This is a genomic window from Tumebacillus lipolyticus, assembly GCF_042682745.1.
GTDB lineage: Bacteria > Bacillota > Bacilli > Tumebacillales > Tumebacillaceae > Tumebacillus_A > Tumebacillus_A lipolyticus.
Window position 1 is genome coordinate 322,921 of record NZ_JBHUIO010000005.1, and the last position, 55,595, is coordinate 378,515.

61 protein-coding genes and 1 riboswitch (2 of these 62 only partly in view) are annotated in these 55,595 nt (G+C 56.4%); of the genes, 14 read left to right on the forward strand and 47 right to left on the reverse strand.

The window, feature by feature from the left end:
• The 4 genes from ACFSOY_RS06815 to trmB form a co-directional block, all read right to left on the reverse strand.
• Window positions 1-563: the start of a S8 family peptidase gene (locus ACFSOY_RS06815; protein WP_386045060.1), read on the reverse strand. The gene continues 598 nt to the left of window position 1, outside the view; 563 of the gene's 1,161 nt are visible here — the first part of the coding sequence; the start codon lies at window positions 561-563; its stop codon lies beyond the left edge, outside the window.
• A gap of 124 nt (window positions 564-687) precedes the next feature.
• On the reverse strand, window positions 688-1,848 hold the full coding sequence (locus tag ACFSOY_RS06820) for a S8 family peptidase (protein WP_386045062.1): 1,161 nt from the start codon (window positions 1,846-1,848) through the stop codon (window positions 688-690).
• Between the two features lie 236 nt (window positions 1,849-2,084).
• Window positions 2,085-3,224 carry a S8 family serine peptidase gene (locus ACFSOY_RS06825; RefSeq protein ID WP_386045064.1) on the reverse strand — a complete coding sequence of 380 codons (1,140 nt, stop codon included), beginning with the start codon at window positions 3,222-3,224 and terminating at the stop codon, window positions 2,085-2,087.
• Between the two features lie 266 nt (window positions 3,225-3,490).
• Complete coding sequence (gene trmB, locus ACFSOY_RS06830; protein ID WP_386045066.1) at window positions 3,491-4,168, reverse strand: tRNA (guanosine(46)-N7)-methyltransferase TrmB; 678 nt, start codon at window positions 4,166-4,168, stop codon at window positions 3,491-3,493.
• Window positions 4,169-4,325: 157 nt separating this feature from the next.
• Here trmB and ACFSOY_RS06835 point away from each other — a divergent pair, with 157 nt between their 5' ends.
• The 3 genes from ACFSOY_RS06835 to ACFSOY_RS06845 are packed head-to-tail and all read left to right on the forward strand — an operon-like array spanning window position 4,326 to window position 6,975.
• The gene (locus ACFSOY_RS06835; protein ID WP_386045068.1) at window positions 4,326-4,724 is read left to right on the forward strand and encodes a hypothetical protein; all 399 of its coding nucleotides are present in this window, start codon (window positions 4,326-4,328) and stop codon (window positions 4,722-4,724) included.
• Between the two features lie 27 nt (window positions 4,725-4,751).
• Window positions 4,752-5,351: a gluconate 2-dehydrogenase subunit 3 family protein gene (locus ACFSOY_RS06840; protein WP_386045070.1), complete on the forward strand. Its 600-nt coding sequence runs from the start codon at window positions 4,752-4,754 to the stop codon at window positions 5,349-5,351.
• Window positions 5,344-6,975: a GMC family oxidoreductase gene (locus ACFSOY_RS06845; RefSeq protein ID WP_386045072.1), complete on the forward strand. Its 1,632-nt coding sequence runs from the start codon at window positions 5,344-5,346 to the stop codon at window positions 6,973-6,975. Before ACFSOY_RS06840 ends, ACFSOY_RS06845 begins: the two co-directional genes overlap by 8 nt.
• A gap of 109 nt (window positions 6,976-7,084) precedes the next feature.
• Here ACFSOY_RS06845 and ACFSOY_RS06850 read toward each other — a convergent pair whose 3' ends face one another.
• From ACFSOY_RS06850 to ACFSOY_RS06865, 4 genes are all read right to left on the reverse strand, one after another.
• Window positions 7,085-8,050: an aldo/keto reductase family protein gene (locus ACFSOY_RS06850; RefSeq protein ID WP_386046764.1), complete on the reverse strand. Its 966-nt coding sequence runs from the start codon at window positions 8,048-8,050 to the stop codon at window positions 7,085-7,087.
• Window positions 8,051-8,146: 96 nt separating this feature from the next.
• Entirely contained in the window at window positions 8,147-8,713 is a 567-nt protein-coding gene (locus ACFSOY_RS06855) for a DUF2087 domain-containing protein (protein ID WP_386045074.1), read from the reverse strand.
• 96 nt (window positions 8,714-8,809) lie between these two features.
• On the reverse strand, window positions 8,810-10,432 hold the full coding sequence (locus tag ACFSOY_RS06860) for an MDR family MFS transporter (RefSeq protein ID WP_386045076.1): 1,623 nt from the start codon (window positions 10,430-10,432) through the stop codon (window positions 8,810-8,812).
• Complete coding sequence (locus ACFSOY_RS06865) at window positions 10,416-10,850, reverse strand: MarR family winged helix-turn-helix transcriptional regulator (protein ID WP_386045078.1); 435 nt, start codon at window positions 10,848-10,850, stop codon at window positions 10,416-10,418. The genes ACFSOY_RS06860 and ACFSOY_RS06865 overlap by 17 nt, the downstream gene beginning before the upstream one ends.
• Before the next feature lie 156 nt (window positions 10,851-11,006).
• Between ACFSOY_RS06865 and ACFSOY_RS06870 the strand changes: the two genes are divergently transcribed.
• Window positions 11,007-11,396 carry a globin domain-containing protein gene (locus ACFSOY_RS06870; RefSeq protein ID WP_386045080.1) on the forward strand — a complete coding sequence of 130 codons (390 nt, stop codon included), beginning with the start codon at window positions 11,007-11,009 and terminating at the stop codon, window positions 11,394-11,396.
• A gap of 30 nt (window positions 11,397-11,426) precedes the next feature.
• On the opposite strand, the gene ACFSOY_RS06875 is transcribed toward ACFSOY_RS06870, so the two are convergent.
• From ACFSOY_RS06875 to ACFSOY_RS06895, 5 genes are all read right to left on the reverse strand, one after another.
• Complete coding sequence (locus ACFSOY_RS06875) at window positions 11,427-11,591, reverse strand: type II toxin-antitoxin system antitoxin (RefSeq protein WP_386045081.1); 165 nt, start codon at window positions 11,589-11,591, stop codon at window positions 11,427-11,429.
• Between the two features lie 12 nt (window positions 11,592-11,603).
• Complete coding sequence (locus ACFSOY_RS06880) at window positions 11,604-12,476, reverse strand: SPFH domain-containing protein (protein ID WP_386045083.1); 873 nt, start codon at window positions 12,474-12,476, stop codon at window positions 11,604-11,606.
• A 107-nt stretch (window positions 12,477-12,583) separates the two neighbouring features.
• Window positions 12,584-12,781 carry a hypothetical protein gene (locus tag ACFSOY_RS06885; protein ID WP_386045085.1) on the reverse strand — a complete coding sequence of 66 codons (198 nt, stop codon included), beginning with the start codon at window positions 12,779-12,781 and terminating at the stop codon, window positions 12,584-12,586.
• Between the two features lie 18 nt (window positions 12,782-12,799).
• A complete protein-coding gene (locus ACFSOY_RS06890; protein WP_386045087.1) occupies window positions 12,800-14,770 on the reverse strand; it encodes a dynamin family protein in 1,971 nt (656 codons plus the stop codon).
• 3 nt (window positions 14,771-14,773) lie between these two features.
• The gene (locus ACFSOY_RS06895; RefSeq protein ID WP_386045089.1) at window positions 14,774-16,423 is read right to left on the reverse strand and encodes a dynamin family protein; all 1,650 of its coding nucleotides are present in this window, start codon (window positions 16,421-16,423) and stop codon (window positions 14,774-14,776) included.
• Between the two features lie 162 nt (window positions 16,424-16,585).
• Here ACFSOY_RS06895 and ACFSOY_RS06900 point away from each other — a divergent pair, with 162 nt between their 5' ends.
• Complete coding sequence (locus ACFSOY_RS06900; RefSeq protein ID WP_386045091.1) at window positions 16,586-17,041, forward strand: hypothetical protein; 456 nt, start codon at window positions 16,586-16,588, stop codon at window positions 17,039-17,041.
• A 116-nt stretch (window positions 17,042-17,157) separates the two neighbouring features.
• A complete protein-coding gene (locus ACFSOY_RS06905) occupies window positions 17,158-18,285 on the forward strand; it encodes a winged helix-turn-helix domain-containing protein (RefSeq protein WP_386045093.1) in 1,128 nt (375 codons plus the stop codon).
• A gap of 69 nt (window positions 18,286-18,354) precedes the next feature.
• On the opposite strand, the gene ACFSOY_RS06910 is transcribed toward ACFSOY_RS06905, so the two are convergent.
• The 11 genes from ACFSOY_RS06910 to ACFSOY_RS06960 all read right to left on the reverse strand — a co-directional run bounded on the left by ACFSOY_RS06910 (window position 18,355) and on the right by ACFSOY_RS06960 (window position 32,811).
• The gene (locus ACFSOY_RS06910; protein ID WP_386045094.1) at window positions 18,355-19,683 is read right to left on the reverse strand and encodes a helix-turn-helix domain-containing protein; all 1,329 of its coding nucleotides are present in this window, start codon (window positions 19,681-19,683) and stop codon (window positions 18,355-18,357) included.
• Window positions 19,684-19,900: 217 nt separating this feature from the next.
• Window positions 19,901-24,319, reverse strand: a complete 4,419-nt coding sequence (locus ACFSOY_RS06915) for a hypothetical protein (protein ID WP_386045096.1) — start codon at window positions 24,317-24,319, stop codon at window positions 19,901-19,903.
• Window positions 24,312-25,052 (reverse strand): DUF6063 family protein, encoded by a 741-nt coding sequence (locus ACFSOY_RS06920; RefSeq protein WP_386045098.1) that lies wholly within the window; start codon window positions 25,050-25,052, stop codon window positions 24,312-24,314. The genes ACFSOY_RS06915 and ACFSOY_RS06920 overlap by 8 nt, the downstream gene beginning before the upstream one ends.
• The gene (locus tag ACFSOY_RS06925; RefSeq protein ID WP_386045100.1) at window positions 25,045-26,580 is read right to left on the reverse strand and encodes a hypothetical protein; all 1,536 of its coding nucleotides are present in this window, start codon (window positions 26,578-26,580) and stop codon (window positions 25,045-25,047) included. The genes ACFSOY_RS06920 and ACFSOY_RS06925 overlap by 8 nt, the downstream gene beginning before the upstream one ends.
• A 94-nt stretch (window positions 26,581-26,674) precedes the next feature.
• Complete coding sequence (locus ACFSOY_RS06930; RefSeq protein WP_386045101.1) at window positions 26,675-27,106, reverse strand: spore coat protein; 432 nt, start codon at window positions 27,104-27,106, stop codon at window positions 26,675-26,677.
• A 201-nt stretch (window positions 27,107-27,307) separates the two neighbouring features.
• Window positions 27,308-27,778, reverse strand: a complete 471-nt coding sequence (locus tag ACFSOY_RS06935; RefSeq protein WP_386046766.1) for a spore coat protein — start codon at window positions 27,776-27,778, stop codon at window positions 27,308-27,310.
• Between the two features lie 233 nt (window positions 27,779-28,011).
• Window positions 28,012-28,413, reverse strand: a complete 402-nt coding sequence (locus tag ACFSOY_RS06940) for a hypothetical protein (RefSeq protein WP_386045103.1) — start codon at window positions 28,411-28,413, stop codon at window positions 28,012-28,014.
• A gap of 74 nt (window positions 28,414-28,487) precedes the next feature.
• Window positions 28,488-29,699 (reverse strand): DEAD/DEAH box helicase, encoded by a 1,212-nt coding sequence (locus ACFSOY_RS06945; protein ID WP_386045104.1) that lies wholly within the window; start codon window positions 29,697-29,699, stop codon window positions 28,488-28,490.
• 158 nt (window positions 29,700-29,857) lie between these two features.
• On the reverse strand, window positions 29,858-30,526 hold the full coding sequence (locus ACFSOY_RS06950; protein ID WP_386045106.1) for a C39 family peptidase: 669 nt from the start codon (window positions 30,524-30,526) through the stop codon (window positions 29,858-29,860).
• A 125-nt stretch (window positions 30,527-30,651) separates the two neighbouring features.
• Complete coding sequence (locus ACFSOY_RS06955; protein ID WP_386045108.1) at window positions 30,652-31,980, reverse strand: helix-turn-helix domain-containing protein; 1,329 nt, start codon at window positions 31,978-31,980, stop codon at window positions 30,652-30,654.
• A 303-nt stretch (window positions 31,981-32,283) separates the two neighbouring features.
• On the reverse strand, window positions 32,284-32,811 hold the full coding sequence (locus ACFSOY_RS06960; protein WP_386045110.1) for a hypothetical protein: 528 nt from the start codon (window positions 32,809-32,811) through the stop codon (window positions 32,284-32,286).
• Window positions 32,812-33,016: 205 nt separating this feature from the next.
• Here ACFSOY_RS06960 and ACFSOY_RS06965 point away from each other — a divergent pair, with 205 nt between their 5' ends.
• Window positions 33,017-33,175: a hypothetical protein gene (locus ACFSOY_RS06965; protein ID WP_386045111.1), complete on the forward strand. Its 159-nt coding sequence runs from the start codon at window positions 33,017-33,019 to the stop codon at window positions 33,173-33,175.
• A gap of 37 nt (window positions 33,176-33,212) precedes the next feature.
• Here the strand turns inward: ACFSOY_RS06965 and ACFSOY_RS06970 are convergent, their stop codons facing one another.
• Together ACFSOY_RS06970 and ACFSOY_RS06975 are read right to left on the reverse strand one after the other, a co-directional pair.
• On the reverse strand, window positions 33,213-33,482 hold the full coding sequence (locus ACFSOY_RS06970; protein WP_386045113.1) for a hypothetical protein: 270 nt from the start codon (window positions 33,480-33,482) through the stop codon (window positions 33,213-33,215).
• A gap of 95 nt (window positions 33,483-33,577) precedes the next feature.
• Window positions 33,578-34,867, reverse strand: coding sequence for a helix-turn-helix domain-containing protein (locus tag ACFSOY_RS06975; RefSeq protein ID WP_386045115.1), 1,290 nt, complete (start codon window positions 34,865-34,867; stop codon window positions 33,578-33,580).
• A 263-nt stretch (window positions 34,868-35,130) separates the two neighbouring features.
• Here ACFSOY_RS06975 and ACFSOY_RS06980 point away from each other — a divergent pair, with 263 nt between their 5' ends.
• Entirely contained in the window at window positions 35,131-35,391 is a 261-nt protein-coding gene (locus ACFSOY_RS06980) for a hypothetical protein (RefSeq protein ID WP_386045117.1), read from the forward strand.
• A 31-nt stretch (window positions 35,392-35,422) separates the two neighbouring features.
• On the opposite strand, the gene ACFSOY_RS06985 is transcribed toward ACFSOY_RS06980, so the two are convergent.
• The 7 genes from ACFSOY_RS06985 to ACFSOY_RS07015 form a co-directional block, all read right to left on the reverse strand.
• Window positions 35,423-35,767 (reverse strand): phosphoribosyl-ATP pyrophosphohydrolase, encoded by a 345-nt coding sequence (locus ACFSOY_RS06985; protein ID WP_386045119.1) that lies wholly within the window; start codon window positions 35,765-35,767, stop codon window positions 35,423-35,425.
• Between the two features lie 171 nt (window positions 35,768-35,938).
• Entirely contained in the window at window positions 35,939-37,837 is a 1,899-nt protein-coding gene (locus tag ACFSOY_RS06990; RefSeq protein ID WP_386045121.1) for a bifunctional homocysteine S-methyltransferase/methylenetetrahydrofolate reductase, read from the reverse strand.
• A 121-nt stretch (window positions 37,838-37,958) separates the two neighbouring features.
• Window positions 37,959-38,075, reverse strand: a riboswitch (SAM riboswitch).
• 49 nt (window positions 38,076-38,124) lie between these two features.
• Entirely contained in the window at window positions 38,125-38,574 is a 450-nt protein-coding gene (locus tag ACFSOY_RS06995; RefSeq protein ID WP_386045123.1) for a protein-tyrosine phosphatase family protein, read from the reverse strand.
• A gap of 3 nt (window positions 38,575-38,577) precedes the next feature.
• Window positions 38,578-40,083: an aldehyde dehydrogenase family protein gene (locus tag ACFSOY_RS07000; protein WP_386045125.1), complete on the reverse strand. Its 1,506-nt coding sequence runs from the start codon at window positions 40,081-40,083 to the stop codon at window positions 38,578-38,580.
• A 68-nt stretch (window positions 40,084-40,151) separates the two neighbouring features.
• Complete coding sequence (locus ACFSOY_RS07005) at window positions 40,152-40,703, reverse strand: GNAT family N-acetyltransferase (protein WP_386045127.1); 552 nt, start codon at window positions 40,701-40,703, stop codon at window positions 40,152-40,154.
• Window positions 40,704-40,830: 127 nt separating this feature from the next.
• Window positions 40,831-41,460 carry a nitroreductase family protein gene (locus ACFSOY_RS07010; protein WP_386045129.1) on the reverse strand — a complete coding sequence of 210 codons (630 nt, stop codon included), beginning with the start codon at window positions 41,458-41,460 and terminating at the stop codon, window positions 40,831-40,833.
• Complete coding sequence (locus ACFSOY_RS07015; protein ID WP_386045130.1) at window positions 41,457-41,690, reverse strand: hypothetical protein; 234 nt, start codon at window positions 41,688-41,690, stop codon at window positions 41,457-41,459. Before ACFSOY_RS07015 ends, ACFSOY_RS07010 begins: the two co-directional genes overlap by 4 nt.
• A 90-nt stretch (window positions 41,691-41,780) precedes the next feature.
• Between ACFSOY_RS07015 and ACFSOY_RS07020 the strand changes: the two genes are divergently transcribed.
• Both ACFSOY_RS07020 and ACFSOY_RS07025 read left to right on the forward strand, forming a co-directional pair.
• Window positions 41,781-43,583 (forward strand): GAF domain-containing sensor histidine kinase, encoded by a 1,803-nt coding sequence (locus tag ACFSOY_RS07020; RefSeq protein WP_386045132.1) that lies wholly within the window; start codon window positions 41,781-41,783, stop codon window positions 43,581-43,583.
• A gap of 1 nt (window position 43,584) precedes the next feature.
• Window positions 43,585-44,220, forward strand: coding sequence for a response regulator (locus ACFSOY_RS07025; RefSeq protein ID WP_386045134.1), 636 nt, complete (start codon window positions 43,585-43,587; stop codon window positions 44,218-44,220).
• 239 nt (window positions 44,221-44,459) lie between these two features.
• Here the strand turns inward: ACFSOY_RS07025 and ACFSOY_RS07030 are convergent, their stop codons facing one another.
• Both ACFSOY_RS07030 and ACFSOY_RS07035 read right to left on the reverse strand, forming a co-directional pair.
• Window positions 44,460-44,888, reverse strand: coding sequence for a VOC family protein (locus ACFSOY_RS07030; RefSeq protein ID WP_386045136.1), 429 nt, complete (start codon window positions 44,886-44,888; stop codon window positions 44,460-44,462).
• A 169-nt stretch (window positions 44,889-45,057) separates the two neighbouring features.
• Window positions 45,058-45,498, reverse strand: coding sequence for a GNAT family N-acetyltransferase (locus ACFSOY_RS07035; RefSeq protein WP_386045138.1), 441 nt, complete (start codon window positions 45,496-45,498; stop codon window positions 45,058-45,060).
• A gap of 81 nt (window positions 45,499-45,579) precedes the next feature.
• Between ACFSOY_RS07035 and ACFSOY_RS07040 the strand changes: the two genes are divergently transcribed.
• On the forward strand, window positions 45,580-46,140 hold the full coding sequence (locus ACFSOY_RS07040; RefSeq protein ID WP_386045140.1) for a GNAT family N-acetyltransferase: 561 nt from the start codon (window positions 45,580-45,582) through the stop codon (window positions 46,138-46,140).
• Between the two features lie 86 nt (window positions 46,141-46,226).
• Here ACFSOY_RS07040 and ACFSOY_RS07045 read toward each other — a convergent pair whose 3' ends face one another.
• The gene (locus ACFSOY_RS07045) at window positions 46,227-46,742 is read right to left on the reverse strand and encodes a GNAT family N-acetyltransferase (protein WP_386045142.1); all 516 of its coding nucleotides are present in this window, start codon (window positions 46,740-46,742) and stop codon (window positions 46,227-46,229) included.
• A 113-nt stretch (window positions 46,743-46,855) separates the two neighbouring features.
• On the opposite strand from ACFSOY_RS07045, the gene ACFSOY_RS07050 reads away from it, so the two are divergent.
• On the forward strand, window positions 46,856-47,665 hold the full coding sequence (locus tag ACFSOY_RS07050; RefSeq protein WP_386045143.1) for an alpha/beta fold hydrolase: 810 nt from the start codon (window positions 46,856-46,858) through the stop codon (window positions 47,663-47,665).
• A gap of 93 nt (window positions 47,666-47,758) precedes the next feature.
• Here ACFSOY_RS07050 and ACFSOY_RS07055 read toward each other — a convergent pair whose 3' ends face one another.
• The 7 genes from ACFSOY_RS07055 to ACFSOY_RS07085 all read right to left on the reverse strand — a co-directional run bounded on the left by ACFSOY_RS07055 (window position 47,759) and on the right by ACFSOY_RS07085 (window position 51,989).
• A complete protein-coding gene (locus ACFSOY_RS07055; RefSeq protein WP_386045145.1) occupies window positions 47,759-48,229 on the reverse strand; it encodes a GyrI-like domain-containing protein in 471 nt (156 codons plus the stop codon).
• 16 nt (window positions 48,230-48,245) lie between these two features.
• Entirely contained in the window at window positions 48,246-49,112 is an 867-nt protein-coding gene (locus ACFSOY_RS07060) for a GNAT family N-acetyltransferase (RefSeq protein ID WP_386045146.1), read from the reverse strand.
• A gap of 102 nt (window positions 49,113-49,214) precedes the next feature.
• Entirely contained in the window at window positions 49,215-49,682 is a 468-nt protein-coding gene (locus ACFSOY_RS07065) for a low molecular weight protein-tyrosine-phosphatase (RefSeq protein ID WP_386045148.1), read from the reverse strand.
• An 11-nt stretch (window positions 49,683-49,693) separates the two neighbouring features.
• Entirely contained in the window at window positions 49,694-50,056 is a 363-nt protein-coding gene (locus tag ACFSOY_RS07070) for a VOC family protein (protein ID WP_386045150.1), read from the reverse strand.
• 30 nt (window positions 50,057-50,086) lie between these two features.
• Entirely contained in the window at window positions 50,087-50,926 is an 840-nt protein-coding gene (locus tag ACFSOY_RS07075; protein ID WP_386045152.1) for a DUF72 domain-containing protein, read from the reverse strand.
• Window positions 50,927-50,929: 3 nt separating this feature from the next.
• Entirely contained in the window at window positions 50,930-51,487 is a 558-nt protein-coding gene (locus ACFSOY_RS07080; protein ID WP_386045154.1) for a GNAT family N-acetyltransferase, read from the reverse strand.
• Between the two features lie 118 nt (window positions 51,488-51,605).
• Window positions 51,606-51,989 carry a hypothetical protein gene (locus ACFSOY_RS07085; RefSeq protein ID WP_386045156.1) on the reverse strand — a complete coding sequence of 128 codons (384 nt, stop codon included), beginning with the start codon at window positions 51,987-51,989 and terminating at the stop codon, window positions 51,606-51,608.
• Between the two features lie 169 nt (window positions 51,990-52,158).
• On the opposite strand from ACFSOY_RS07085, the gene ACFSOY_RS07090 reads away from it, so the two are divergent.
• Entirely contained in the window at window positions 52,159-52,644 is a 486-nt protein-coding gene (locus tag ACFSOY_RS07090; RefSeq protein WP_386045159.1) for an SRPBCC family protein, read from the forward strand.
• 56 nt (window positions 52,645-52,700) lie between these two features.
• Here the strand turns inward: ACFSOY_RS07090 and ACFSOY_RS07095 are convergent, their stop codons facing one another.
• From ACFSOY_RS07095 to ACFSOY_RS07110, 4 genes are all read right to left on the reverse strand, one after another.
• Window positions 52,701-53,243 (reverse strand): GNAT family N-acetyltransferase, encoded by a 543-nt coding sequence (locus tag ACFSOY_RS07095; protein ID WP_386045160.1) that lies wholly within the window; start codon window positions 53,241-53,243, stop codon window positions 52,701-52,703.
• Window positions 53,244-53,352: 109 nt separating this feature from the next.
• Window positions 53,353-53,496 (reverse strand): hypothetical protein, encoded by a 144-nt coding sequence (locus ACFSOY_RS07100; RefSeq protein ID WP_386045162.1) that lies wholly within the window; start codon window positions 53,494-53,496, stop codon window positions 53,353-53,355.
• A 148-nt stretch (window positions 53,497-53,644) separates the two neighbouring features.
• Window positions 53,645-54,478 (reverse strand): 1,4-dihydroxy-6-naphthoate synthase, encoded by an 834-nt coding sequence (locus ACFSOY_RS07105; RefSeq protein ID WP_386045164.1) that lies wholly within the window; start codon window positions 54,476-54,478, stop codon window positions 53,645-53,647.
• Complete coding sequence (locus ACFSOY_RS07110) at window positions 54,475-55,101, reverse strand: futalosine hydrolase (protein ID WP_386046768.1); 627 nt, start codon at window positions 55,099-55,101, stop codon at window positions 54,475-54,477. Before ACFSOY_RS07110 ends, ACFSOY_RS07105 begins: the two co-directional genes overlap by 4 nt.
• A gap of 210 nt (window positions 55,102-55,311) precedes the next feature.
• Here ACFSOY_RS07110 and ACFSOY_RS07115 point away from each other — a divergent pair, with 210 nt between their 5' ends.
• Window positions 55,312-55,595: the 5' portion of a BlaI/MecI/CopY family transcriptional regulator gene (locus tag ACFSOY_RS07115; protein ID WP_386045166.1), read on the forward strand. 106 nt of this gene lie beyond the right edge of the window; only the first 284 of its 390 coding nucleotides appear in the window; it begins with the start codon at window positions 55,312-55,314; the stop codon falls past the right edge of the window.

The following is a 55,595-nucleotide window of genomic DNA, read 5'->3' on the forward strand; positions in this document are numbered from 1 at the left end:
GCTGCAATCCCTGCTACATGAGTACCATGACCGTGGTCGTCCTGTGCATTGGTGGTTCCGGTGATCGCATTGTATCCGCCGATGATCTTTGCGGACAAATCTGGATGGGTAAGATCTACACCCGTATCGATGATCGCGATCTTTGTCGACGTCGAACCAGTGGTGATGTCCCACGCTTGCGGAGCTTGGATCTTCGGCAGGTGGTATTGACTGGAGTAGGATGGATCGTTCGGAGTGACGCTGATCTTCATGATGTGATCGAGCTCTGCGTACTCGACGTTCGCATCATTTTGTAGCTTAGCGAGCACGTCGCCCACATTCCCGTCAGCCACTTTCAGCACTTTCAGGTTGCTGTCGATCGACTTTTTTACCGAAGCGCCAGCCTTAGCAGCGACGGCTGCCGTCTGATCCAGCTTGCTCGGCTTCATCTTCACGATGATCTGGTCGGTGCTTGGAGAAACTGTCGCCTCCGGTTTTTCTGCGGTCGCACCCGCGCTCGGTAACAGAGCTGCCCCGAGGGCAACCGCAAGAATTGCACCCGCTATTTTTTTCACCTTCGCCATTCGGATCGCCCCTTTTCTCATCCATACTTTTCATAGCACCTTAAAAAAATTTGATGATCGTACCGTCTTTCTTATAAACACACCCCTTCACCAAATTGGCGAAGGGGTGTATTGAGATCCCTGCTTACAGGGAGTTGAGTGCGTTTACGCGGCCATATTGCCACCAACCAGGAACACCGATCGGGTCAGCGCCGCTGAAGATCTTGCTGACGATCCCTGCGTTGGAGAGGCTCGGGTTTTTCGCTCTGACCAGACCTGCCACCCCTGCGACGATCGGAGTCGCCATCGAGGTACCGGACATGACGGTCATGCCGCCGCCGAGACGAGTCGAGTTGATCGAGGTGCCCGGAGCTGCTACGTGTACCCAAGAACCGTAGGTGGAGAAGGAAGATCTGTTATCCGCGCTGTCGGTCGAACCGACCGCTACCACGTTGTTGTATGCGCCCGGATAGTTTTTCACCGTGTTGCCAGCGTTACCTGCCGCCGCCACGATGACCACGTTATTAGCCCACGCGTTGTTGATCGCCGTTTGGAACGCAGCGCTGGAGCCGGTGCCGCCCAGCGACATCGAGATGATGTTCGCGCCGTTGGCGACCGCCCAGTTCACGCCGTTGATGATGTCAGACGTGTAGCCCGAACCTGCAGAGTTCAGAACTTTGATCGGCATGATTCGCGCTTGCCAGTCAACGCCTGCCCCGTTGGTGCTGTTGTTGGTGCTCGCAGCTGCGATCCCTGCGCAGTGAGTGCCATGACCGTGGTCATCCTGTGCTACGCTGTCTCCGTTGACAAAGTCGTAGCCAGGGATGATCTTCGCGGACAGATCCGGATGGCTCAGGTCAACGCCGGTGTCGATGATCGCGATCTTCGTCGACGTCGAACCGGTGGTGATGTCCCACGCTTGCGGAGCTTTGATCTTCGGCAAATGCCACTGGCTGGAGTAGGACGGATCGTTCGGGATGAGGTTGATCTTCATGATCGGATCGAGCTCTGCGTACTCGACGTTCGGGTCAGCTTGCACCTTCGCCAGCACGTCGCCCACTTTCCCGTCGGTCACTTTCAGCACTTTCAGGTTGCCGTCGATCGCCTTTTTCACCGAAGCGCCTGCCTTCGCAGCGACGGATGCTGTCTGATCCACCTTGCTCGGCTTCATCTTCACGATGATCTGGTCAGTTCCAGGGTTTACCACCGCTTCCGGTTTTGCTGCGGATACACCCGCTGCTGGCAGCAGTGCTGCCCCGAGGGCAACCGCCAGGAATGCTCCTGCTACTTTCTTCATCTTAGCCATTCTGATAGCCTCCTTTATTTTTTTGCGAACTTGAATCGTTCGCTTACAATGTAAGTGTAATCTAATAGTTACAATCACACAAATCAGAAATCCCGCAAATTTCGCCCGCAATAGGCAATTTTCACAGATTATTACCAACAATCTAAATTTTTCACACCAATCTTTATTATCAGTTTATTTTTTTATACAAAAAGACACCTCGATTTTTCGAGGTGTCCGACCGACCTGATCACAGATTAGAACCCGTTTACCGTGTTGTACATGTTTAATCTGCGGAAGGAGTAGCCGATGCTGTCACCTTGCGTCAGCACTCTGGTCTCCACGGTCGCTTTGCTGTAGGTCAGGTTGCAGGACCAAGCGAGCGACATCGCACCGGAGACGAGCGCAGCCGAATAGGAGGAGCCCGAATAGGTTGCGACCCCACCGCCCATGCGAGTGGTGATGATGTTCGCCCCTGGCGCTCCGATATCGACATAGGAAGCGGTGACAGCTGGCACGTCTGCCGCCGTGGTCGCCGTCACCGCGACCACATTGTTATAGGCTGCCGGATAGGAGGGCGGTGAATTGGAGTCTGCCGCGGCGACGATGATGCATCCCATGCTGTGCGCATAGTCGATCGCCGCTTGGAAGGCGCTCGAATAGGAACCGCCCGCCAGCGAGAGGTTGATCACATTCGCTCCGTTGTTCGCCGCAAAATAGATGCTGTTGATGATCGCTGAGACCGTGCCCGCCCCCGATGCGTTTAGCGCTTTGATCGGCATGATCTTCGCGTTCCAATCCATGCCAGCGATCGCGTTGGAGTTGTTCCCGCTGGCAGCCGCAACGCCCGCTACCGCCGTCCCGTGCCCATTGTCATCGCTTGCGACCGAATCGTTGTTCACATAGTCGTAGCCTGCGACGATCCTGCCAGCGAAATCGGGGTGGCTGAGGTCGACGCCCGTATCTATGATCGCGATCGTGCGCGACGACGAGCCCGTAGTGATGTCCCACGCCAGCGGTGCTTGCACTTTCGTCATATACCACTGGCTCGGGTAGGAGGGATCGTTCGGGATCATCTGGATGCTGACCGGTTGATCCTCTTCCACCGCCTCGACTCCTCCATCGGTGCGGAGCGCTGCGATCTGCGCTTTCGACTCACCAGCCGGAATTTTCATCTCGTACCAATCGCTGTTGCCGATCTGCTCGATCTTGCTCGCCTTGTGTTTTCCCGCAAGCTTACCCGCTTGTTGACCCGCTTTCACCTTGACCAGCAGGCTGACCTCTTCCACCCGTTTCTCGCTGCCCAGATCTGAAGTTGCCGCCTGTGCAGACAGCCCTGTCGCGCAGGTCAAGGAGAGCGCCAACAGCGTGAGCGACGCTGCTTTGAACCGTTTCATCTTATGTCCTCCCTCTCTATTTTTAAAATTGTTACTTTTTAATTATATATCAAACAAAATCTATAGAGCGAAAAATTTCTCGACAAAGGAAAAAGCACCCCGTTTCCGCTACGGGGTGCTTTTTCCTTACGAACCACCAGTTTGCTTTAGCTGGCTTCCCATCTCTCTCTGTTATGTAGCCGCGAAAACGACTCACAAGAATCAATATATGGCCGACCCGCTCAATTATGCGTGTCGATCGATCAGGACAAACGGCGCGGGCGCCGCTATTCTACGCCCTGCTGTTCGCGCTTCGGATACGGCCTTGCCTCCACGCGGTAGATCGGCATGCCTCGCGACGAAAACTTCTCCTCGTACTCGGTCATGATGTTGCCTTCCATCCACCTGCTGTTATGTAAGTCGAGCGTGATCGCCGACAGCTTCCAATCATCATCGGCCAGCTCGTTTAGCGAAAACTCGAACAGGTCGCGATTGTCCGTCTTAAAGTGCACCGCACCGTCCGCTCGGAGCACAGAGCGGTAGGATTGCAAAAAGCTCCGATAGGTCAGCCTCCGCTTCGCATGGCGCGTCTTCGGCCATGGATCGGAGAAGTTGAGGTAGATGCGATGCACTTCACCCGCATCAAAAAAATCGATCAGTCGCGAGGCGTCCGCAGGCGTCAGGATCAAATTGTTCCCCACTTCCAACTCCGCCGCCTTCCTGCCGACTCGACCGAGCAGTTCGTGCTCAAGCTCGATCCCGACAAAGTTGATGTCAGGGTGCTGATGGGCAAGCGTCGAGATGAAGCGACCTCGTCCCGTGCCGATTTCGATATAGATCGGATTGTCATTGCCAAACAGCTCGTGCCAACGCCCTTTGTGCTTGCTCGGCAACTCCAAAATCCGCCCGGCCGCTTTGTGCATTTGGTATTGCTTGATTAGCTTTTCACGTCCCCGAATGCGCATGTGTTCGATCTCACCTTTGTCTCTTTTTCTCGTTCTTCTGAATTATAGTGTGTACGTCTAGTCTGCGCAAGGAAGAGCGTTCAATTCTTATCTGCAGCTCGCATAGTTTCTAGAAGTTTTTGGCAACCCTAGAAGTTGTGGAGGTGTTTGAACTGCGATGATCACAAGCTGGTATGGCTGGCCGCTCGATCGAGTTCTCGTCCTGTTCCTCGGTCTGTTGTATCTGATGATCTTTGTCCAAGTGACCCTGTTTCACTATCGGCAAAACTTTCGCCATTGGTCGATGTGGATTCCGGTGATCGCCACCCCGATCGATGGATTGGCCCTCGTGACCTATTCGGTTGCTCGCACCGACTGGCTGGTCACGATCCTGACCTTGCTCTTGTCGCTATCTTTCTTCGCTGGGCTCTTCGGCTCGTACATGCATTTTCGCGGTGTCGGCGCGCGCGTCGGCGGCTACGAGACGCGCAACTTTCTGGTCGGTCCTCCCCTGATGCTGCCCGGGATGATCACCGGATCGAGCTTGCTCGGGCTGATCGCGCTGTATTGGTCGTAAGTTCGACAAACCGAAGGGAGTGAGACGGTGGATAACAGAACCAACTATCCGAACTACGATGTGATGGACGAGCAGGCGCACTGGGACGCCCACACCCGCCAGATCGTGCAAAAGCGCTTGGCGACGCCTGGGAGCTTCGCCAAGCTGACGAGCGAGGAGGTCGACGCCATTCGGGCGATGGCCGCCTTGCTCGTCGATGATGGTCGGTCGTTTCTCCTCGATTACATCGTCGATCATTTTAACGCAAAGCTGATCAGCGACAGCGGGGAAGGCCAGCGCCAAGCGGGCGTGCCCGAGCTGCACGCGCTGCTCAAGCAAGGGCTTGCTGCGCTGGAAGCGCTGGCACAGAAGCGGAATGCAAGCTCCTATCCAGCCCTCCGCCCCCAGTTGCAGCTCGAACTTCTGATGGAGCTTGAAGACGGCACAGTAAAGCTGATCGCTCCAAACGGCGACCAGATCCCCGCCCGAGCTTTTTTTCAAAAGATGCTCACGGAGACGGTCAGCGCCTACTATTCACATCCAACCGTCTGGTCGGAGATCGGCTATGGTGGGCCTGCGTACCCGCGAGGATATGTGCGCAGCGAGCTAGGACTGACCGACCCTTGGGAGGCGAGAAAAGATGGATAATCAGCAAGCGCCTCAAACGGCAAGCTGCCATTATGAGGGGCATCGCTTTTCAGACCTCGATCACCGCAAATACCCGGATGAGGCAGATGTGGTGATCGTCGGCGCCGGCGCGGCAGGTGGCGTGCTGGCGTACGAGCTCAGCCGAGCTGGCCTCCGCGTCGTCGTGATCGAAGCTGGCCCCTTTTGGAATTCGCAGTCAGACTTCGCTTCGGACGAGCTGTCGACACAGCGGCTCGGCTGGCAGGACACCCGCATCGTCGATGGGAGCGATCCCCTGCGGATGGGGCACAACAATTCGGGTCGCGGGGTCGGCGGAGGAACCACCCATTTCACCGGCGTCTTTTTGCGCTTTCACGAGAGCGATTTCCAGACGAAGACGGCAGACGGTGTCGGCGAGGATTGGCCGATTCGCTATGCGGACCTGGAGCCGTACTACAGCTATATCGAGCGCTCGATCGGCGTCTCCGGGCCCAAGCGGTTTCCGTGGGGGCCGTTCGCAGGGCCGTATCCGATGCCAGAGCGGGAGCCGATCTCCGCCAATGCGGAAATGTTTCGCATCGGATGTGAGCGGTTGGGCATCAGCAGCACAATCGCGCCGCTGGCGATCAACTCCGCTCCCTTTGATGGGCGACCGCCCTGTATCAACCGCGGTTTTTGCAACCAGGGGTGCATGCCGAATGCAAAATATTCGGGCTTGGTGCATCACATCCCCAAAGCGATGGCAGCTGGTGCAGAAATTTTGACCGACTGCATGGTGACGCAGATCGAACTCGATGAGGCGGGAAAAGCGCAGAGCGTGATCTTCCACCACGAGGGAGTCGACTATCGCCAGCGGGCCAGGGTGATCATCCTGTCATCATTCGTGGTCGAAACGCCTCGTCTGCTCCTCGCTTCTGCCACCAAAGGGCATCGCGACGGGCTGGCCAACTCAAGCGGCACCGTCGGGAAGTACATCATGCCGCACTCTTCGCACGATGTGTACGGACGGTTCGAACAGGAGATTCGCCTGTACAAAGGAACGCCGGTGCTCGCGACCACGCAGGCGATGTATGCGACACAGCCTGATCGCGGCTTTCGGCGGGGCTATTCCCTGCACGCGCACGGTGCCCGCCCGGTGGCGATGAGCAAAGGGCTCGCCGTCGATGCTGGCGTGTGGGGCAAGCGGTTGCGGGAGACGATGATCGACTACAACCAGTATGGGCGCATCACGCTGGTCGGCGAGGTGTTGCCACAGGCGGACAACTGCGTGACCCTGACCGACCAGAAGGACAAATACGGCCTGCCGCTGCCCAAAGTGACCTTTTCCTACGGTGAAAATGACCGCAAGCTGATCGAGCACGCGGTGCAGACGATGAATCAGATCCTCATCGCAGCCGGCGGCAAACCGGAGTTTGTCATCCCTGACACCGCCCATCTGATGGGAGGCTGTCGGATGGGGAATGATCCGAACACCTCGGTCGTCAACAGCTGGTGTCGGTCGCACGACATCGACAATCTCTACATCTGCTCAGCCGCTTCCTTCGTCACCTCGGGCGGTGCCAACCCGACCAACACGGTGATGGCGCTCGCCGCCCGCACTTCCGCCTACCTGATCGAACAGTTTCGCGCCGGAGAGCATCCGTAGGCAAGTCCCCCCCTGCAAAAGACACAAAACGGCAGGCCCCCCGCGGGAGCCTGCCGTGACGTGTTGTTCACCTTTTCGTGCGGAGGGATTCACCCTCCTCACCGTGCGATCAGGCGCGCTGTTGCGTCAAGATCGCTTCGATCTCCTCCAGATCGCCTGCGCTGAGCACAACATCGAGCGCCTTGACGTTCTCGACGACCTGCTCGGGGCGAGAAGCGCCGACGATCGCCGCCGAGACGTTCGGCTGCCGCAAAATCCAAGCGATCGCAAGCTGTGCCAGCGAGCACGCTTTGCGCTCTGCGACCGTCTGCAAACGCTCCACCTTCGCAAAGTTCTCCGCGGTGAAGAAGCGCTGAATCGTGCCTGAGACAGCCTTGTCTTCAACTGCTGCCCGCGAGCCTGCCGGATGTGCTTCACCCTGTTTGTACTTCCCGGTCAGCATCCCCTGTGCGAGCGGCGACCACACGACCTGTCCGACGCCTTCCCGCTCCGACAGCGGAATGATCTCCGGCTCGATGTAGCGCTCAAGCATCGAGTATTGCGGCTGGTTGGACACGATGCGATCCAAGAGCAGTTTATCTGCTGTGTGCAGCGCGTCTGCGATCTGGGACGCCTTCCACTCCGAAACGCCCGCATAGAGGATCTTGCCCTGCGTGATCAGATCGTCGATCGCGCGCAGCGTTTCATCGAGCGGTGTCTCCTGATCGTAGCGGTGACATTGCCACAGGTCGATATAGTCCACATTCAGCCGTTTGAGCGAGGCGTTGACCTGCTCGATGATATGTTTGCGCGACAGGCCGCGGTCGTTCGGACCTTCCCCCATCGGCCAAAACGCTTTGGTCGCCAACACGTAGGATTCGCGCGGGTATTTCGCCAGCGCTTTGCCGACCACCTTTTCCGCCTCTCCGCGGCGGTAGACGTTCGCCGTGTCAAAAAAGTTGATGCCGAGCTCATACGCCTGATCGATGCAAGCGGTCGCCGCCTGATCTTCCGTATAGCCGCCATAGGTCAGCCACGAGCCGAGCGCGATCTCCGAAACTTTCAAGCCGGAGCGTCCCAACCGTCTGTATTTCATCTCTGTCATCACAGAAGCACCTCCGATCGATTCTCCCAAGCACCTTCGCCTCTCGTCGCCCTCATTCCTTCAGTCGACCGAATTCTGTAAGCTGGCTCACTCAATCTTCGCCCACAGCTCAGGCGGGTTGAGCGTATAGACGCCATTTTCCCGATACATGTAGTGGTTGATCACAAACTCGCGACGAATCGTGCAGTGATCTTCATGAAACTGCCTGATGTATTCGTCGATCTCCCGCTCCGTGTATGAACGTCCAATTTCCAGCCCTTCTAACAGGTGTTCAAACACATAGAGCTTCTTCTTGCGCTGAGAGGGAATGGTTTTCAACCGCCCGCTTTGATCGAAGAAGTTTTGCACCACTTTCCCCCGCTCCCCATCGGTCGTCCGCTTCACTTGCTCCACCCTCCTCAAGATCGATTGCGACTTAAAGTGCAACTCCTTTTCCATCAGATGAAAATAGATCGTGTTCTTCTCCCGCACTCCCTTGACCAGCATCACGTTGCGCAGCACGTTCATGTGGTGCGTCACCGTCGCAGCTGTCAAACCGAGCTTCTCGGCGATCTCCCCACCGCTCAAAGAACCTGCTGCCAGCAGCATGACGATCTTCAAGCGGTTCACATCCCCGAGCGCTTTATGGAACTCCAACATTCTGCCAAGCTGCACGCCGCTCACCTACTTCGATGTATTTCTAATTAGACTATAATCAAAATAGATTCCCCCTGTCAACAGAAGCGGGGGAATAAAAAAAGCCCGACTCCATCAGGAGCCGGACGGTTGTACGTTCGGATCGCGTTCCTCTTTCGGTTCCCGTTCGGGTTCCTTGTTCGAGGTGCGAAGTGGAATTTCTTTGAGCAAGAAGGTGATCAGCAGCGCGACGATCGAAAGCGAGAAGCCGACGACGAACACCGAGTCCAGCCCTGCCACCAGCGCCGTTTTCAGCGTGGCGATCAGCTGGTCGAATACCCCCTGCACAGGTGGAGCTAACGTCTCGCGAATCTGTGCCAGCTTGGGCGAATCGACCAACAGCTGCGGGTTCATCAGCGCTTGCGCTTTGTCGGCGAGCTCTGGACGAGCCAAGAACTGCTTGACTTCGGCCGGCAGCGTGCTGGTCAGCTCTTCCTGAATCCGCGAGTTCATCAGCGTGCCCATGATCGCAACGCCGACTGTGCCGCCGATCTGACGGAACAGCTGCACCGAAGAGGAGGTGACGCCGAGCAGGTTTTGCGGCGTCGCATTCTGCACCGCCAGCATCAAGATCGGCATCGAGAAGCCGAGTCCCGCCCCGACGATGATCATGTCGATCGACGCGACGAGGTTGGTCGTCTCTGTCGACATCAGCGTCAGCAGATACATGCCGATCACCAGCACGACGCCGCCGAGCAGCGCCGGCCACTTGTAGCGGCCTGTGCGGCTGGTCAGCTGTCCGGAGATGGCGGAGCAGGCGACCATCGAGATCATCATCGGCATCGTGACCAGACCGGATGCGGTCGCCGACGTTCCGACCACGCCTTGCACGAACAGCGGAATGTACATGATCGAGCCGAACATCGCCACCCCGGTCAGGAAGCCGATCATGTTCGACACAACAAAAATTCCGTTTTTAAACAGCGACATCGGCAGCACAGGTTGCTCCGCGCGAATTTCCGCCCAGATGAACAGAAGCAGTGCAGCCGCGGCGACACCAAACAAGGTGATGATCATGCCCGAATCCCACGCATATTTTGATCCGCCCCATGAAAAGGCGAGCAGGAGCGGGACGAGGAACGCCGTCACCAAGATCGCGCCCAGATAGTCGATGCGACCGCCAGAGCGCCCTGCCACTTTCGGGAACAGACGCCAGATCAACAGGAAGGCGATCACGCCGATCGGCAGGTTGACCCAGAACACCCATTTCCACTCGGCGTTGTCAACAATATAGCCGCCCAAGAACGGCCCGATCACCGCCGACATGCCAAAGACCGCCCCGAGCAGCCCCTGCCACTTGCCCCGTTCCCGCGGTGGGAACAGGTCGCCGACAGCCGAAAATGCGGTCGACATGATAAAACCGCCGCCGAGCCCTTGCAGACCGCGATAGATGATCATCTGCACGATCGTCTGCGAAGTTCCGGTCAAAAAGGCGCCGATCATAAACAGCAACAGACCGAACAGGATGAACGGTTTACGCCCATACATGTCGGACAGCTTGCCTACCAGAAGACCGGTCACGCTCGAAGTTAGCATATAGATGGTGAATACCCAAGAATAATACTCCATGCCGCCCAGCTCCGCGATGATGCGCGGAAGTGCGGTCCCGACGATCGTCTGGTTGAGCGATGCGAACAACATGCTGGCCATGATGGCGAGCATGATCATCGTCTTTGTGCGTTTATCTAGTTCTTCCATAGTCTCCCTCCCCGAGCATTTCAGTCACTTTATTTAAGATCCGATTCAAATCACGAAGATCGTCTTCCGTTAGTGTGCCAAAATACTTTGCAAACAACCGCCGCCGAATGCCCTTGATCTCCGTGAGCAATTCCCGCCCCTGATCGGTGATCGAAAGCATCACCACACGGCGATCCCGCTCCGAGCGCTCCCGATTCAACAGACCTGCCTTGAGCAGCCGATCGGACAGCAACGTCACCGCGCCGACCGTCACGTACAACATCTCGGCCACTTCTGATACTTTGCTCGAACCGTTGCGCTCCAACGCCTCCAGCACCTGAATCTGGGGACCGGTCACATCCCGTTTGAGCTCATGTCGATATTCGGCGATCAGCTTGCGAAATATCGTGACAAACTGTGTTTCGATCTCCTCGCGCACCGTGCAACTCCTCCCCCTCGCAATATCATATAGTCCCTAAATGTTTTAGTCAATCAAATATTTGATACCAGAAACAGTATCCTGCTCCTCCACATCTTCCCCTTTGCTCTATGCTAAAATGTAGGATGATACGCGTTGTGAAAGGAGCATTCCGACATGTTGGACGATCCGCAAAAGAGTGTCTACGAACTGATCGGCGGCGGTGAAACGATCCGCCGACTGGTCGATGCGTTCTACAGACGAGTTGGCGAGCACCCAGGTCTTAAACCGCTGTTCCCAGCCGATCTCACCGAGACGGCAGACAAGCAATACCTCTTCCTCACCCAATTTTTTGGCGGGCCTCCCCTGTACTCCCAGCAATATGGGCACCCGATGCTCCGCGCGCGCCACCTGCCGTTCCCGATCACGCCGGAGCGAGCGAAAGAGTGGCTCGGCTGCATGCGGGAAGCGATGGATGAGATCGGGCTCAGCGGCCCGATCGCCGACCATATGTATGAACGGTTCATCCAGACAGCCCACCATATGGTCAACAAAGCTGAGAGCTGAACCTCAGCAAAAAGGGAACCGATCGGACGATCAGTTCCCTTCTTCTTTTCTCGTGCGGCCTGCTTTTTTCACAGCTTCCCGCAGCAGAAACTCGATATGGCTGTTCACGCTTCGAAACTCGTCGTTCGCCCAGTGTTCCAGCGCCTCATAGAGCTTGGGGTCAAGGCGGAGCGGAAACTGTTTTTTCTTCGCCATTGTCGGCGGGCCTTAGTAGATCGACCCCGCGTTGACGATCGGCTGAGACGGCTTTTCGGAGACGATCGCCACCATCAGGTTGTTGATCATCGCCGCTTTTCGCTCTTCATCAAGTTCGATGACCCCATCCGCCTTCAGCTTTTCGATCGCCATCTGAACCATTCCGACCGCCCCTTCGACGATCGTCTGACGCGCTGCCACGATCGCAGCCGCCTGTTGACGCTGTAACATCGCACCGGCGATCTCTGGCGAATAGGCCAGATGAGTCAGCCGCGCTTCCATCACTTCGACGCCGGCCACCGCCAGGCGCGCTTGCAGATCGCGTTGGAGCTCGACCGCCACCTCTTCGGTGTTGCCGCGCAGCGAGGTGGCGTCCGCATCGTGATTGTCATACGGGTATTGGCTGGCGATGTGGCGCAGTGCCGTCTCGCTTTGAATTTCGACAAACTGCATGTATTGATCCACTTCGAACAGCGCCTTGGCCGAGTCGGTCACCTTGAAGACGATCACCGCGGCGATCTCGATCGGGTTGCCCGCCACATCGTTCACTTTTAACTGCTTGGAGTTGAAGTTGCGCACCTTCAGCGACACTTGCGGCTTCGAGGTGAACGGCACCGTCCACCAGAAGCCCGGCTTGCGAACAGAGCCGAGATAGCGACCGAAAAACACGATCGCTTTCGCCTGGTTCGGCTGGACGACGAAAACTCCGGTCGACACTACCAATCCGACGACCATCGCCACCACGCCTAAGAGCACAAGCGCTCCGTTGGCGACCTCATCATCCTCCAATCCGCTGAACACTCCGTAGATTCCCCCCACAATCAATGCGAGCGAAAGCAACAGCCCGAGGAAACCGTTCATCCCCATCGTCTTTTTCTCTTGCATGAGTGAACCCCCTTAATTGTTTCATTTTGATATGCATATGATATCACTTTGATCGCATTGTTGTCAAAAAAAAGCACACATTCTTTTCGAAATGTGTGCGTACGCTTCTATTTTTGCTTGCGCTTTTTGTAGATGTTGACGCCCAGCTCGACCAAACAGGCGACCGGAAACATCCAGAGCAACCAGATGTAGAGGATGCCGTAGATTTCGCCAAAGTTGCTCGGCTTCACCTCGGCTGCGACGTAACTGCCCGCAAACAGGATCAGTGCCAAACCCAGCCAGATCAAGATAAATCGTTTCAACACGGGAGAAAACCCCTTTCACTATGCTTGCGCCAAACCTTGTAAATGTTCTTGCACCTTTTTCAATTGTACCACATCAACCTGCAGGGAGAGCGCATCGAACAGCCCGGCAAACGATTCTTCGACCTGTGTGCGCACATCAGCTTGCAAGTCTTCGGTCAGGCGGTTCAACGCTTGTCCATAATCGCCGTTCAGCCTGGTGCCCGCCCCAGTCAAATAGGAGGTGACCGGCGCCTGCATCGCTTTTTCCAACGCCTCTAGCATCGCTTGCCGACCGTTCTTTTCGAAAAAGTCTTTCGCGTTCTTAAACAGGCTGAGCTCTTTGGCGAAGTCGGCAGCGCTGTACTCGGAGAGCGTCTCCGCAAACTCGGGCGTTTCGAACGAGCGCGGCTCATACGCTTCAAACAGCACGTGCGCACCCGCTTCCTCCACAGCACCGCACAGCCGATCGCGCAGGCGCTTGCCGTGCTGGTTGACAAACTTCTCCAAGCGCAGCGCGGTCGCCCGCATCTCCTGCCCGAGATCATAGCCGATAAAGCGAGCCAGCTCGTCGAGCGAACCTTTGAGCGCCGCTTTCAGGTCGCGGCCGTCCGCTTGCAGGACAGACGGGTTGAACGACTCTTTGAACATGTCGCCAAAACGGAAGAACAGGCGTTGACGAACATAGTAGAGCAGCTCCTCCACCTCTTTGTCGAGCGCTTTTCGCTCCGGCGATGCGTCGAGCTTCTCGATCGCGACCAGCGCGCTCGCACGCGCACGCTCCGCCTCCTGTCGCTTCGCCTGGCGCACCGATTCATCCTCCGATGCGGAGCTGATCAGCTCCTCCAGCGCTCTGGCTGCCCGCTCGATCTCGGCGATCGCCGAGCTCACCGCGATCTCCGTCAACTCCTGGATCGTAAACGACAGAAAATCCTTTTCAAATCGGCTGATCCCCGAGAGCTCAAGCGCCGAAGCGGGCGCCATCAGCTCGCCCTCTCCCGACTGCGTGCGCTGGCGGTACACCTTTTCGGCCGACCCTTTCAGCTCCCCGCGCTCGTGCAGGCGCGCCAAAAGCGCCGTCTGAGAAGAGACCGGGTAGATGCGCGGCATCGAGATTCCGCAGGAGACGAGGTTTTTGCGAACGTGAGTGACAACCCCCTGCAGCTCCTCCTCATCTTTCGCCAGGTCGGCCGCGTTGACGATGAAGAACATCTTGTCCATCTCAAACGTATCTTTCACCCGTCCAAGCTGAATCAGAAACTCGCGATCCGCATTGGAAAAGGCGTGGTTGTAATAGGTGACGAACAGCACCGCATCCGCATTCTTGATGTAGTTGAAGGCGACGCCGGTGTGCCGAGCGTTGATCGAGTCAGCCCCTGGCGTATCGACCAGCGTGATCCCCTGCTGTGTGAGCGGGCAATCATAATACAGCTCGATCCACTCGACAAAACAGGCTTTCTCCTCTTTGGCGACAAACGACTTGAACTCTTTCAGATCGACGATCAGCTCTTGTCCGAGCTGCTCGCCGATCGGCGCGAGTCCTTTTGCCACCGCCTTTAGGAAGGAGAAGTGCGGCTTGGCCTGCGGTTGCACACCGCTCGGGTCGAGCGTGGCGATCACCGCAAGCGATGACTCTAAGTCGCTTGCTTCGAGCGCGAACACGGCGAGCGACTGCTGCACATCTAACGTGATGTCCGCTTCCGACTTCAGCTTGACCCGCACGCTCCCGTGCGGGTAGACGTCTGTCGGCGGCAGGATCTTGTTGATCGCAGCGGTGGTCGGGTTGGGCGAGACGGGCAACACCATCTCCCCCATCAGCGCGTTGGCAAACGAGGACTTGCCTGCTGAGAACGCGCCGAAGAGCGCGACGGTGAACAGGTTCTGCTCCAAGCGCTCCGCTCTCTGCTTCATCCCGGTCGCCGTCGTCTTAAAGCCGGTGATCGCTGCGATCGCCTCCGATGCGCTCTTCAGACGCCCCGCTGTGGTGCTAAGTTTTGCTTTGTAATCTTCCATCTTCTACGCTTCCTCCCCTGACAACACGCCGACTAGCTCTTGCTGATAGACGCGCTCCGCACTTTGGAGCGCTTGCAGTTCCTCAAATGCGCGACCGATCGCCTCCGCCTGTTCGAGCGCGCGGCGGTGCTTGGCACCTTCCACGTCGACGCGGCGCTTAGCAAGTGCGACGCCCATCTCGATGAAGCGCTGCGCTTCGCGGCGGTAGAGCGCTTTGATCTCTGCCGCTAGATCTTTCGCATACTGATACATATATTCATCTGACGAGAGCCCGCCCTCTTTGACACAGTCGGCGAGCAGGCTCGCTTTTATCTCTACATGGAATTGATCATATACCGCTTTCGCATACTCTTCATCTTGCAGCTGATAGCTCTCGACCGTTTTGACCAGCAGTTCGCGGATGTGCCAGTCGATGTTCGCCTGCACCTTATCCATCAGATCGCCGTGCAGCGCTTGCAGGCGGCTGTCGATCTCCTCCTGCGTCTTTTTCGCCGTGCCGAAGAGGAAGCCGACCTTAAAGCCTGGACGTCTGCTCTTGACATATTCGCCCGCCAGCTCGGTCGTCTGAAAAGGCGTGATCTTCGCATTGTCGAGCAGCGATCCGACCACCTTCTTCAGATCTGCTTCGAGGTCGGCCGGCGCTGCCTCCCAGGCGCGATACTCATCGGCCATCACCTGACTTTGCGCGTACAGCTCTTGCGGATCGTCAAACGAGTCGAGGAACTCCTGCAGCTGAGCTCTGCGCTCTGCCGACTTGCCCGCCTGCACCAGCGCGTGCTCCTCGATCAGCGCGAGGGCGGAGGCGAGAACGCTTCGCTTCAGCAGCGCGCCTCTGTCTGCGAACAGCTCCCCAAGCTTCGCCTGCAGGAGATCGTACATGTTCTCCTCATGATCTGCATCGAACAGCGAGGTGAAGAACAGGCCGTCCGGCTCGATGCCCCACGTCGCAAACCCTTCGATCACACTTTCTCGATACTCATCAAAATCCAATTCGAAATCCATGTGCTTATCGATCTGGTTGACGACCAGATAGACCGGTTTGCCCCGATCTTTTAGCGTCTTGGTGAAGGAGAAGTTCAATTCGGATTGGACATGGTTATAATCCATCACATAAAAGATCACGTCTGCCAGATGCAGGGCAGATTCGGTGGCGACCTTATGCGCCGCATCTGTCGAATCGATCCCCGGCGTATCCATCACCGAGGCGCTCTCTGCAAGCAGTTCGCTCGGATGGGTGATCTCGATCTTGACCACCTGGTTGCCGTCAGCCGCATAATTTTTGATCGCCTCAAGCTCAGTCTCAAGGTCAAATTCGATCTGATCGCCATCGGTCAGGAAGGCGAGCGCCTTCTTCTCATTGCCGCCTTTGATCTCCACGATGTTCGCACTGGTCGGAATCGGGCTGGACGGCAAGATGTCCGCCCCGAGCAGCGCGTTGATCATGCTCGACTTCCCTGCGGAGAAGTGTCCGCAGAAAGCGATCGCAAAGCGACCGTGCTCCCATTTGGCAGCAAGCTCTGCCACCTTCGCTGCATTCGCTTCATCGCCCGCCGCTTCCATCCGCGCGCGGAGCGTCACCAGCGCTTTTGCCAGATGGTCGCTTGTCATCTGCTGTGATGCTCTTTCAATCTGTTCGATCGTCTCTATGCTCATTCACTCTAGACCCCGTTCTTTTCAAGAATCAACGCTTTAAATTCTATCATTCCTTCTATCAGAAAAAAAGCAACCCTTTTTGGTAAAGCAGCGGGCTTTCTTTCCCCCGCAAACTTCGCTATCATGGAGAAAGTATTCGTAAAACGGGAGTGATCCAACCAAATGAACGATCTGGAGAGAGCACGAGAAGACATTCGCCTCGCGGAAGAAGCGCAGTCACAGCGCAAGCTTCAACTGGAGGAGAAGATGTTGCGCTATTTTCAAAACAAAGAGATTGAAAAGGAGCGCAAAGAAGAAAACAAACTGCTGTTCGAAGAGATCGAGCAGTTTTTCGAAGACTCAGAAGAAGATGATCTGGTCTTGCAACTGCCAAACGGCGAGTATGCGGTGCTGACCAAAAAGGCGTACATCAAAGACATGTTCGACAAGGATGCGCTCGCTCAGGAGCTGCTGATCGCGAAAGATGAGCTGAAGACGCCGTTCGACTATTCGATTCTGACCGCCCAGGGCAAGCTGACGCCCGATATGATCTCCAAACACACGGTGACCGAGACGATCGTCAAAGTTCGTCTCTCCAAGCGCAAGACCAAGCCGAAGAAGAAAAAAGAATCGCTGTAAGCTAAACATCACTCCCCCACGAAAAGCATCGCACACTTCGCGAGCGCGGGGCAGGAAAATGTTGCACGATCATGGAAATCCTCCCTACGCAGTTTATGCAGAGGGAGGATTTTCTGTTGTTGACGATCACTAAAGATGACGTGAGAAAGCTTGCCCTGCTCAAGCAGGGCCTGTACCATCCCCCGACAGCTACGACGCCTGAAGAGGCACTTCAGATCTTCGATCGACTCGGCTGCGTGCAGCTCGACACGCTAAACGTGGTCACGCGCAGCCAACACCTGATCTTCTGGTCGCGAATGAACGAATTTCACAGCGAGTGGTTCTACCGATTCTATGAGGAGAAGCGGATGTTCGAGCAGTATCTGCACGCGCTATCCGTCCTGCCGATCGCCGAGCATCCTTACATGCGACCGTTCTTGCAGCAGTTCAGCGCCGCACGGATCGAACGCACCGAGCTGCACGACAGGCTGGTCGAAGCGATTGATCGGCACGGCAGGCTGACCGGACAGCAGGCGGCCAAGCTGTTAGAACTGCCGCTCACCCCCAAAAACACCTGGGAGCTGAGCCCTGTGCGCCGAGCTTTAGATCAGCTGTGGCGCGGCGGGGAGATCGGCGCAATCCGCGACCGGAGCTTTCACAAAGTCTACATCCCGCTGGCAGAGCAGGTGCCGGCAGACAGCTTGCAGCAGACGGTACAGCTGGAAGAGACGGTGAAGCGCTATGTTCGCAAAGCGCTGAGCGCGATGGGCGCTGCGACGGAGCGAGATGTGGCCGACTATTTTCGCTTCAAGCGACCGGCGGTGCGAAAAGCGCTGGCCGATTGCTTGCAGGTGCGAGTCGAAGGGGAGAAAGAGCCCTATTATCTGCTCCCCGAAGATGCGGAGCTGCTGCCGCTTCTCGACGAACCGACCCATTCGACCTTCCTCTCCCCCTTCGACAACCTGATCTGGCATCGCCCGCGCCTCGAAGCGATCTTCGAAACGGAGTTTCGCCTCGAAAGCTACGTTCCGCAAGCACAGCGCAAGTTCGGCTATTTTGCCATGCCGATTTTGCATCGCGGGCAGATCATCGGCACGATCGACCTGAAAGCGGATCGCAAGCGCGGTGTGCTCGTCGTGCAAAAGCTCGTCCTCTTCGATCGGCGAAACGAATCGGAACAGCTGGCTGTGATCGATTCGATCTTGGTGCGGCTCGCCAGCTTCCTCAGCCTGTCACAGATCGACTGGTCGCAGGCGCGCGCGTAGCCGCTTCTGCCCACACCTCATCTGTCCAAGCAAAGAGCAGCGCGTCCGCCCGACGCGCTGCTCTTTGCTCTACCTTCTGATCCCGACCGCCTTCAGATATCGGTTGAGCTCGATCGCCTTGCGGTAGTATTCGACCGCTCGCCGATCTTGGTGCCGATCGAGCGCCTCGGCCAGCTCCACCGCCAGCTCGTACGCTGCCAGCTGTCCCCCGTACTGCTCATAAAGGGCTAACACTTCGGTCGACCGATCGAGATACGCCTCAAACTGACCCGCCTCGCGCTCGACCCAACTGCGAATCTGCAGGGCTCGTGCCAGCTCCATCTTGTGGTGGTTGCCCAACCGCTCGACGATCGCCAGCACTTCGTCGAGGTAGCTGTTGCACTTGTGAACATCGTGGCTGTGCAGGGCGATCTCCGCCAGCTGTAAATACGGATCGCACAGATATTGCGCCTGATTGAGCAGTTCGAACACCTGGAGCGACCGCTGAAAATAGGGAATCGCCAGCCCGTGCTCGTTCACGCTTTTGTGCAGACAGCCGAGGTTGTTGTTGATCGCCGCCACGTCGAACAGCAGCTCGTTCGCCTGCGCCTCTTTTAACGATGTCAAAAAGAGCCCTTTCGCCTGTTCGATCTCCCCGATCTTGAGCAGGATCGTCGCCCGATAATAGCAAGCCCGAATCCGCGCCCAATGGCAGGACAGCTCGGTCGCCAGCCGCTCCGCCCGCTCGATGTAGCGCAGAGCGGTGCGAAAATTGCTCATGTAAAAATGGCAGTCTGCCAGCTCATAATAGGTGCGCAGGTGAGAATCGCTCTTTTCGTCCACACCTTCAAACTCTGCATCAGCCCGACAATAGCAGTCGTGCGCCATCAGCATGTTGCCGCTCAGCTTGTGCGCTTTGCCCAGCTCGATCAACAGCTCGACGCGAACCTTGTCATCCTCCCACGCTTCCTGCTCGGCCAGCACCGCCTCGATCCGCTCGATCACCATCTGAGCTTCATTTCTGCGATTGAGCAGTCTGCACTCGTTGAGCAGCGCCTCCAAAAACAGGGTTTGATAGCCATGTTGGCGCGCCGATTGGCTGACACTGCAAAAATATTCGAACGCCTTTTCCGTCTGTTCGGCAAAAGAAGCAGATCTCCCCAGCTCCAGAGTCTCCTTCAGCTCGTCGAGCATCGAGTCGGCCGACTCCAACTGTTCGATCGTCACCCCAAGACGCTCCGCCAGCAATCGCAGCAGGTGGGGTTTCAAATTCGTTTTCCCATTCTCCACTTTGCTCAGCTGCGAGATGCTGCACAGACCTTCTGCCACCTCATCCTGCGTATATCCTCTGAGCAGACGGTAACGGCGCAAGTTTTCTCCGATGACCCGGTTTCTCGCTTCCACATCGAGCGCCAGCACCTGTTTCACCTCGATTTCAATAAAGACTATACGTTGTCATTATAGTCAATTTAGCATAGATAAGCCTATCTAACCAACATTATTATAAATCAACTAAATAACTATTTGTTCATTTACCAAATCCGCAAAACATCTTTCCCCCGCCTAGCTCTGCTCGACAAAAAAGCCACCCTCACGATTGCTTGAGGGTGGCTTTGGCCGTTTGGGTGAAGCGCCGTTAGATCGGCAGCGACTTTTGTTCCGTCTCCACTTCCTGATCGAAGTCGATCTCATAATAGCCAGCTTCCATCACGCTCTCCGGACGCCGCTCCGTCGATTGGATGATCGAGCGACCGAGCGCCGGGATCAGCTTGAGCGAGTAGACCACTTCAAACAGATCGTAGATCGACTGCTTGTTGTGGTCGGACAGGCAGATCATCTGCACGCGATTGGCCTGTGCCAACTTAAAGATCACTTGCAGCAGATGTGGCGAGGAGACAACGCCGAACGGGTTGTCTGCCAGCAATACTTTGCGCGCATTTTCGATCCCCGACATCTTCGCCCGCAAATAGGAGAGCACGGCGATAAACATCGCGAAACAGCCTGTGTACTGCTCGCCGCCCGACCATTTCATGATCTCCGACCAATGGTCATAGCGAACTTTCTCGCCAGGCACTTGCTGTGGTTTAAACACTTTGATCCGCGTGTCAACGATCGGTGCCACCACGTTGAGCAGATGTTTGGACGACAGCTTAACAGAAAGCCATTTTTCCAGCTCGTCCTCATCTTCACCCTTCATCACCTTCGCCTGCAGCTCTTCGGTGAGCGCCTGCAGATAGGAGTCCATCAAGCGAAGCCCTTCCGGCTCCTCCCACTTCTCTTTGAGCAGGATGTCGATCGCCTGGACCTTTTTCCCGCGATAGTCGATCTTCGTGTATTGGGCGATGCTCTTCACGTTGTCATAGACGCGATCCGCATGCTGCAGACAGCGGTGCACCAGCTCTTCTTTCGCCTCTTCCAACTCTTGGCGCTCCAGCCGAGCTTTCTCGATGTAGAGGTTCATCATCTCAAAGCATTTCTCAAACACCGGGCGCACCTGCTCGATCTCGTTCATGTCGCCTTCCACTTTCGAATCGATCACCGAGCGGATAAACTTTTGCACGATCTTCGACTCATACTTGTCGATCGAGCGCTCAAAACGATAAAACTCGTCGTCCAGCTCCCGACGCCGCTCCTCAAACTGCTTGCTCGTCCGCTGCAAGCTCTTGTCGATCTCCGCGATCACAGCGGTCGGCTCGTGCGGCAGCTTGTTCGCTCGCTCCTCCGACAGTTCGAGCGGCTCGCACTCGATCGAATAGGCGGACAGCAGCGTGTCCACCTTTTGCAGCTGGCCGTTCACCTCTTGCAAGGAGCGCTCCGTCTCCTCCATCGCGCTCTCGTTCGATCGGCGCTCTGTCCACAGCTGGCCGACCAGCTTCGCGAGATGCGCTTTCTCCTCCCCCAGATCCACCGCTTCGCCAAAGGCGTAGGCAGGGCGGTCAAAATCTTTGCGCACCTTCTTCTCTTCTGTCTCGATCATGCCTTCCAGCTTTTTCTGCTCCGCTTGGATGTCGGTGCGCTCGCGCTCCACCTGCGCCTTTTCCGCCTGTGACTCCTGCAAGCGCTGTTCCCAATAGGTCAGCTCCGCAGCTGGCGGCGCCGTCTGGAACACGGCGAGCTCCTCCTCGGTGACGCTCTGCTCGGCGATGTACGCTCTGTTTTGGGCGATCGACTCTTCGTGGTTTTGGATCAGCCGCACCAGCTCATCGCGACCGACCGATTTTTGCGCCAACAGATCATCCAGCGAGTCGAGCTTGCCCTGCACCTTTTCATAGGTCAGCCCGGCTGAAACCTGCGCTTCCTCCACCTGATGGGAGCCGAGGTACTTTTCCCGCTCCTTGTCCAGCGCGATCCGCTCATTTTGCAGCGAAATGAGCGCCGGCAGCAGGCGCTCCTTCTGTTCGCGCGCTTCTTGGCTCGATCTGAACCACTCTTTCTGCTCCGCTTTCAGCGCCGCTTCCCGCTCTTTGAGCTGCTCGCGCTCCGCCTCCCGCTCTTTGCGCTCTGCGGCAAGACCTGCGAACGGGTCGAGCAGGCGCAGCTGATCGCGCAGCTCCTCCAAGCGATCACCCTGTTCCTTGATCGATCGCTTCGCCTCCGAAATCTTGGTGCGCAGCTCGGCGATCGATCCGTTGAGCTGATCAAGCTCCTCTTCCGCCTGCAGGCTTTTTACGACCAGCGATTCCCGTTTCGTCTGCCAGGCAGCGAGCGGGTCTTTCGGATAGTCGTCGAAAAAGCGACCAAGCTCGTCAGACACCTGTTCGATATGCCGGCGCGATCGCTCCACGACCTCCATCTTGGCGACCAGATCGACCTCTTCCGCTTCGAGCGCGACTCGGCGCTCCGCAAGCGACTCCTGCGAGAGAAAGGGCGAATATCCGCCGTGCAGGGAGAAGTACCCGTCCTCGCCGAGCTTGACGATCTGACCTTCGAAGCTGGTCACAGCGGTGAGCGAGGAGCGGGCAAACAGCGGCACCAAGCTCTCCAGATGCAAGCCTTCCCAGTCCAAGCGCGGATCGTGCAGTTTCTTGATCCCCGCATCTTCGATCAGCAGCGAATAGGGCAACATCGGATTCGCCCGCACATACGCCTCGCGAACGGTCGCGTCCTGCTCCTGCAACCACTGCGATCCGAGCGTGGCGTCAATGCCCCAGTCGGCCAGCACTTGCTGAAAATAGAGCAGGTCCTGGCTTGGAATATAGTGATCTTGGGACAGCCGTTCGATCTTCTCTTCGACCGCTCCCTTCTTCGCCGCCAGCCGCGCATACTCGCGCGAATACCCCTCGCGTTTTTGCGCAAGCGTTAGGTCGAGATCAGCTTTAGCTCCATACAGGTCGCTGCGGGCTGCGTCGAGCAGTTCCAGCCGCCCTTGCACCCGCTTTTTGCGCGCCTCATGCTCGTCGATCTTGCCTGCGATCTTCTCCTGCTCCTGCAGTGCCGACCAGCGCTCCTCCTTCGCCGCCGTGATCTGCTGTTGCGCCCGTTCGATCTCGCCCTCCGCCGTCTCGATCTCCGCTTCGAGGTTGCGGACCGAATTGGTTCGCTCGATCTCCTTCCAGCGCAGATCGTCGCGATGGGACACCGGCTCCTCGGCGATCGATTCGCCGAGCACCTCTGTCACGGCGAGCTTCTGCTGCTGATACTGTTTGAACCAGACCTCAAGCTCCCCGCTGGTCTTCGAAAGCGCGTTCAGCCCCTCTGCCAGCGCAAGCAGCTTCGCATCCGCCTGCTGGTCGACCTCTTTCCACTTCGCTTCCGCTTCCCGCTTGGCTTCGAGCTCCGCCTCGTGCCGCACAACGCGCTCGTTCCACAAGGTCAAAAACTGCCCGCGATAGGTCGCAAGCTCGGTCAGCAGGTCCTCATTTTGCATGTCGAGGCCGGACAGTGTCTCCTCGTCGCGAGCCAACCGCTTCTCCAGCTCCTTGATCTGCAAAAACTTCGGAACCGCGCGGAACAGCCGCACCTGCCGCTTCGCCTCTTCCTCCGCCGCCATCAGCTCTTCCAAGCGGAGCGTGAGCGCATCCACCGCCCACGCTCCCTTGCGGAACTGCTCCTGCAGCGCGTTCACATCGAGCGAAGCCTGCTTGTACTCCTCTTCGCGAATCTGCTCCTTCAAGCTCTGCACGACCGCCGCCAGCGCTTCCGCCTCTTCGGTTCGCTCGCCTGCCATCGTCTCCAGTCTGCCTCTCGCCTCGGTCAGCTGTCCCTCCAGTTCGCGCTTTTGTGCGCGCGACTCCGAGTAGCGCTCCACCTTCTGCAACACGTTGCGCCCCGCCTCTTCGATCAGGCGAAACTCCTCCAAGTTTTTCTCGATCTGCGGAATGCGCAGCAGCTTGTCCTTGTAGCGCAAAAACGAGTGCGCCAGGTCTTCCGCCTCCGCTTCGTCTTGGAACAGCGCCTGATCGACAGTCGGGATCAGCAGGTTTTCCAACAGGCTCTGCTCCGTCTTCGAACGGGCGAAGAAGCCGTCCATCCCGCCTTCCGACCCGTTGGTCGTGCGGATCGCCAGCCACTCTTTTTCATAGATGTTGTACTGCATCAGGTGGTTGATATACTTGCGGCGATCCTGTTGGGAGAACGTCTGGATCTTTCGCCCGCCCGCGGTGCTCTCCTTGCGCAGCAGGTTGTAAAAATCCCCATACGAGATCACCTTGCCGTCTGTCACCAGCGGCATCTTCACAATCCCGAACTCGTCGGCGATCTTGTACGGGTGCACATAGGTAAAATATTTGAGCTCGCCTTCCTCATCCGCGCTTTTGGTAAAGCAGAATCCGGTCAGCAAAAACTCTCGCTCGCCAAAGCTGTCCAGCTTCCACTCGACCAGAATGTGACCGGTGTAGCGCTCATGGGCGAGCAGATCGACCATCCGGCGCGATCCGTACATCGCACCGGGCAGCGCCGCCTGGGTCACCAGTTGCAGCCAGAGGGTCTTCCCGCCACCGTTGGCAAGGTTGAACAGCGTGTTCTTGCCGTGCAGTTTGAACAGCTCGTCCGCATACTGCTTGCCGCCCTTGTCATATTGAATGTTGACCAATCGGATCCGGTTGATGCTAGGCATAGAAAATCTCCTTCTGCGAAACCAACGCCAGCAGGTCGTTTTTCCGCTTCTGATGCGAGTAGTATTTGCGCACCATATGGTCGAGCTTGTCGGTCGGATGCAGCTCCGACTCGACGGCCAGCTTGGCCAAGCCTTCCTCCTCCAAGAACGACCACACTTTTAAAATGTAGGACACTCGCGAGTTGCGCCCCATGCGCTGGTTGGTCAGCGTCTCGTCGAACGCGGGCATGTTCTGCCAAAACTCTGCCACCTGCTGGAAGTTGAACTCATATTCTTGCGACAGTCGCTCCCCATAGTCACCCGTTCCGACCATCTGCAACTTTTCGGTGATGTACGCCTCCAACTCCTCGATCGGCACATACTGTCTCACCTTTGTGTTCAGGTCGTCCGAGTTGTAAAACATCGCCAGCGTCGAGAGGATGATAAAATAGGCCACATACAGCTTCAGCCCCATCGACACGTTGTCGGAGCGCAAACCGAGCTTGACGCGCAGCTCCTCATTCGTATAGCCGAACACTTTGTTGTCGAGGGATGGCGTGATGTACAGCTTGTCCCCGACGCCCAAGATCTTGACGCCCGCCTCTTTTTCGATCATCTGCGCCACGATCTCCTGTGCCGCCGGGTCTTCCTTATAGGCAAAGACGAGATCGCGGTCCGACTCGTTCGTCTCCCCATTTTCCAGCAAGCGGACAAACAGCTTGATCGCTCGCTCCACGCTCTCTTTGCTATACATACAACCCCTCCTTATAAAACCGGAAATTGCTGACCGACCACTCCGCTTCCGCCAGCGCGACCGCATTCTGCTCGGCGGTGATCGTCACCGTGCCGAGCAGCTCCAAGTCTGGCGCCTCCTCCAACAGTCTGATCAGCAAGAACGGCAGGTTGGTCTCATCGCCATCCAAGATCTTCGCCTTGGTCGAATCGTCCAATTGGAATTGGATCGGGCTCATCTGGTGCAACTGCACCAAAAACGGATAGAAGTCGCGCGCGTTGACCACGTCGTACAGCCGATCTGGCGGCAGAGCGCTCAACACTTCCTGCAGCGTCAGCGACTGTTCGGTGAGCAGCGGTTCAAACATCATCCGCAGATATCCTTTATAGCGCTCGTCTCGGATCACTTTTAACTTTTGCAGCGCATCGTTCGCCTCGACAGCCGCATCTGGCGCGAGGTCGACCTTTTGCTCCACCTCTGCCACCGCCGCTCTTGGCACAGGTTGCGGCGCCAGCGCCTTGTGGATGTTGAAGCGCTTTTTGACGTTCAGCGTGAACATCGGCTCGATCAGCCGCTTCACATTCTCAAGCGTCGTCCCCGTCTGCAGGATCGGATCGAGAAATTCCCGCTCGAAGTTGACCTTAGAACGAAATCCTTGCACGATCCCCTCCTCCAGCGCTTCGAGCACCATGCCTTGGAGGTCGAGCTTGTCGAGCAACAGCTTGTTGTGCAAGTTCATCACCTGGTTGAGGCGCTGCGAGATCTCGACAAGCTGGTTGAGCGTGCGCTCCTCCTGTCCGCTCCCCCGCTGCTCATAATGGGATCGCGTGTCGCGCAACAGGTTGTTCAGATCATCAAACATGCGCTTCTCTTTTTGAAACTGCTCGCGAATCGCCGTCAGCATCGCCTCGTAAGCTGGCAGGGAGAACTGCGACACGTCCCGCTTGATCGCCATCTTCATCCGCGAAAGCTCCTCCCGAAGCTGGCGCACATCGAGGCCGAGCGAGCTCACCGTGCGAATCGCATCTTCGAACACGCCCTTTTCGATCTGTTGGCGCAAGAGGATCTGCGAGATCGTGATTCGCAGTTCTTTGTACATCTCGCGCGTCTTAAACAGCAGGTCGAGCCCAGCGTCTGACAGCTTAAAGCGGATCTGTCCGCTCGCCACATGGTACGTCCCGTTTTCGATCAGGTGAAACGAATGCTTGTCCTCCGTCCCCGCCTCCAAGTTGCGGTAGGCAAACTCGAAAGGCCGTCCATCGTTGCGCAGATTGGAAAGCAGGTAGCTCGCCAGCTCCCTGCTCTCCTCCTCGGTCATCTGCTTGTGATAAGACTTGGCGATCACCTCGCGCAAAAAGCGCGCCACATCCTGATGGTCAGACTCCAGCCTGCCGATCAGCATGTGCTCTAAGATCAGGAGCATCACGCCTACCCCTAAGGCCAACAGGTCATATTCTTGATATTTGCGCAGCTCGCGCAATCGAAACAGCGGATAGAACTCCGCTATGTTTTTCATCCGGTCATGGAAATTTTGCAAAGCACCGTGCAAAAGGAGTCCCTCCTTCTTCTATCACTCTACGATTCTACTCCATTTCCACAAAAAAAACTGCCCTTTTCGGGCAGTTTGGTCGGATGTGAACTTTTTACAGAACTTCGATCTTGGCCACCAGCGCCAGCAGCACTTGCACCAACATCTGAATGTTGACAGCCACGTCTGTATCGGTGGTGCGGACATGAACGTTGCGAGAGTTCTCGATCACGGTGCGCTGCTTGTTGACCTGTCTGACCTGTACGCGTTGCAACAGCTCTTGCGAGACCACCTCCGCCCGATTGCCGTCGGCGATCGTCAGGCTCAGCACGACGGCGATCGCCATCTGCAGCGCGGTTTGCAGATTGACAGCCGCTTTCGTGTCGGTCGTCCTGACATCAACACCGCAGGAATCCTTGATGATGATGACCTCATCTGATCGTTGTAATGTTCTTGAGATCTGAGCTGCTTCTTGCTCGACCGTCTCTTCTTCCCCAAAGCACTGCGGATGTCTCGAACCACTATCCAGTGCAGACCAATTCCCCACTATAAACTTCCTCCTTCCGATAAGGTTTGTTTCTCGCATCAGAACGGCAACCGCCGTTTGCTTACATACTATGGGAGGTCGTTTCGTTTGGTATGGACAGACGCACTACGGCAAACGCACAATTTTTATGCGTTTGACCTACCTTGACAGCTGGGAATGGAAAGACCCCTGTGCAAAGACAGGGGCGGCTACGAATCCTCCTTACAGCACATCGATCTTTGCAACCAGCGCCAGCAGGACCTGCATCAGCACTTGCATATTGACAGAGGTGTCCGTGTCGCTCGTGGCGACTCTGACCTCACGCGAGTTGAAGATGATCAGCCGCTGGCGGTTCTCCTGTTTGACCTGCACGCGTTGAAGCAGTTCTTGCGAGACCGATTCCGCTCTTTCGCCGTCCGCGATGCTGATCGACAGCACGAGCGCGATCGCCATCTGCAGCGCCGCCTGCATATTGATCGACGCTTGCGTATCTGTCGAGGTGACCCAAACATCGCAGGAGTCCTTGATGTGGATCGATTCGCCAGAAAACTGGTCGGTCTCGGAGATCTGGTCCGCCTCTTGCTCGACGACCTCATCCTCAAGGACAAATTCACGACCGCGACCACGGCCGCCGACATGCTCCATCTCAAGGTCGAGTGCCGACCATCGAGCTTCGCCCTGCTCGCCGTTCATGCTGATCTCTTCTTCAGCCGAGTAGCTTTCGACCTGATCGTCAACCCAGCGCTTGATCCCCTTTTGGGGAAACGAGGTGACCCCGGAACGTTTGCGTGCTTTCGGTTTCAATGTGAACCCTCCTTTTTGCTATACACTATGTGCAGAAGGTCATTTGTGTATGGACATACACCCTCATTCATTCGCCCAATTTAAAAGCCGCGATGGGTATCCATCACGGCTTTGATCGTTGCTCACAGATCGCTTTTTTTGCGCAGCACCATGCGGCGCTTGCGCTTGGGAGCGATCGACTTTTCATTTTGTAAAGTTGGCGCTGGTGCAGACTTTGCATTAGGTGCGGCGATCCGATTCGATTGCTGCACTTCCTGCTGATGCGGGGCAAGCTCCGCCTGCGACGGCACACTATGCTCGACGTTGCCTTTGTTCACAAACTGATCGACCTGACGCTGCAGGTCCTTCACCAGATCCATGATCTCCTGCTTCTGCTCCGCCGTCAGCTTGCGCCGTTGATCCTGTGTGATCCCATGCTTGAGCAAAACATCGGAGACGAGCAGTTCGCTCATCCCTTTCGAAAGGATTCCCATCTCTTTGGGCGCTTCTGCTGGTTGCAGTTTCTTTTGATCCGAATCGCTCATCTGCAAACCTCCTCACCGCATTTACTAACAACGTATGCGAGATTTGCCAAACGGAGCGTAAATCGTTCGCCTAATTACCGCTTTTTCCCCTTCGCCTGCTTGCTCTTTCCCTTTTTGGGCGCGGTGCGCGCGGCAGGCTTGGGAGCTGTGCCCGGGCGGCGCGAAACGATCTTGCCCTGCTCCAGACCTTTGGAGAAGATGCGCAAGGCCAGCGACTTTTCAAATTTCTTGATCAAAAACTTTTCATCCGGTGTGACGATCGACACCGACACGCCAGACTGCGTCCCCCGTCCGGTGCGCCCTGCGCGGTGCAGGTAATGCTCCGGATCGATCGCCGGATCATAGTGGAAAACATGGGTCACGCCTTCAACATCCAGTCCCCTCGCCGCCACATCGGTGGTGACGAGCAGTTGGTACTTGCCGTCGCGAAAGCCGCTCATCGCCTGTTCCCGCTGAATTTTAGCCGCTTCTCCGTGCAGTCCCTCTGCAGACAGCCCGAGCTTGCGCAGCTCCTGCACCAGCCACCAGAGCCCTTTCGTCTCGTTGACAAACACCATCGCGCGGTTGACGTCGTACGCCCTCACCAGGCGGCGCAGCGTGTCCGGTTTGTCCTCCTTGCCTGTCGAGAACCAGACGTGCTGAATCTGTCCGATCATCGCGCCCGCCTCTGTCTCCAAAAAGGCGGGGTCGCGCATCCACAGCTTGGCAATCTTTTTCGCCTCTTCTGACATCGTCGCCGAGAAGAACAGCAGCTGGCGGTCGCGCATCGCGCTTTTCAGCACCGCCTCCACATCCTGCAAAAAGCCGAGTTCCAGCATCTGATCGACCTCGTCGATCGTGATCGATCTGACCTCATGCATCTTCATCTTCTTGCGTCCGAGAATATCCTTCACTCGCCCTGGCGTGCCAACGACGATGTGCGGCTTCTCCTTCAACCGTTCGATCTGCCGGTCGATGTTCGCCCCGCCGACCAAGGCGAGCGCTCGAATTTCACTGCCCGCCGTGTACTCTTTGATCGCCCCTTCGATCTGCATGGTCAACTCGCGCGTCGGCGCTAAGATCAGCACCTGTAAGGCGCGCTTGGTCACGTCGATCCTCTGCAGCTGCGGCAGCAGGTAGGCGAGCGTTTTGCCTGTGCCCGTCCGGGATTTCCCCACCACATCGCGGCCGGCCGCAATCAGCGGAATCGCCTGTTCTTGTATCGGCGTCGGTGCGGCGATGCCCGCTTTTGCCAACGCCTGTAGTTGATAGTCGGGTAGATTATATGTATGAAAAGATGATGTCATCCTCTCATCTCCTTTCTCGTCACTCTTCGCTATCATACCCGAAATCCTACCAAACAAAAAGACACGGGTTGCTCCCGTGCCTGCAGAAAAGATCTTCCGCATGTTCTGCCGATCCGCTTCGCTTTTCCCGCCGTCTTCGCACCGACGGGACGATCGGCTCACTCGTAGGTGACAGCCTGTCTGCCCATCATCTCCCAAGAGCGATAGAAGCGGGTGCGATCGACCGTCTTGCGCTTGCCATCGAGCGGATCGTTCACCGTCACCGTGTGCGCCGTGTAGCCGACCAAAAGCACCGCATGTTCGTGAAATGTCGCATAGATCGGACCGGACGGGCTGTTCCACGTCACCCACTGCTTGGTCTGATCGAACATGCTCGTCGTCCACACCACGACCGGGCGACCTGCCGTCACGCTCTGCAACACTCGCTCGAAGTCGCCCCCCGTCAGATCTCTCGCCCGCCCTGGCAGATGGCGATCGAGCAGTTCGAACAGGGGTCGATGATAGACGCCATATCCTTTGCGCAGCCCGGTGATATCTCCGACGAAGCCGCGGTGTGGATCGCCCCAGTACAAAATGCGCCCCTGCGCATCCATCCGCAGCTCCGTTCGATCTTTGGCGACCTCCTCTGCGAGCTTGAGTCGACCGACCGGCTTGCCCGCATGTCGCAACAGCATCGAGAGGCTGACCACCTCACAGCCGTTGTCAAGCTCAGGTCGCTGACGCTCGATCGGCGCTTCCAACAGCACCTGATCGGCTATCTTCGGCCAAGCGGGCCAAGGAACCGGCGACATCAGCAACACGCCGGCCACCAGCAATGCACGCCACATCTGCCATCTCCTCCTTATTCTTACATTGCCTCAAGAGCGGATGCACCATTCTTTTTCCCACGAAAAAAACCAGTTCCCTATAGGAACTGGTCGGCAGATCGCCCTCGGCGAAGCAGGTTGTGCGCTTACCGCCGCATGCCGATCTGTTGGCTCCGCTTGTTAAACTCGACCGCCTTGCGGTATAGCTCCACAGCGCGCCCGTCCTCTTGCTCATATAGTTTGTCGCCCAATTCGACCGCTACCTCATACGCTTCGCGCATCAGCTGATGCTGCTCGTAGATCGACAGCACTTCATCGAGTTGGGAGACATATTCATCAAATCGACCCTGATCCGCTTTGATGCGAGCCATCAGGTGCTTGGCCTGACCTCTTTCTCGGTAGGCGTTCGTCCCGATCTGCTCTGTGATCTGCAGCACGCGCTGGCAGAGTTCGAGCGCCTTATCCACATCCCCTTCCACTTGGGAGATCTCCGCCAGATGAAGCAGCGGTTCACAGGCGTACAGCTCCTCGTTCAGCAGCTCAAACACCTGTTGGGCCCGCTGATAATGTGCGAGCGCCTGGCTGTGCTCCCCTCGCTCCCAGTACAGATTGCCGATGTTGTTGTTGATCAGCCCGACATCGAGCAGAAACGAGTTCTCCTGCGCTTCGCGCAGACAGGAGAGATAGATCTTCTCCGCTTTGGCAGACTCGCCCAGCTTTTGCAGCGGGGTTGCCTTCATGTAGGAGACGCGCAGCCGGAAGAGATGCCGCGAATAGGCGCTGGCCAACTGCTCTGCCTTCTCCGCATAGCGCAGCGCGCTGCGGTAGTTTTGCATCGTGATGTGGCAGCTGACCAGGTTGAACAGCACGTTCAACCGAAATTCGTCCCTTCCTTCCACGTAGGCAAACTCTTCATCCGCCCGACAATAGTAGTCGTAGGCGGCCACCATGTTGCCCATCTGCTCGTGCGCATGTCCAAGCTCGTACAGCAACAGCAGCTTGAGCGTGGGATCTGCCACCAGATGCTGATCGATCATCGCTTGGATCTTGTCGATCACGCGCTGGTGCTCCCGCCTTCTGTTCAGCAGTTTGCACTCCAACAGCGATGCTTCGAGGTACAGGTTGTGATAGCCTTGTTCCTCGCTCTGGGTCAACACTTCTTGCAGATATTGAAACGACTTCTCCAGATTGTTCGCCGTGTCGGCGTCCTTGGCGAGCTGCAGCCGTTCGGATAACTCTTCTTGTAAAGCGTCTAGCATTTCAATTCGCTCAACGGTCACCCCGAGGCGTTCTGCCATCAGTCTGAGGAGGGTGCGTTTGATGTAGGTCTTTCCATTCTCCACCTTGCTCAATTGGCTCACACTGCAAATTCCCTCTGCCAATTCATCTTGAGTCAGCCCTTTGAGCAATCTGTACTTGCGCAGATTTTCCCCGATGATGCGGTTTCGCTGATCTGCGTCCATTTCCAGAGACATCGTTCTCACCCCTGCTCCGCCTGTCCATATTGTCATAATTATAACAAAATGTGAAAACAGTTGCATGTCCCTCGCTAATGTAAACGAATGGATATGAATGAATATCTTTACATGCAGAGAAATATAGTTATCAGATCAAAAATGTGAATCGATGGTATGAGGGACGCTGCGAGCCCGCTTCTGCTGATATCTGGCGAGCTACCCCACACCCCTGCCCCGATCGATCTGCAACGAGAAACGGCAGCCCCCGCTCCGGGACTGCCATTCGCTAAAAAGCCTGTGCTGTGAGCATCGAAACCTCTGCTACACCAGGTCCTTGACCTTCTTCCCATCCACATACAGCTCGATCTGCACCTCATCCTGATTCTGAATCAGCATGTCCAGCTCCGACTCGTCCACGTTCGCCTGATATCTGGTCGGCACGCGAACGGTGAAAGTTTTCGAATGCGTGTCTTCCGCACTCTGCTGTTGCAGCGGCACGCGAGCACCGCGAATCCCGGTCGCTTCCTGCAATTTCTCGTTGAACACGACCTCCACTTCGATCCTCGAAAGCGTCTCTGGATCGGTGACCTCATAGGGCACTTGGAGATCGAACTGATACTCTACTCCCTGAAAGCGCTCGTCAAGCTCGATAAACGACGTCTCAAACGCTTCCTTCCGCTTGACGGTCACGCCTTGCACGATCTTTTCGAACTTTGCCTCCCACAGCTTGCTCTCTTGATTTGCCGGTGCAGTGATCGGCATTGGATCGGCCGTGTCAGAACATGCTGTGAGCATGACAGACATTCCAATCAGTCCAACTGCTGCGAGCGACCAACCGCTGCGCTTCATCTCCGATTCCCCCTTGCCCGCTTGACTCAATTCAATCTTGAAAATTTGTTCAGGTGATAATAGTTAAAATATTCTAATATCCCCAGTATACAGCTCGATGCAGCAATCTGCAATTTAACTGCATGATCGTTTGTCAGAAGATGCGATCTTTCACAAAGTCATTCATTCCAGCTCGTCATCGATCATTGAACAAAGGCTCGGCGGGGTGCTCGATCGCATTCTCGCACAGGGTGACGAAGAAGTGCTGATCGTCAGCCATGCGGCCTGCATGATCTTTTTGCAAAAGAAACTGCGCAAGCGAGGGTTTACGGGCGACAAGTTCGGGACAACGAAAAATGGGAAGCTCTATCAGCTTGAGCGCTAGCAGACCGCCTCGCTGCGAAAAGAAAAACCGGACGAGCCTACTTCGGCTGTCCGGTTTTTCGCTCTGCATACGAGCTTTGCAGCGCACGAATCTGTTGGCGCAACTGCGCGTATTGCTCCCACTCTTCCCGCGGAACATGGGGGCGGCGCGGAGGGGTCGATGCGCTGATCTTCTTCACCTGCTTGATCATACGCTCCTGCTTCGGCATTCGTTGCTTCGAGAACAGCGAGGCGCTCGGCTGAAGCGGGAGACCATACCGTCCGGCTGCGATCATCAAGTGATATCCGGTCGGATTGAGTTGGCTCATCTTCCTCCCCCCTCTTGCTACAATCTATGCAAGAAAGGAGAGAAGGATGATAGACGGCTGTCAGATCGTTCGCCATCACCCTCGAACCGTTTGATCTACAGGGCGATCCCCCGCTTCAGCATCGCCTCGTTCGTGTAGCCGCGAATCTCCTGCATGATGCTGACAGCCGTTCGCAGATCACCTTCGCGCTTGTACAGCTCAGCAAGCTCGTGCATCGTGTCGCCCCACTCCCCCAGCTCGTCCGTATGCTTCAAGCGATCGGCCGACTTTTGCAGGCGACGGATCGCCTCTTCGCGCTGTCCCTTTTGGACGGCGATGCGACCGTACAGACGATGGACGCGCGCTTGGTAGAGATGCAGCTCGGGAAGCAATGCGCGCGCTTGGTCGCACGATTCGTCAGCGGCGGCAAGTTCGCCCTGCTGCAACAGCAAGGTGGCGAGCTCGACGGTCGCCATGCCCGCCTCCTCCCGTCTCCCCAGGTTGAGCAGGTTGTCGATCGCTTTTCGCAGCATGGCGACCGCATCCGCCTCTCTGTCTGTCTGCCCGTAGAGCACCGCACAGTTCACCTGAAGCTTCACCGTCATCACGATGTTGTCGAGACACTGGAAGATATGAATCGCCCGCTCCGAGTATTCGGCCGCTTTTTCAAGATCGTTCAGCTTGTGGTAGGAAACGCCAAGGTTGAGATAGAGGTTGCCCATCTCCTCCAGATCGTCCTTTTTGTTGAAGAGCGAAGACGAGCGGCGGTAGTAGTCGAGCGCTTCGGCCAATTGCCCCGATTTGGCATATGCGTCCCCGAGCTCTGCCAGAATGCTCGCTTGGAGATAGGAATCGCGCTCCTCCATCTTTTCCACCTCTGCGTTCGCTTTGTGCAGATGAAAGGCGGCGAGCTGATATCGTTTGCGGACGAACTCAAGCTGCCCGAGACTTTTGTAGACGCGAGCGATCATCCGCTCGTCTTGGCGCAGAAAGGCAGTTTCGAGCAGATCGCTGAGCAGGCTGTCCGCCTCTTCCTGCCGCTCGACGTGGATGTAACATTCGGCCAATTCGAACAGGATGTCCACTTCGGCAACCTGTGCTTGTGCGCTGTTCAGCAGCTGTTCTAACAGCGGGATGGCTGTCGAGTACGCCTTGGCTGCCACCATCGCTTTCGCCATTTTATAGGTGCAGACAAAATCATCGTTCAGATCGACGTTAGACAGGAGATGCTCAAGCGGTACTCCCAGCCGGTCGGCGATGCCATTGAGGATTTTATAGGAAGGTCGAGCCCGGTCCGATTCGATTTGTGAGATCATGCTGGGAGTGCAAAGATGTTTCGCCAGGTCGATTTGCGTCATTCGCTGTTGAAGGCGCGTCTGTTTGATCTTTTGACCAAGTGTGTACATGTGAAGGTCACTCCTATCCCATCCGTTTTCTGGTGTCTTGTAGAAATATCTGGTAGACCCTTTGCAAATTGAGTATAGATAACTTGTTTGCCTTGACACAAGGATTAACATACTCAACTAAAGTTCTGATTAATAATGAAATCTTGCAAATGACTAAAAAGCTGGTATAATAACTGCCAATTCTTGTTCTGTGAAAAGGTATGCTTCTGTATCACGATCGATTGGAGCTTTCAGCTGTCCAATCGAGAGGAGGGATTTCAACTGTGGAGCGCATCGCTGGCAGAGAGTATGTGCGAGTCAAAATTGAAGGGTTACCGACTGACAGATCTTCTCTTTCTCCAGAGTTTCGTCGCCTGATTGAGGAAGAGGAAAAGCGGATGGTCCCCGCCTATCTAACACAGGAGGAGATCGACGATAAGCTCGCCGCTCAGCAGGAGGCCGAAGCGCTGCTCACGCTGCAGTTGAGAGCGCGAGAATCGATCGCTCTCGTCGAGTGCCCACCAGAAAACCACGAGAAAAAATAGACTTCCTCCACATGACAAAACCGGGCTGCGCTCAGCCCGGTTTTCTTGATGTCTCCTCATCTACTTGATCTAAAAAAATTCGCTTTTCAAATCCGCCACGCGCTTCCGACTTCTGCTTGCGCACCGCTTCCAACGCTTCGGCAGAAGCGCCATGAATCTTTGCCAGCGCATAGATGACCTCGATCAGATCGGCAAGCTCTTCCACGCTGTCTTTGTCCGTCTCGGCGTCGAGATACTCTTGCAGTTCCTCTTGGAGCTTGCTGCGGAGTTCACGCTGGTACGCCGCTTCATCAAGGATCGAGTATGTATAGGCATGTCCGTTTTTCTCGATGATCTCCAGAATGCGATCGCGGACAAGTTTTTTGTAAGTCGGCATGTTGTGCGCTCCTTTCGCCTGCTGTTGCGTCACTAGGTTCAGTATATCAAAAAGCCTGTTTCGACGGTCAGGCGCAGATTCTACAGCAGTTCGCTTCCTCGATCGAGCCTGCTCGAAGTCGAGAACAACAAGAAAACCATCCGCCGCAGCAGATGGTTTTCGCTCCAATGATCAAAACGCGCTCGCCAGCTGTCCGTTCTGGGTGATCTCGCGCACATATTTGGTCAGTTCGACCGTCATCTCATAGTAGTTGAACGGGGTGATCAGGTAGATGCCGTTAAAATGTTTGACCGTCTCTTCCAACAGCTCCTTGCACATCTCGACACCTTCCGCCCGCGCAGCCGCACCTTCAAATCGCTTGATCCGCTCGCGTGACCTCTGCGAGATCTTGATCCCTGGCACCTCGTTGTGCAAAAACTCCGCATTGCGCGAAGAGGTGAGCGGCATCACCCCGATAAACAGCGGCACTTTGAGGTGCTTCGTCGCCTCTTTGATCGCAAGCATCGTCTCCACATCGTACACCGGCTGCGTCATGATGTAATCAGCACCCGCCTCCACTTTGCGCTCCAAGCGGGCAACCGCCGCATCGAGATGGCGCACGTGCGGGTTGAACGCCGCCCCGCAGATAAAGCGGGCTTGACTTTTCATCGGTCGCCCGGAGAAGGCGACGCCCTGGTTCAACTGCTTGACCATGCGGATCAGATCGAAGGAGGACAGATCGAAGACGGTGCTCGCCCCCGGCAGATCGCCGACTCGCGCCGGGTCTCCTGTGATCACCAGGATCTGGTTCATCCCGAGCGCATGCAGGCCCATCAAGTGCGACTGCTGACCGATCAGGTTGCGGTCGCGACAGGCGACGTGCACGATCGGCTCGATGCCGAGCTCCCGCTTGATGATCGAACCGAGCGCCATGTTGCTCATCCGCGTGTTGGCCAGCGAATTGTCGGCGATTGTGATCGCGTCCGCACCCGCTTTGTACAGGGCGAGCGACCCCTCGACATAATGATCCACTTCGAGCTCGCGCGGGGAGTCGAACTCGACGATCACCGTGTGGCGCTTCGCCACCAGATCGACGACCGAGTGCTGCTCTCCCTGTTGGAAGCGCACCACTTCTCGCTCGAACACTTCCACCTGCGGCCCGCTCTCCGGATTGGTTCTCGGCAGCCGCTTCAATCCGCCCACGGCGCCTGAGATCGCTTGAATGTGCTCAGGAGTGGTGCCACAACACCCGCCGATCAACGACACGCCCTGCTCCCAGAGGCGGACGGCGCTCTCGCCAAAATATTGATAGTTCGGCTTGTAGCTGAACTCTCCGTCGACGATCGCCGGGCGCCCCGCGTTCGGGAAGGCGGAGATGCCGACATCTGCCGGCACGATCGCCCGTTCGAGCGCGCGCAAGATCTCGGCAGGGCCGAATCGGCAGTTCAAGCCGACCAGATCGGCACCCGCCTCCTTCAGTTTGTGAAACGCGTCGCTCAGCAGGTACCCATCTCGCGTGCGCTCCACGTCGAGCAGCGAGCATTGAGCGATGATCGGCACCCTGGACGCTCTGACGAGCGGCCCGACCACATCGAGCGCTAACAACAGCTCTTCCAGGTCGAAAAATGTCTCCAAGATCAGCCCGTCGACCCCTTCGTGCAACAGAGCGACCGCCTGCTCCTCGAAGATGTCGCGAAACTCCTCGACCTGCGTCGTCATCACCTTGGCAGCTGTGATCGAACCGATGCTGCCGAGCACGAATGCGTCCGCCTCTGACGCCTCGACCGCCTCGCGGGCAATCCGCACAGCGGCGCGGTTGATCCGCGTGGTCTTGCTCTCCAAACCGTAGCGAGAGAGCCCCTCGCGGTTTGCCGCATACGAGTTGGTCTCGATCACCTGCGCGCCCGCCCGCAGATAGGAGATGTGTGCTTCGCGCACCCACTCCGGATTTTTGAGACAGAGCTCCTCCGTTGAAGAGCCGACCGCGTTCCCCTGCTGGTACAGCCAGGTCGCCATCGCACCATCCCCGATCAATACATCAGTGCCCAACCGCTGTCGAAAAACGTCCACCCGATTCACTTGTAGTCCCACCTTTCCACTCATTCATGTTCATAGTAACGTGATAACGAGATAAAGACTGGCAGCAAATAGAAAACGCCTCTCCTTTGGCAAAAGAAGAGGCGTTGAATGCGCATATGGGACCTGCGAACCTCTCTTATCTGCCAAGCCGCGACGTTGCGGTCTTGCTGGAATTGGCACCTAATCGCTGAAAAAGCTACCGGTTGCCGAGGCTTCAAAGGGCCAGTCCCTCCACCTCTCTGGATAAGAGCTTACATGCTATTGAATTGTTGATAGGATATCACCAGACTCGCGCGCTGTCAACCGTTTGGAATCTGCAGATAGCGCTGGTACTCGGCGAGCAGATCGCGAAATTGGCTGCGCGGCGCGAGCACGGGGCGCAGTTCCCGCGCTCGCTTCAGCGCAGAGTGCCACGGCAGCCGATCGATGCGCATCAGGAGCGCCGTCAGAAAAAAGCCGAGCCGGTTTCTCCCCGCCACATCATGCACATAGAGCACCCTGCCCTCGTTTAGATCGTGGATCGCCGCATCCACCATCTGCACCAACTGCTGTAGCTGCGGTCTGCTCGTGTCGCTCAACCGAAACCAATGCTCGTGCAGCGGCCACCGATAATCGGCAGGCACTCGATCCGGCTCTGTCCGCAGATTGACGATCGAGCTTACGCCGAGCTTCTGGAGAGCTTTCCAGCCGGCCGCATCGATCTGCTTGCCTGCGTACAGTCGGCCTGGAATGATCTCGTCGTACTCCATCGCCTAGTTGTAGTTCAGCCAGATGCTCTTGATCTGCGTGTAGTTTTCCAGCGCGTATTCGCCCATCTCCCGCCCGATGCCCGATTGCTTGTAGCCGCCGAACGGAGAGGCCGCGTCGAACATGTTGTAGCAGTTGATCCACACCGATCCTGCTCTCAGCTTGTGCGCCACCTGGAAGGCGGTTGCCATGCTCTCCGTCCACACGCCTGCCGCCAGACCGTAGGCGGTCAGGTTGGCGCGCTTGATCACGTCCTCGATATCATCGAACGGCATGGCTGCCACCACCGGGCCGAAGATCTCCTCCTGCGCGATCGTCATCTCATCTTGCACATCGTAGAAGACGGTCGGACGCACAAAATAGCCGTCTGCCAACTCCCCATCTGCCCGCGACCCGCCGATCGCAACTTTTGCTCCCTGCTCCAGACCTTTTTCGATATATCCGGTGACGCGGTTCATCTGCTCTTCGGTCACCAACGGCCCCATCGTCGTCTTCGGATCGAGGCCGATGCCCTGGCGCACCTTTTTCCCCGCATAGGCGACCATGTCGGATAGCGCGTTGTCATAGACGCTCTTGTGGATATACAGGCGAGAACCTGCCGAGCAGACTTGACCCTGGTTGAAGAAGATCGCCTGCATCGCACCTGGCACCGCGCGGGAGAAATCGGCGTCAGGGAAGACGATGTTCGGGCTCTTGCCGCCAAGTTCGAGCGAAACGCGCTTCAGATTGTCTGCCGCATAATTCATGATCAGCTTGCCAACTTCTGTCGAGCCGGTAAACGCTACCTTGTCAACATCCGGATGGGTTGCCAGCGCCTTGCCTGCCGTCTCGCCAAAGCCGGACACGATGTTGACGACGCCCGGCGGAAAGCCCGCCTCTTGAATCAACTTGGCCAGATAAAGAGCGGAGAGCGGCGTTTGCTCTGCCGGCTTTAAGACGACCGTACACCCGGTCGCAAGCGCTGCCCCCAGCTTCCAAGCTGCCATCAGCAGCGGGAAGTTCCACGGGATGATCTGTCCGACGACGCCGATCGGCTCGCGGCGCACATAGTTGTGCATGTTCGGCACGTTGACCGCGACGACGTCGCCGGTGATCTTGGTCGCCCAGCCCGCATAGTAGCGGAAGTGCTCGACGGTCAGCGGCACATCCACATGCTTCGCCTCTCGAATCGGCTTGCCGTTATCGAGCGTTTCGATCTCCGCAAACACGTCTGCGTCGCGCTCGATCAGATCGGCGAGCGTATAGATCAAGCGCGCTCGCTCCTGTGGCTGCATGCGCGACCACGGGCCCGCTTCGAACGCATCGCGAGCTGCGGCGACCGCTCGGTTGATATCCTCTTGCTCCCCTTCTGATACGTACGCAAGAATCTCTCCGTTTGCCGGGTTGTAGGTCGGAAAGGTTTTGCCGCTTGCCGACTCGACAAACTGCCCCCCGATAAACAGCTTTTTGATCGTTTTCGATTTGACAAAATCTGTGGTGCGCGGGTTGAGCTTGAAAGCGGTCGTTTCCATCAAAACGCCTCCTCGCAAGGATTGGGAAGAGAATGTCCCCTTCCCACCCTATGTGCAAGGCGTGTGCTCTATGCCTCGTCGATCTCGATCTCCAGCAAATAGGTGTCGTAAAAAACGCCGTCGATCAGAAACTCGCGGCTGATCCGACCGACTTCGGTGAATCCGAGCTTTTTGTAGACGTGGATGGCGCTTTGGTTGTCGGTGCGAACGCGCAGGTTGATCTTGCGAACGACGCCCGTCCCCTTCGCCCAGCCGAGCAGAGCCTGGAGCATCGCCGTCGCAACGCCTTGCCCCCAGAAGCTCTCGCGGACGGAGATGCCAAACTCCCCGCTGTGGCGCGTGCGCCGTTTGGTGCCGCCTTGGAAATTGAGCATCGCTGCGACCTCACCGTCGATCAACCCGATCAGAAAGACCATGTTGTCCGCCGCAAAGTGTTGCTCGATGATCTCGACTTCCTGCTCCGGCGTCACCTTGAACTCCTCTGCGCCAAACGTCAAATTATCGCTTTCCCCCGCCACTCGCTTGACATACTCGATCACCGCTGCCGCATCTGCCGCTCGCGCATCGCGGATCGTCAGCTGTCGTCCATCTTTGAGCACTGCCGTTTTCATAACTTCCATCTGCTCTCGCTCCCTGATGTTTTCTGAACAGTATAACGAAAAGCGGCCCTCTCTGCCAAGCAGAAAGGACCGCTTTTGATCATGATGTCGATCTCAACAATCGATCTTATGATCTCAACTTTCGATCTTATTCGAAACGCTCTTTGATCACGAGATCACCCAGCGGCAGACGAGTGGACGCATGGCCCTCATCGGTGCCTTTGCCCAGCGTGATCATCATCGTCGGGTAGAAGCGGGACGGGATGTTCAGCTCTTGCACCAGTTGGTCGCGGTCGAAGCCTGCCATCGGGCAGGTGTGATAGCCGAGCGATGTGGCTGCAAGCATCAATTGCATCGCTGCGAAAGATGCGTTGATCAGCGCCGAATCATGGCCGAACTGCGGCGGGTTGTTCGCGTAGGCCGGCTTGATCTGGCCGAGGATCATGTCGGCGATCTCGCGAGGGATCGTGCCCGCTTCCACCGCTTGGTTGTAGATCTGGTCTGCCGATTTGTCAGCCTCTTGGTCAGCAAGGATGACGATCACCGCCGGAGCGTCCACCACCTGCTGTTGGTTATAAGCGATCGGCAGCAGGCGCTGTTTGTTCTCTTGCCCGGTCACGACCAGAAAGCGCCAATGCTGGAGGTTCCAAGCGGAAGGAGCGGTCGCTGCCAGCTCAAGAATTTGCGTCAGATCTTCTTGCGGCATGGTCGGTTCATATTTGCGAACAGAATGGCGAGCGCGCATTGCCTCCTGCGCAGTCATTTGTCCTTGCGTCATTCGAAAGCACCTCTTTGTTCAATTATTTTCTCACTGCTCAGTATTTCCATTTCCATAGCGAATATCATAACAAAGTTACTTTCTTTTGTAAAGCTATTTCTCTTCCCCGTTCGCTGTCGAGCTGAAGGAAACTGGATTGCCATCGGCGTCTGGTTGGCAGTCAGCTCGATTTGAATTTTCCGCTCAAAAAGTTGATCTCCATTTTGATCACCACAAAAAATCATTTCCATGTTCGAAATCTTTTAAAGAGGGATTTCTGCATTTTCCTTGAAATAGTCTAACGCTTACACCTTGTGAACTTCCTTTAGATTGGAGGTTGAATGCTTATTTTTCTGAAGTTTCGTACCAAGCAGTGGGCGGTGGTTCTCTGCTTTTGGGCGCTCGGTTTGCTGATCGGCTGGAGAATTTCCGCTTTTCAGGACTTAGACGCTTTACTCGTTTTGACATTTTTCATCTTGGTGATCGACACATATCCTATAAAAATCGGGCGGCTAAACATCTCGTTCTCGTTTCCGCTGATGTACGCGATGATCTTGACGACAGGTGCGCTCGGCGCGGGGTTGCTCTCCGCGATGGTCCTGCTGATCGTGCAGACGGCCAACCGGCAGACAGTGCAGACCATCCTGTTTAACGCCTTCGCCCGCGTGACGCTCGTGATCGTGTCCTGCTATGCGGTCAATTGGTTGTCGCCGCTGTTTTCAGGACAGCCCGGGCAGTTCCCCTATGAATTTGCGCAAATGTTTGCCACACATCTGATCTTCGAATTTCTCTCAGTGCTGGTCTTCATGTGGTATACGAAGCTTCGCGCTTTTGACAAACAATATCGGCCATACATCGTGCGCATGATCTTTACCGACATGAGCGTCAGCCTCACCTATACCAGCCTGATGCTCTATCTCAGCACGCATGAGCAGATCAATGAACTCGGACTGCTCGGGATCGTCTACTTCTTCCTGCCGCTTGCGGCGATCAGCTTTATCAGCTATCTGCTCAACACGCTCAATCAGGCGAAAAAAAGCTTGATCACGCTGTTCGAAGTCTCCCAGTCGATCACTCAACAGCACAGAGTTCCCACCGTGTTGGAGCAGGTGATCGAGCGAGCTGTCAGCATGGTCAAAGGTCACTGCGGTGTGCTCTATCTGATGGAGGAAGGGGAACTGCGGCGCAAAGTTTGCACCTGCCCGAGCGAAGTCACCAGCAGCATGCTGCCGCGCGACAAGAGCATCGCGCTCGCTGTTGCGGAGAGCGGCGTTGCGGAGATGTTAAACGATGTTGTGCGCGACCCGCGCTTTTGGCCGGGCGAGACTCAGCCGGGCACTCGCTCCCTGCTGGTCGTCCCGATCGTCATCGATGACAAGGTTGCCGGGGTGATCTCGCTTGGCAAACGCGACTCCTATTCCTTCGTCGGACGCGAACTGCAACTGATGGAGATCTTCGCCTCGCACGCAGGTGTGGCGATGAAGAACATGCTGTACATGGCAGAGCGGGAAAAGCGACTCCTCGTCGAAGAGCGCAACCGCCTCGCCCACGAGATTCATGACGGCATCGCCCAAGATCTCGCCTCCGCCATCTTTCAATTGGAGATGATGCGTCGACAGAACGGAATGGAAGCGCAGGCGGAAGGGCTGTTCCAACTGCAAGAGATGTTGCGACAGACGGCGACCACGCTGCGCCATTCGATCTTTTCCTTGCGCCCCGCTCCCTACACGCACGTAGGACTCGGGCTTGCGATGCGCGCCTATTTGGACGAGGTGGAGCGGACGCACGGGCTGCAGGTGCACTTTGAGGCGCCCGAGCTGAACGCACAGCTCAAGCAGGATGTGACGAGCGCCATCTATCAGGTGTTTTCGGAAAGTTTGCAAAATGTGATCAAACATGCGGAAGCGAGCGAAGTATGGGTTCAATTTCGTAAGGAAGGTCACTGCGTAACACTTCTGATTCGAGATAATGGAAAAGGGTTTCATTTTGGTCTGGCGATGTTGGAAGCGGTAAAAAGGCATTCATTTGGCATCGAAAACCTACATGTGCTCGCCGACCAGATCGGCGGCTCCCTGGAATATACCACCTCGCCAGGTCGTGGAACGGAGATCATGCTAAATATCCCGCTGAAGGAGGACGAATGAGATGACGATACAGGTGGTGCTCTGCGATGACCATACGATCTTGCGAGATGGACTTCGCAACCTGCTCAATTCGGAAGATGATCTGGAAGTGATCGGAGAGGCTGGGGACGGAAAACAGGCGATCGAGCTGGTCGAACGGCTGCAACCTGATGTGGTGATCATGGACATCAACATGCCTGAGCTGAGCGGCGTAGAAGCGGTAGAGCGCCTGATCGCCAAACACCCGAAGCTTCGCATCTTGATCCTGACGATGTTCGGACAAGAGGAATACCTCTTTCGCACGATGCAGGCGGGCGCCTGTGGCTATCTGCTCAAAGACTCTCCCGTCTCCGACGTGATCCAGGCGATCCGCACGGTGATGAAGGGCGGTTCGGTGCTTCATCCTGAACTTACAGACAAGCTGTTCGCCTCGTTTCGAGAGAAGGAGAAGCCGGAAGGGGAAAAGCTGTCACCCCGCGAGCACGAGGTCCTGACCACCTTGGTCAAAGGTCTCTCGAACAAAGAGATCGCAGAGCGACTGTTCATCTCTGAAACCACCGTCAAATTACACATCTCCAACATCTATCGCAAGCTTGGCGTGAAAAGCCGCTCCCAAGCGATCATGCATGCGGTCAAAGAAAAGTTGATCGTGATCTGATCTGTGTCTGCTCTGTGGATGAAAAAACCGCTCCCAATAGGAAGCGGTTTTCTTCTCGGGTAACGCCATCACCTCAGCAGCGCAGGTGCCCGCCGCACAGCATGAGCGGGCGCTGAGGTGATGACAATCTTCGCTCGGACTTTGTCCTATCTCTATCTTATCGAATGATCGATCAAAGAGGTAGTAGACGAAAGTATAGGAAAAACTATACTTGTAGGCAGTTGACATTTTGAATTTTCTCATTTCTTATTTAACGAATGCTGCTTTTGCTCCATCTGCCGAATCACGCTCATCCGCGCCGGCAGATTGGAGGTGTGAAACTCCCACTCGATGCCGTCCGGATCGAGGAAATTGACCGATCGACCAACACCCCGCGCCAGTGGTTCGCGCACGATCCTCACCTGATGATCGCGCAAATGTTGAACCGCACACTCAAAGTCATCTTCCGCAACTGTCAAGGCGAGATGCAACTGCTCCAGCTGCCTCGGGCGACTCTGTCCGATCGGCTCACCTGAGATGCAAAACCAGGTCGAGCCGCTCTCCAGATAGGCGTACCGCTCTCCTGTGTGCACCACTCGCATCCGCAGAATCTCCGTGTAGAAGCGCAGTGATCGTTCATAATCGCTGACGAAGATCGTGATATGATTCAAGCCGTTCGTTTCAAACATATCAGATCGCCTCCATCCTCTCATGATAAAACAGATGACGATCTGGCACAATCCTTTCAACTCCTTATCCAATCAGAGAGATGTCGAGCCGTGCTGCCCGCAGGCGTGAAACGTGCGCGAAGGACAGAAAAAACTTCCCCCTGATCCAGGGGGAAGTGATCTGTGACGACTATTTGAGCACCATCTGGCTGCTGTACACCTGAAACCCGAGGTTCTCATACATCTTTTGCGCCGGGTTGCCGGCAAATACGTTGAGCCGAATTTCGTCATAACCTGCCGCTTTCAGATCGGCGATCGCCCGCTGCATCAGCTCTTTCCCGATCCCGCGTCCGCGATGTTCGGAGAAGACGTGCAGGTCGTAGAGAAAGCCGATCTCCTTGCCGGAAAAATAATCTTTGTTGCTGCCGCCGACCACCCAGCCAATAATCGAGTCATCCTCTTTGGCGACGAGTAGATCGACCCCGCGATCGAACAGCGAGCTGATCAGCTCTCTCGCCCGCTCTTGCTGCTTTTCCGCGTCAAACGTCCCTCGCGTACCCTCCAGCATCGCTTCGACCGAATGATCCAACACAAAATCTTGATCCGCTTGTGTAGCTCGTACGATTTCCAACTTCTTCATCTCCTCATGCGATTGACAAAATATTCATCTTTCGACTACAGTAACTGAAACAATAGGAAGGAGTTACCTTTTATGCAACCTGTAAAATTTCTTTGCGGCGATGCGGTCTACTTGCGCCCGATCACCAGACAAGATCATGAGTTATACTACCGCGCGCTCTACGAACCGACAGGCCGCTACTTCACCGGCACTCAGGCGGTCTACACGCAAGAAGGTGTCGCGAACGCTTTTGAACGGTTCGACGCAGACAGCAGCCGCGTCGATCTGCTGATCTGCTCGCAATCGACCGATGAGGTGGTCGGCGACATTTCGCTGAACAGCATGGACAGCAACAACCGCAGCGGCAGCCTGCGCCTCGCCATCTTCGATCCGGCAAACTACTCGCAAGGATATGGGACGGAAGCGCTGATCCTGATGCTCGACTACGGGTTTGGCATGCGCAACCTCCACCGCATCGATCTGCACGTCTACGCCTACAACCCGCGCGCCATCCACACCTATGAGAAGGTCGGTTTCCAGAAGGAAGGCGTGATGCGCGACGCTTGGTACTATGATCACAAATGGACAGATGTCATCATCATGTCGATGCTCGAAGAAGAGTTCCGCGCAAAATACAAGCGCACGACGACCTGACAAGATCGGTCGTCTTTTCTTTTGCGCAGTTTCCGATTTCCTCCTGCTCGCAAACGATCTGTGGCGGCTTCCCGCCTCACGATCGATCAGGATTGAACGCTTCCTTTGTCGAGCGTCGAAAACTTCTGCATGTAGCCGCTTGCTCCGCCCTCGTTGACCTTCGTCTCCTGATACTTTCCGTTCGTGTACACATCGATCACGCGTCGCCAAAAGGAGATCGCCGATACGTTGCCGATCAGTTCGAACGCTCTCCACCGCCCAGGGAATCGGTCAAACATTTCGGTCGCCACCGCCTGTCCGAGTCCACGACCGCGATATTTCGCCATGATGAAAAATTCATCGATCGAATGCTCGATCTGATCCGCGTCGCTCAACTTGCTGACCAAAACAAATCCGGCCAACTTCCCCTCTACGCGCACAAAAAATGCGTGTTTCCCCTTCTCTTCTGCCTCCACATAGGTCTGAACGGGGTAAAAGTCCCAGCGACCTTGCTCGTTCAGATCGATATCCTTGATCTCCGAAAAATGGTAGATGTAAAACTCGGCCAGATTGAGCAACGCTTCTTTTTGCTCCGCTTTGACCGTCTCCAATTCAAAACCCATCGATCTCCGACTCCCCTTTGTTGACATCCTGTCTGTCAAGAAATGTTCACGCTTCAAAAAACGAAATGTTGGTAAAATTAACACGAGTCTAACGATGATCAGGAGGTTGCCAGATGACAACGACCAACTTGCACGTCGGTTACTTCGCACACAACGGCACCGAGATCTACTATGAAACGATGGGTGAAGGTCACCCGCTCGTGCTGATTCACGGCGTCGACATCGACTGCCGGATGTGGGACAGTTCGTTTGCAGCGCTGTCCCACACCTTCAAGGTGATCCGATTCGACCTGCGCGGCTTTGGCAAAACGAAGATGACCGCAGATCCCTTTTCCTTTTTTGATGACCTAAACGCACTGCTCCAGCACCTCGGCATTGAGCAGACCTACGTCTGCGGGCTGTCGTTCGGCGGATATTTGGCGCTGGAGTTCACGCTCGCCCATCCGGAGAAAGTCGAAAAGCTGGTTCTCTGCGCTTCCGCCCTGCTCGGCCATCCGCTCTCCCCGCAGCGGGAACTGGCGAAGAGCGAATTTATAAAGATCGTTCAGTCTGGCGATGTTGAGCGCGGCATCGAAGAAAACGTTCAGCAATGGCTGTACGGTCCTGGGCAGACGGGAGAGCGCATCGCGCCTGAAGTGTCCGACCTGTTCCGCGCCATGTCCGCCCATGCGTTCTCGCTGCCCGATGCGCACAACATGCCGCGCTTCATCGACCCGCCGGTGATCGAGCGACTCGGCGAGATCAGCGCAGAGACGCTCGTGCTGACCGGTGGGCTCGACTATATCGACTTTGCCCAGATCGCGCAGAAGCTGACCTCGGAGCTCCAACAGGCGACGCACATCGAACTGCCCAACACGGCCCACCTGTTTCCGATGGAAGTTCCCAAGCAGTTTACCAAGCTGCTGTCAGACTTCCTCAAATAGCGCCAGCCTGTTCTGCAAAATCGAATCTGTCAGTCACACCCGACCCTTGTTCCCGCTCTGCGACAGGGGAGCCGTTCGCGGCTCCCCTGTCGCTCATTTCTGCTGAACGGGCATGTAGATCTCGTACTCGTTCTCCGCGCGGTTCGGGTCGTCGATCGCCGAGCGATACCGATCGTCGTACACTTCCAGCCACAGCTCTTCGCGATTCGGCTGATAGCCGCTCTCGGCCATCCAGCGGAAGAGCCGATCATACGTCTCTCCGACTTGCTCCATCGGACCGCGATGGGTGATCTTCACGTAAGTTTGAGCCGGAATGATGATCCCCTTCATCCCTGCCGGAATCGCTTCGAGAGACGCGACCTGCACGGTGATGTAGTAGGTGAAGTCTGTCTTGCGCCCATGAGAAGGGCAGACGTATTCACTCTGGTTGATCCGTCCTCCGATCTCCCCGACGCGCTCGACAAACACTTTCCACAGCTCCGGTATCTCCCGTTGTGTATAGGGCCCTGACCAATCGACGCCGATCAGGTTCATGCTCTCCTTGCTCACAATCATCGGTTCCATGCGCTCTTCCTCCCTTTTATCCGTACGCTTGAGCGGCAATCCCATAAAGGGTGCCGTCACGGTTCGGCAGTTCTTCCGCATGCAGCAGCATCACAGGCGGCACATTCACGCAAGCGAAGCCGCACCCATTCAACAGTTCGAGCAGTTCCTTCCGCTCAGAGGGCACGTCGATTCGCAGTTTGCCAACCTGTTCGCGGGCGATGCTGTCCACCAGAGCGGCAGCCAATTCGCCATCTGGTGCAACGACCGGACCGATCACCATTTTTACAGGATTCTGGATGCCGAGGGAAAATCCTGCCACCTCTCCCAACCGATCGAGCAAGACCGCCCCTGTTTGCGCTTGCTGCGCGCGCAGGCGCAAAAACTGTTCGCGATCGCCGCCCACCGCCGCCCGATCGAGCTGCACCATCGCCGTGAGATGGCGGTCGATCTGCAGAGGCTCCACGCGATACCCTTTGAGGTTGAGCCCCGCCGGCGATCGATAGGCGCCCGCCTCGCAGATCAGCTTATCCAGCGTGCCGACCGTCCGAAAGCCCAATCGCTCATAGAGCGGTTTCCCCTGCTCGGTCGCGACCAGCATGATCGGAATCGAACGGTCTGACAGCGCCTCGATACAAGCTTGTGTCGCCTGCTGACCCAAGCCCCGCCTGCGATAGTCAGCATCGACCATCACCGCGCCGATCGAAGCGAGCTCCGTCCCGTATGGCAAGAGCACGGCGCTGGAGATCATCCGCCCCGCCTCGTTGCGATGCCCATACCCACAACCTGCGCTCAACATGACGGTCAGCTCCTCCGCCGTATAGGTCCAGCCCAGGTGATCAGACAGCGCCACCAAATCGGGGATGTCTTCCAGTCGCAGTCTGTCGAGAATTACATGTTCCACCGTTCCGCCTCCTTCATAGCGAACATATATTCGATACACAGGCTGATAATCCTTTTTTTGATCATTCTCGCAAAAGAAAAAAGACTGCCCGTCAGCAGTCTTTTACAACTCGTGTTCACGGCGAATTTTTTCCAGCAGGATCTGGCAACCGTCGGTCACCATCTCGTACACCTCGTCAAAATTGCCTGTGTAATAGGGATCGGGCACGTTTTTCTCCGATTGCGCTTCCACAAGGTCGAGCAGGCGAAACACGCGGTTGCCCGCCAGAGCGCCGTATCGCTTCAACCCTTCCATGTTCTCCGCGTCCATCGCCACGATGTAGTCGAAGGCGGCCACATCCTGTTGGGTGATCTGGCGCGAGTGGATTCCCGCATGTGCGACGCTGTGCTCATCAAGCACCGCCAGCGTCCCGCGATGCGGACGCTCCCCAGCGTGCCATCCGCCCAAGCCGGCCGAATCGATCTCGATGCGATCCTGCAGACCAGCATCCTCCACCTGTTTGCGAAACACCGCCTCTGCCATCGGCGAGCGACAGATGTTGCCCAAGCACAAAAACAGTACAGATACCATGCTCTCCCTCGTCATCCTTTGATCAGAAACTGATTGCCGTCGAGATCCTCAAAGATCGCAAACGTCCCCCACGGCATTTCGTTCGGCTCTTGTATGAACTTTACGCCGCGTCCGGACATCTCCTCAAACGTCTTCTTCGCATCGTCGCTGAGAAAGACGATCGAAGCTTTCTGTTGTTCCCAGTTTTCCATCATCGATTTCGGGTAGATGACCAGCGCAGATTCTGCACCTTTTGGCGCGACTTCGATCCAGCTGCCGTTCGGCCCCATCGGATGGTTGGCCTTCACTTCAAACCCTACCTGCTCTGTCCAGAACTTCAACGTCTGCTCCTGGTCGTCCACATAGACTGCCACCGTTCCAATCTTGTTGATCATGCTGTTTCCTCCTCCAATTCTATCGGTTGCTCAATCGAACAGATGAAGCTGACCTGGCGCTTCGCCCCGATACTCGATGCCGAGCAATCGCATCAGCTCCTTGCCGTTCGGTCCTGCATCTCGTCCCGAGTTGTTGTTGAAGATCACGCATACCTCTTGCGTGGACTTCTCAAGCGCCCTCAGGTTCTCCTTCCACTCTGCGAGCTCCTCGCCGTTGTACCGATACAGATAGCGCACCTCTCGCCACTCGTCGCGCTCCCTGCCTTGGCTCGTCCAGCCGCTCACATTTCGGCCGTGCATGCGCACGAGGGTCAGGTCGGGATGAGTGGGATGGAGCACCGTCGGCACCGAACCTACGCCCGCTTGCGGCTCATCGCAAATCGAGTGAATCCACCCTTCTCGCTCCATAAACTGCAGCGTCCGCTCCCGCATCCCAGCGACAAACCAGCTCTGGTGCCGAAATTCGAGCGCCACGGGGAGATCCCCCATCTTTTCTTTCGTATAGCGCAGCGCATCCACATTCTGGCGGGTGCAATCAAACCACGGCGGGTATTGAAAGAGCACCATCTTCAGCTTGCCCGCCTGCAGCAGCGGCACGATCGAAGCGAGAAAGGCGTCGAACATCGCAGTCGCATTTTCAAAAGGATTGTTCCCGCGCAGGTGACCTGTCATCCCCTGATACGCCTTGATCACAAACCCAAAGTCGGGCGGTGTCTCATCCACCCACTTCTGATAGTTGCGCGTCGGCTGTACCGCATAAAAGGAGCTCTCCGATTCGACGATCGGAAAATGTGACGAATACCTGCCGAGCGTATCCCCGCCGACCGTCTTCGCATGCTCTTTCCAACTGGATAACCCCACTTTGATCATCGCTCAATACTCCACGCCTCTCACTTTGGCGAACACCAGCGTATCGCGAAGCTCGCCTGTCACATCGAAACTATCTCGGCGCAGCGTGCCCTCCAGCGTAAAACCTGACCGCTCCGCCACTCTGATGCTGCGCGCGTTCTCAGGGTTGGTGCGAATCTCGATGCGGTTGGCCGCAAGCTTGCGAACCGCAAAATCGGTGATCCCCGCCACCGCTTCGGTGATCAGCCCTCTGCCTGCAAACGAGGAGCGCACCCAATAGCCGATCTCAAACTTCCGCACTTGCCAATCGATGCGATGCAGTCCACTGCAACCGACCAGTTGCCCCGTCTCCTTGTCGAACAGGTGCAACTTCAGATCCTCCCGATCATAAAACTGCTGCCGTGCTTTGCGGATGTTCGCCTGCGTTTCGGCGAGGATCGGCTTTTGCTGCGCCCATGTCATCCAGCGCTTCAAGTCATCAAAACTTTCGCAGATCGCTTCGTACAGCATCTGCGCATCCTGATCTTTCGGCGCGCGGATCAACAAGCGCTTCGTTTCAAACTTTTCCGGTACGTACTCCATCGTCGCTCACCTGCTTCCTCCGCTACAAGCGATTCAAATTCATATCAAGTTACGACATCCACCCTGTCGAATCCTACCTTTCGCGACCGAAAAAGTGGTGGGTACGAGCAACTTAAAATCAATCGACCGGGTGATACACGATGATGCCCCGCAGTCTTGCTGGCATCTCCGAAGGCGATTCCGGCAGTGTAAGCGCCCCAAACGGCGTGATCAGCAACTTGTTCCAATCTAGCTCATGGAAGAAAAAGACGATCCTCGAAGGGGAGCTGTCCTCACTTGGCTTGGTAAAAAAATCTCCGATCACCTCGTGCCCAGTGCGATCTAGCACTTGTTCATCATAGGCGGTCTGCCAGTTCATCCGCGGCTGTGTCTCATCCTTTTGCGTGAACTGCTCCATTTGAATATCGGAAAATCGGGCATCGGCGATCACTTCCACCAATACCACGTCCACAGTCGTTTCCACCTCATATACCCCAACGAGTTCGATTTGCGGATTGCTCATCATCATTCCCCCATCTCACCTGCTTATCAATTCTCTTTCGATTACGATAACACAGGTTGGAAAGTTTCTCCTGCCCCATCTGCTTGCCGACCTTCCGTCCGCGCGGTAAGCAGGTATTATCAGATGCTGTGAAGAAGAAATATTTTGAAAATGGTAAAGGAGGGGTATTGTGGAATCGATTAAACATCATGTCGAAGTCGCATGCTCTAAAGAAATCGCCTGGTTGGCCTGGACCGATCAGGAACGGATCGTCAAATGGTTCGCTCCTGCTGCCAACATCGAAGCGCAAGTTGGCGGTGCGTACGAACTGTTTTTTGATCCTGAACATCAGGATCGCATGGGCACCAAAGGGTGTACCGTCACCCAATTCGAGTCGATGGAGCGGCTCACCTTCACATGGAAAGGGCCAGATCAGTTTGCTGAGATCATGAATCATGACGGTCTGCTGACGACTGTGAGCGTCACCTTTTCAGCAGCTGCTGACCATACCGAAGTGGCGGTGGAGCATGCGGGCTTTGGCGAAGGCGAGGCGTGGGAACAGGCGCACGCTTGGCATCAGATGGCTTGGCAACAGGTGCTGAGCAGCCTCAAGTCGGCGATCGAATCGGGCGAAGGCGAACTGTGCTGCACACCTGAACAGGGAGCGAACGCATAAGAAAAGAGGGGGCACTGCCCCTCTTTCATTTTTGGCCCAAGCGACTGACGCTTCGCTCAATCTTCCTCATTGACGATCGCCAAGACCTGATGATCTTCCCATCGCCCGTTGATCTTCACATTCTTTTTCGCAATCCCCTCTTTGTGAAAACCGGCGTTTTCCAAAACGCGCATCGAGCCGAGATTGTGCAACATCACGCCCGCCTCGATCCGGTGCAATTTCAATTCTTGAAACGCATACTCGACCACCAGCCGCACCGCCTCCGTCATGTAGCCCCGTCCGTTGCACTTCTCATCCAGATAATAGCCGATAAAACAGCTTTGCAGCGGCCCGCGCAGCACTTCGGTCAACGAGATGCTCCCGACCAGCTGTTCGCTCTCCCGCTCAAAAATGCCAAACGAGTACACCTGATCTTGCGCCCGCATTTCCTTTCCTCTTTTGATCCGTTCGATCTGATGATCGAGCGTGTAGAACTCCTCCTCGCGATGGGAAAGATACTTTTGAAAAAACTCCCGATTGTTCACATTTACTTCGAGCAATGCGGCCGCATCTTCCATTTCGTACGGCCTGATCAAGATCTTGCGTCCCATTCGTTTCATGCTGATCCCTCCCAGTTTGTTCAAGAAAATAAAAAACACACCACAGCAAATACCTGTAGTGTGTACGCATCCAACATTCTCCCACAGGCGGCGACCTGTGGCCTACGATTCAATCACCGATCGAATCAAAGGATGGCAAGTCGCATCGATATCCGTTTTTGGACAGACTTCTCCCCTGATCGATCACATCGAAGAAAACGGCAGTCGAGTACCCAACACCTTTGGCCAAAGACTTTAACGATCTTTTTTTCATCCGAGTACCCTCCCTTTCCCGATTTTCTGTCATTTTAGTTCTTTTTGAAAAGTTAGTCAACCGCTTGTTCTGCAGTGAACCGCTGCTGTCAAAAAAAGAAAGACTCCCTTTTCAAAAAAAGGAGCCTTTCCTCCGCCGTTCCAAAATGTCAGCGCAGTTTGGTCAGGTCGAACTGCGGCACGAGCCCTTCGGCAGCAGCCCGTCCGAGCAGCGCGGTGATCGCCCCGTACCCGTCATCGCCCAGATCGGCGGTGAATCGGTTCACGTAAAGGTCGATGTGCGCTTTGGCAACTTCGGGGGACAGCTCTTGCGCGTGCTGCAGCACATACTCGTTTGACGCCTCAGGATGTGCCCATGCGTACTCGACAGACGCGCGAGTCCAGTCGGCGATCGCCGAGAGGTCGAGCGACCGCTTGGCGACGATCGCCCCGAGCGGAATCGGCAGTCCGGTATCAGCCTCCCACCAGCTCCCCATGTCGGCGAGCATCGTCAGTCCGTAGGCACCGTAGGTGAAGCGCGCCTCGTGGATGACAAGCCCTGCGTCCACCTTGCCGTCGCGCACAGCAGGCATGATCTCATGAAACGGAAGGATCACGATCTCGCCGACGCCGCCCGGCACGTTTTGCGCCGCCCACAGGCGGAACAGCAAGTAAGCGGTAGAGCGCTCGCTCGGGACGGCCACCCGCTTGCCAGACAGCACAGCCGGGTCGCTGACTCCCGCCTGGTTGGTCAGCACCAGCGGGCCGCAGCCGCGCCCAAGCGCGCCTCCGCAGGGCAGCAGCGCGTATTCATCCAAGACCCACGGCAGCGCCGCATAGGAGATCTTCAGCACATCCAACTCGTTCGATTCGGCTGCCAAGCTGTTGGTGATGTCGATATCCGCATATCTGACATCAAGCTTGGGAGCGCCCGGGATCAGGCCGTGCACCCAAGCGTGAAAAACAAACGTGTCGTTCGGACACGGGGAAAAAGCGATCTTCATCCTAACACCTCCGCGAAAATGGCACTCGCCGCCTCAAGCGCTGCGAGCGCCTCTTTGATGCGCCATGCGCTCCGGTCGCGAGGACCGACCGGATTGGAGATGGTGCGAATCTCCAGAGCGGGTATGCCGCGATCTTGTGCTGCCAGCGCGACACCGTACCCTTCCATCGCCTCCGCCGCCGCTCCAGGCACGCGGTCGGCGAGCAGCGCAGCCGTTTCGGCGCTGCCGGTCACGGTGGAGAGGGTGAGCACAGGGCCCGCTTGTGCGGACAATCCTGCCGCTCGCAACGCTGCGGTCAGAGCGGTCACCACGCCTTGATCCACCGAAATTCGAGCGGAGCCGAAGCCCAGCTCGTCCAAACTGAGAAACCCCTCTTGGCTCTCCGCGCCGAGATCGGCGGCGACGATCTCATCTGCCACCACCAGCGAGCCTACCTCTGCCCGCTCGGGAAAACCTCCGGCGATCCCCGCATTGATCACCAAGCGATACTCTGCCCGCATCAGCGCTTTCGCCGTGCTCACCGCAGCCGCCACCTGACCGACGCCCGCGACGCGGACGTCAAATCGGTCATCGTCGCCCAGCCCGCGCAGCACCGCCTCCCGCTCCGCCGCGACAGACGTCATGATCAAAATGCGCGGGACGATTTGCGCCGCTCTCTCCTGTTCCGCCACCACGATCGATCCCCTTACAGTTCGTATGTATTCCTCTTCTCTACTATCTTACCATATCAACAGCTTTGCCCAACAAGCGATCGCCCCTCTTGACAGCATTTGATTACAGATGTAATACTCATGATACTACACTTGTAATCAACCGATGTTGAGGTGATTAGAATGAAGCAGCTCCCCGCCATTTCAGAAGCGGAATGGGAAGTGATGAAAGCGCTCTGGGCGAACGAGCCGCTGACTGCAGCCGAAGTGATCGAGCAGGTCGCCGAGCGGATGAACTGGAATCCGAAGACGGTGCGCACCTTGCTCAATCGGCTGGTCGTCAAAGAGGTGGTCGGCATCGAACAGGGGTCTCGCCCCTACGCCTACCATTCCTTAGTCTCGGAGGAAACCTGCCAACGAGAACAGACGCACACCTTCCTCAAACGCATTTACAACGGTGCGTTCAA

Coding starts and splice junctions, on each gene's coding strand:
- ACFSOY_RS07020 (WP_386045132.1), top strand. CDS start 41,781: ATGCTTATTTTTCTGAAGTTTCGTACCAAGCAGTGGGCGGTGGTTCTC.
- ACFSOY_RS07080 (WP_386045154.1), bottom strand. CDS start 51,487: ATGGAGTACGTACCGGAAAAGTTTGAAACGAAGCGCTTGTTGATCCGC.
- ACFSOY_RS06960 (WP_386045110.1), bottom strand. CDS start 32,811: ATGAAGCGCAGCGGTTGGTCGCTCGCAGCAGTTGGACTGATTGGAATG.
- ACFSOY_RS07105 (WP_386045164.1), bottom strand. CDS start 54,478: ATGAAGATCGCTTTTTCCCCGTGTCCGAACGACACGTTTGTTTTTCAC.
- ACFSOY_RS06970 (WP_386045113.1), bottom strand. CDS start 33,482: ATGAGCCAACTCAATCCGACCGGATATCACTTGATGATCGCAGCCGGA.
- ACFSOY_RS06985 (WP_386045119.1), bottom strand. CDS start 35,767: ATGCCGACTTACAAAAAACTTGTCCGCGATCGCATTCTGGAGATCATC.
- ACFSOY_RS07110 (WP_386046768.1), bottom strand. CDS start 55,101: ATGACGTCTGTCGCGGCGGAGCGGGAGGCGGTGCTGCGCGGGCTGGGC.
- ACFSOY_RS07010 (WP_386045129.1), bottom strand. CDS start 41,460: ATGACGCAAGGACAAATGACTGCGCAGGAGGCAATGCGCGCTCGCCAT.
- ACFSOY_RS07055 (WP_386045145.1), bottom strand. CDS start 48,229: ATGGAACCGATGATTGTGAGCAAGGAGAGCATGAACCTGATCGGCGTC.
- ACFSOY_RS06945 (WP_386045104.1), bottom strand. CDS start 29,699: ATGACATCATCTTTTCATACATATAATCTACCCGACTATCAACTACAG.
- ACFSOY_RS06835 (WP_386045068.1), top strand. CDS start 4,326: ATGATCACAAGCTGGTATGGCTGGCCGCTCGATCGAGTTCTCGTCCTG.
- ACFSOY_RS06920 (WP_386045098.1), bottom strand. CDS start 25,052: ATGTATAGCAAAGAGAGCGTGGAGCGAGCGATCAAGCTGTTTGTCCGC.
- ACFSOY_RS06995 (WP_386045123.1), bottom strand. CDS start 38,574: ATGGAGTACGACGAGATCATTCCAGGCCGACTGTACGCAGGCAAGCAG.
- ACFSOY_RS06955 (WP_386045108.1), bottom strand. CDS start 31,980: ATGTCTCTGGAAATGGACGCAGATCAGCGAAACCGCATCATCGGGGAA.
- ACFSOY_RS07025 (WP_386045134.1), top strand. CDS start 43,585: ATGACGATACAGGTGGTGCTCTGCGATGACCATACGATCTTGCGAGAT.
- ACFSOY_RS06975 (WP_386045115.1), bottom strand. CDS start 34,867: ATGTACACACTTGGTCAAAAGATCAAACAGACGCGCCTTCAACAGCGA.
- trmB (WP_386045066.1), bottom strand. CDS start 4,168: ATGCGCATTCGGGGACGTGAAAAGCTAATCAAGCAATACCAAATGCAC.
- ACFSOY_RS06895 (WP_386045089.1), bottom strand. CDS start 16,423: ATGAGCATAGAGACGATCGAACAGATTGAAAGAGCATCACAGCAGATG.
- ACFSOY_RS06820 (WP_386045062.1), bottom strand. CDS start 1,848: ATGGCTAAGATGAAGAAAGTAGCAGGAGCATTCCTGGCGGTTGCCCTC.
- ACFSOY_RS06900 (WP_386045091.1), top strand. CDS start 16,586: ATGAACGATCTGGAGAGAGCACGAGAAGACATTCGCCTCGCGGAAGAA.
- ACFSOY_RS06935 (WP_386046766.1), bottom strand. CDS start 27,778: ATGAACGGCGAGCAGGGCGAAGCTCGATGGTCGGCACTCGACCTTGAG.
- ACFSOY_RS06870 (WP_386045080.1), top strand. CDS start 11,007: ATGTTGGACGATCCGCAAAAGAGTGTCTACGAACTGATCGGCGGCGGT.
- ACFSOY_RS07005 (WP_386045127.1), bottom strand. CDS start 40,703: ATGGAAGTTATGAAAACGGCAGTGCTCAAAGATGGACGACAGCTGACG.
- ACFSOY_RS07030 (WP_386045136.1), bottom strand. CDS start 44,888: ATGTTTGAAACGAACGGCTTGAATCATATCACGATCTTCGTCAGCGAT.
- ACFSOY_RS06890 (WP_386045087.1), bottom strand. CDS start 14,770: ATGGAAGATTACAAAGCAAAACTTAGCACCACAGCGGGGCGTCTGAAG.
- ACFSOY_RS06860 (WP_386045076.1), bottom strand. CDS start 10,432: ATGGAAGAACTAGATAAACGCACAAAGACGATGATCATGCTCGCCATC.
- ACFSOY_RS06915 (WP_386045096.1), bottom strand. CDS start 24,319: ATGCCTAGCATCAACCGGATCCGATTGGTCAACATTCAATATGACAAG.
- ACFSOY_RS07050 (WP_386045143.1), top strand. CDS start 46,856: ATGACAACGACCAACTTGCACGTCGGTTACTTCGCACACAACGGCACC.
- ACFSOY_RS06825 (WP_386045064.1), bottom strand. CDS start 3,224: ATGAAACGGTTCAAAGCAGCGTCGCTCACGCTGTTGGCGCTCTCCTTG.
- ACFSOY_RS07000 (WP_386045125.1), bottom strand. CDS start 40,083: ATGGAAACGACCGCTTTCAAGCTCAACCCGCGCACCACAGATTTTGTC.
- ACFSOY_RS07065 (WP_386045148.1), bottom strand. CDS start 49,682: ATGGTATCTGTACTGTTTTTGTGCTTGGGCAACATCTGTCGCTCGCCG.
- ACFSOY_RS06845 (WP_386045072.1), top strand. CDS start 5,344: ATGGATAATCAGCAAGCGCCTCAAACGGCAAGCTGCCATTATGAGGGG.
- ACFSOY_RS07070 (WP_386045150.1), bottom strand. CDS start 50,056: ATGATCAACAAGATTGGAACGGTGGCAGTCTATGTGGACGACCAGGAG.
- ACFSOY_RS06850 (WP_386046764.1), bottom strand. CDS start 8,050: ATGAAATACAGACGGTTGGGACGCTCCGGCTTGAAAGTTTCGGAGATC.
- ACFSOY_RS06875 (WP_386045081.1), bottom strand. CDS start 11,591: ATGGCGAAGAAAAAACAGTTTCCGCTCCGCCTTGACCCCAAGCTCTAT.
- ACFSOY_RS06950 (WP_386045106.1), bottom strand. CDS start 30,526: ATGTGGCGTGCATTGCTGGTGGCCGGCGTGTTGCTGATGTCGCCGGTT.
- ACFSOY_RS07045 (WP_386045142.1), bottom strand. CDS start 46,742: ATGGGTTTTGAATTGGAGACGGTCAAAGCGGAGCAAAAAGAAGCGTTG.
- ACFSOY_RS07100 (WP_386045162.1), bottom strand. CDS start 53,496: ATGAAAAAAAGATCGTTAAAGTCTTTGGCCAAAGGTGTTGGGTACTCG.
- ACFSOY_RS07075 (WP_386045152.1), bottom strand. CDS start 50,926: ATGATCAAAGTGGGGTTATCCAGTTGGAAAGAGCATGCGAAGACGGTC.
- ACFSOY_RS06940 (WP_386045103.1), bottom strand. CDS start 28,413: ATGAGCGATTCGGATCAAAAGAAACTGCAACCAGCAGAAGCGCCCAAA.
- ACFSOY_RS06880 (WP_386045083.1), bottom strand. CDS start 12,476: ATGCAAGAGAAAAAGACGATGGGGATGAACGGTTTCCTCGGGCTGTTG.
- ACFSOY_RS07085 (WP_386045156.1), bottom strand. CDS start 51,989: ATGAGCAATCCGCAAATCGAACTCGTTGGGGTATATGAGGTGGAAACG.
- ACFSOY_RS07015 (WP_386045130.1), bottom strand. CDS start 41,690: ATGGAAATGATTTTTTGTGGTGATCAAAATGGAGATCAACTTTTTGAG.
- ACFSOY_RS07040 (WP_386045140.1), top strand. CDS start 45,580: ATGCAACCTGTAAAATTTCTTTGCGGCGATGCGGTCTACTTGCGCCCG.
- ACFSOY_RS07095 (WP_386045160.1), bottom strand. CDS start 53,243: ATGAAACGAATGGGACGCAAGATCTTGATCAGGCCGTACGAAATGGAA.